General features: G+C 68.3%; 55 protein-coding genes and 1 pseudogene (1 of these 56 running past the window's edge). 41 read left to right on the forward strand and 15 right to left on the reverse strand.

Going from position 1 to position 56,810, the window contains the following annotated elements; all coding sequences use genetic code 11:
* Positions 1-158 precede the first annotated feature (158 nt).
* The gene (locus SLQ33_RS00005) at positions 159-932 is read right to left on the reverse strand and encodes a TIM barrel protein (protein ID WP_319451732.1); all 774 of its coding nucleotides are present in this window, start codon (positions 930-932) and stop codon (positions 159-161) included.
* 187 nt (positions 933-1,119) lie between these two features.
* Between SLQ33_RS00005 and SLQ33_RS00010 the strand changes: the two genes are divergently transcribed.
* From SLQ33_RS00010 to SLQ33_RS00020, 3 genes are read left to right on the forward strand one after another with little or no spacing between them, the layout of a single operon-like run.
* Complete coding sequence (locus SLQ33_RS00010; RefSeq protein WP_319451733.1) at positions 1,120-2,106, forward strand: substrate-binding domain-containing protein; 987 nt, start codon at positions 1,120-1,122, stop codon at positions 2,104-2,106.
* Positions 2,107-2,125: 19 nt separating this feature from the next.
* Positions 2,126-3,184: an ABC transporter permease gene (locus SLQ33_RS00015; RefSeq protein ID WP_319451734.1), complete on the forward strand. Its 1,059-nt coding sequence runs from the start codon at positions 2,126-2,128 to the stop codon at positions 3,182-3,184.
* 4 nt (positions 3,185-3,188) lie between these two features.
* Positions 3,189-4,010 (forward strand): ATP-binding cassette domain-containing protein, encoded by an 822-nt coding sequence (locus SLQ33_RS00020; RefSeq protein ID WP_319451735.1) that lies wholly within the window; start codon positions 3,189-3,191, stop codon positions 4,008-4,010.
* Between the two features lie 3 nt (positions 4,011-4,013).
* Here the strand turns inward: SLQ33_RS00020 and SLQ33_RS00025 are convergent, their stop codons facing one another.
* Positions 4,014-4,931, reverse strand: a complete 918-nt coding sequence (locus tag SLQ33_RS00025; protein ID WP_319451736.1) for a zinc-binding dehydrogenase — start codon at positions 4,929-4,931, stop codon at positions 4,014-4,016.
* 131 nt (positions 4,932-5,062) lie between these two features.
* On the opposite strand from SLQ33_RS00025, the gene SLQ33_RS00030 reads away from it, so the two are divergent.
* On the forward strand, positions 5,063-5,242 hold the full coding sequence (locus tag SLQ33_RS00030) for a hypothetical protein (RefSeq protein WP_319451737.1): 180 nt from the start codon (positions 5,063-5,065) through the stop codon (positions 5,240-5,242).
* A gap of 10 nt (positions 5,243-5,252) precedes the next feature.
* Here the strand turns inward: SLQ33_RS00030 and SLQ33_RS00035 are convergent, their stop codons facing one another.
* The 4 genes from SLQ33_RS00035 to SLQ33_RS00050 are packed head-to-tail and all read right to left on the reverse strand — an operon-like array spanning position 5,253 to position 9,272.
* The gene (locus SLQ33_RS00035; RefSeq protein ID WP_319451738.1) at positions 5,253-6,242 is read right to left on the reverse strand and encodes a Gfo/Idh/MocA family oxidoreductase; all 990 of its coding nucleotides are present in this window, start codon (positions 6,240-6,242) and stop codon (positions 5,253-5,255) included.
* Positions 6,239-7,108 (reverse strand): sugar phosphate isomerase/epimerase, encoded by an 870-nt coding sequence (locus SLQ33_RS00040; RefSeq protein ID WP_319451739.1) that lies wholly within the window; start codon positions 7,106-7,108, stop codon positions 6,239-6,241. Before SLQ33_RS00040 ends, SLQ33_RS00035 begins: the two co-directional genes overlap by 4 nt.
* Entirely contained in the window at positions 7,105-8,112 is a 1,008-nt protein-coding gene (locus tag SLQ33_RS00045) for a Gfo/Idh/MocA family oxidoreductase (RefSeq protein WP_319451740.1), read from the reverse strand. The genes SLQ33_RS00040 and SLQ33_RS00045 overlap by 4 nt, the downstream gene beginning before the upstream one ends.
* Positions 8,109-9,272, reverse strand: a complete 1,164-nt coding sequence (locus SLQ33_RS00050; protein WP_319451741.1) for a phytanoyl-CoA dioxygenase family protein — start codon at positions 9,270-9,272, stop codon at positions 8,109-8,111. Before SLQ33_RS00050 ends, SLQ33_RS00045 begins: the two co-directional genes overlap by 4 nt.
* 156 nt (positions 9,273-9,428) lie before the next feature.
* Between SLQ33_RS00050 and SLQ33_RS00055 the strand changes: the two genes are divergently transcribed.
* The 7 genes and pseudogenes from SLQ33_RS00055 to SLQ33_RS00085 all read left to right on the forward strand — a co-directional run bounded on the left by SLQ33_RS00055 (position 9,429) and on the right by SLQ33_RS00085 (position 17,422).
* Positions 9,429-10,433, forward strand: coding sequence for a LacI family DNA-binding transcriptional regulator (locus SLQ33_RS00055; RefSeq protein WP_319451742.1), 1,005 nt, complete (start codon positions 9,429-9,431; stop codon positions 10,431-10,433).
* A gap of 132 nt (positions 10,434-10,565) precedes the next feature.
* Entirely contained in the window at positions 10,566-11,390 is an 825-nt protein-coding gene (locus SLQ33_RS00060) for a PfkB family carbohydrate kinase (protein WP_319452514.1), read from the forward strand.
* A 323-nt stretch (positions 11,391-11,713) separates the two neighbouring features.
* On the forward strand, positions 11,714-13,645 hold the full coding sequence (locus SLQ33_RS00065) for a 2-oxoacid:acceptor oxidoreductase subunit alpha (protein WP_319451743.1): 1,932 nt from the start codon (positions 11,714-11,716) through the stop codon (positions 13,643-13,645).
* Positions 13,642-14,724, forward strand: coding sequence for a 2-oxoacid:ferredoxin oxidoreductase subunit beta (locus SLQ33_RS00070; RefSeq protein WP_319451744.1), 1,083 nt, complete (start codon positions 13,642-13,644; stop codon positions 14,722-14,724). The genes SLQ33_RS00065 and SLQ33_RS00070 overlap by 4 nt, the downstream gene beginning before the upstream one ends.
* Entirely contained in the window at positions 14,696-15,310 is a 615-nt protein-coding gene (gene mobA, locus SLQ33_RS00075; protein ID WP_319451745.1) for a molybdenum cofactor guanylyltransferase, read from the forward strand. The genes SLQ33_RS00070 and mobA overlap by 29 nt, the downstream gene beginning before the upstream one ends.
* 1,138 nt (positions 15,311-16,448) lie before the next feature.
* A pseudogene (locus SLQ33_RS00080) lies at positions 16,449-16,682 on the forward strand (transglycosylase family protein); the annotation flags it as partial.
* Between the two features lie 245 nt (positions 16,683-16,927).
* Positions 16,928-17,422: a transglycosylase family protein gene (locus SLQ33_RS00085; protein ID WP_319451746.1), complete on the forward strand. Its 495-nt coding sequence runs from the start codon at positions 16,928-16,930 to the stop codon at positions 17,420-17,422.
* Here SLQ33_RS00085 and SLQ33_RS00090 read toward each other — a convergent pair.
* The 4 genes from SLQ33_RS00090 to SLQ33_RS00105 are packed head-to-tail and all read right to left on the reverse strand — an operon-like array spanning position 17,355 to position 20,117.
* The gene (locus tag SLQ33_RS00090; RefSeq protein ID WP_319451747.1) at positions 17,355-18,014 is read right to left on the reverse strand and encodes a VOC family protein; all 660 of its coding nucleotides are present in this window, start codon (positions 18,012-18,014) and stop codon (positions 17,355-17,357) included. The two genes, SLQ33_RS00085 and SLQ33_RS00090, sit on opposite strands and share 68 nt — an antisense overlap.
* Positions 18,011-19,165 (reverse strand): FAD-dependent oxidoreductase, encoded by a 1,155-nt coding sequence (locus SLQ33_RS00095; RefSeq protein ID WP_319451748.1) that lies wholly within the window; start codon positions 19,163-19,165, stop codon positions 18,011-18,013. Before SLQ33_RS00095 ends, SLQ33_RS00090 begins: the two co-directional genes overlap by 4 nt.
* Positions 19,166-19,200: 35 nt before the next feature.
* Positions 19,201-19,731, reverse strand: a complete 531-nt coding sequence (locus tag SLQ33_RS00100; RefSeq protein ID WP_319451749.1) for a PaaI family thioesterase — start codon at positions 19,729-19,731, stop codon at positions 19,201-19,203.
* Positions 19,728-20,117, reverse strand: a complete 390-nt coding sequence (locus tag SLQ33_RS00105; protein ID WP_319451750.1) for a helix-turn-helix domain-containing protein — start codon at positions 20,115-20,117, stop codon at positions 19,728-19,730. Before SLQ33_RS00105 ends, SLQ33_RS00100 begins: the two co-directional genes overlap by 4 nt.
* Before the next feature lie 90 nt (positions 20,118-20,207).
* On the opposite strand from SLQ33_RS00105, the gene SLQ33_RS00110 reads away from it, so the two are divergent.
* The 12 genes from SLQ33_RS00110 to proB all read left to right on the forward strand — a co-directional run bounded on the left by SLQ33_RS00110 (position 20,208) and on the right by proB (position 35,777).
* Entirely contained in the window at positions 20,208-22,211 is a 2,004-nt protein-coding gene (locus tag SLQ33_RS00110; protein ID WP_319451751.1) for a S9 family peptidase, read from the forward strand.
* Positions 22,212-22,250: 39 nt separating this feature from the next.
* Entirely contained in the window at positions 22,251-23,507 is a 1,257-nt protein-coding gene (locus SLQ33_RS00115; protein ID WP_319451752.1) for a trans-acting enoyl reductase family protein, read from the forward strand.
* A 94-nt stretch (positions 23,508-23,601) separates the two neighbouring features.
* The gene (locus tag SLQ33_RS00120; RefSeq protein WP_319451753.1) at positions 23,602-24,213 is read left to right on the forward strand and encodes a DUF937 domain-containing protein; all 612 of its coding nucleotides are present in this window, start codon (positions 23,602-23,604) and stop codon (positions 24,211-24,213) included.
* Positions 24,214-24,301: 88 nt separating this feature from the next.
* Positions 24,302-26,971: a valine--tRNA ligase gene (locus SLQ33_RS00125; RefSeq protein ID WP_319451754.1), complete on the forward strand. Its 2,670-nt coding sequence runs from the start codon at positions 24,302-24,304 to the stop codon at positions 26,969-26,971.
* Positions 26,968-28,368: a bifunctional tetrahydrofolate synthase/dihydrofolate synthase gene (gene folC / locus SLQ33_RS00130; protein WP_319451755.1), complete on the forward strand. Its 1,401-nt coding sequence runs from the start codon at positions 26,968-26,970 to the stop codon at positions 28,366-28,368. Before SLQ33_RS00125 ends, folC begins: the two co-directional genes overlap by 4 nt.
* Positions 28,365-28,772 carry a DUF4233 domain-containing protein gene (locus SLQ33_RS00135; protein ID WP_319451756.1) on the forward strand — a complete coding sequence of 136 codons (408 nt, stop codon included), beginning with the start codon at positions 28,365-28,367 and terminating at the stop codon, positions 28,770-28,772. The genes folC and SLQ33_RS00135 overlap by 4 nt, the downstream gene beginning before the upstream one ends.
* Positions 28,773-28,783: 11 nt before the next feature.
* Positions 28,784-29,194 carry a nucleoside-diphosphate kinase gene (gene ndk / locus SLQ33_RS00140; protein ID WP_319451757.1) on the forward strand — a complete coding sequence of 137 codons (411 nt, stop codon included), beginning with the start codon at positions 28,784-28,786 and terminating at the stop codon, positions 29,192-29,194.
* A gap of 299 nt (positions 29,195-29,493) precedes the next feature.
* Positions 29,494-32,346 carry an Rne/Rng family ribonuclease gene (locus SLQ33_RS00145; protein WP_319451758.1) on the forward strand — a complete coding sequence of 951 codons (2,853 nt, stop codon included), beginning with the start codon at positions 29,494-29,496 and terminating at the stop codon, positions 32,344-32,346.
* 174 nt (positions 32,347-32,520) lie between these two features.
* On the forward strand, positions 32,521-32,832 hold the full coding sequence (gene rplU / locus SLQ33_RS00150) for a 50S ribosomal protein L21 (RefSeq protein WP_319451759.1): 312 nt from the start codon (positions 32,521-32,523) through the stop codon (positions 32,830-32,832).
* Positions 32,833-32,847: 15 nt separating this feature from the next.
* Positions 32,848-33,144, forward strand: coding sequence for a 50S ribosomal protein L27 (gene rpmA / locus SLQ33_RS00155; protein WP_319451760.1), 297 nt, complete (start codon positions 32,848-32,850; stop codon positions 33,142-33,144).
* Positions 33,145-33,231: 87 nt separating this feature from the next.
* Positions 33,232-34,677 carry a GTPase ObgE gene (gene obgE, locus SLQ33_RS00160; protein ID WP_319451761.1) on the forward strand — a complete coding sequence of 482 codons (1,446 nt, stop codon included), beginning with the start codon at positions 33,232-33,234 and terminating at the stop codon, positions 34,675-34,677.
* Complete coding sequence (gene proB, locus SLQ33_RS00165) at positions 34,674-35,777, forward strand: glutamate 5-kinase (protein WP_319451762.1); 1,104 nt, start codon at positions 34,674-34,676, stop codon at positions 35,775-35,777. The genes obgE and proB overlap by 4 nt, the downstream gene beginning before the upstream one ends.
* Here the strand turns inward: proB and SLQ33_RS00170 are convergent.
* Positions 35,774-36,403 carry a TetR/AcrR family transcriptional regulator gene (locus SLQ33_RS00170; RefSeq protein WP_319451763.1) on the reverse strand — a complete coding sequence of 210 codons (630 nt, stop codon included), beginning with the start codon at positions 36,401-36,403 and terminating at the stop codon, positions 35,774-35,776. The two genes, proB and SLQ33_RS00170, sit on opposite strands and share 4 nt — an antisense overlap.
* Before the next feature lie 66 nt (positions 36,404-36,469).
* Here SLQ33_RS00170 and SLQ33_RS00175 point away from each other — a divergent pair, with 66 nt between their 5' ends.
* Positions 36,470-37,738: a cytochrome P450 gene (locus tag SLQ33_RS00175; protein WP_319451764.1), complete on the forward strand. Its 1,269-nt coding sequence runs from the start codon at positions 36,470-36,472 to the stop codon at positions 37,736-37,738.
* On the opposite strand, the gene SLQ33_RS00180 is transcribed toward SLQ33_RS00175, so the two are convergent.
* Positions 37,735-38,580: an NAD-dependent protein deacetylase gene (locus SLQ33_RS00180; protein WP_319451765.1), complete on the reverse strand. Its 846-nt coding sequence runs from the start codon at positions 38,578-38,580 to the stop codon at positions 37,735-37,737. The two genes, SLQ33_RS00175 and SLQ33_RS00180, sit on opposite strands and share 4 nt — an antisense overlap.
* Positions 38,581-38,616: 36 nt before the next feature.
* On the opposite strand from SLQ33_RS00180, the gene SLQ33_RS00185 reads away from it, so the two are divergent.
* Positions 38,617-40,659: an NAD(+) synthase gene (locus SLQ33_RS00185; RefSeq protein ID WP_319451766.1), complete on the forward strand. Its 2,043-nt coding sequence runs from the start codon at positions 38,617-38,619 to the stop codon at positions 40,657-40,659.
* 37 nt (positions 40,660-40,696) lie between these two features.
* The gene (locus SLQ33_RS00190) at positions 40,697-41,503 is read left to right on the forward strand and encodes a GntR family transcriptional regulator (protein WP_319451767.1); all 807 of its coding nucleotides are present in this window, start codon (positions 40,697-40,699) and stop codon (positions 41,501-41,503) included.
* 30 nt (positions 41,504-41,533) lie between these two features.
* On the opposite strand, the gene SLQ33_RS00195 is transcribed toward SLQ33_RS00190, so the two are convergent.
* Together SLQ33_RS00195 and SLQ33_RS00200 are read right to left on the reverse strand one after the other, a co-directional pair.
* Complete coding sequence (locus SLQ33_RS00195) at positions 41,534-42,361, reverse strand: enoyl-CoA hydratase/isomerase family protein (RefSeq protein WP_319451768.1); 828 nt, start codon at positions 42,359-42,361, stop codon at positions 41,534-41,536.
* Positions 42,358-43,209, reverse strand: coding sequence for a ribokinase (locus tag SLQ33_RS00200; protein WP_319452515.1), 852 nt, complete (start codon positions 43,207-43,209; stop codon positions 42,358-42,360). Before SLQ33_RS00200 ends, SLQ33_RS00195 begins: the two co-directional genes overlap by 4 nt.
* A gap of 71 nt (positions 43,210-43,280) precedes the next feature.
* Here SLQ33_RS00200 and SLQ33_RS00205 point away from each other — a divergent pair, with 71 nt between their 5' ends.
* The 10 genes from SLQ33_RS00205 to SLQ33_RS00250 all read left to right on the forward strand — a co-directional run bounded on the left by SLQ33_RS00205 (position 43,281) and on the right by SLQ33_RS00250 (position 51,128).
* Complete coding sequence (locus SLQ33_RS00205) at positions 43,281-44,522, forward strand: glutamate-5-semialdehyde dehydrogenase (protein WP_319451769.1); 1,242 nt, start codon at positions 43,281-43,283, stop codon at positions 44,520-44,522.
* A gap of 17 nt (positions 44,523-44,539) precedes the next feature.
* The gene (locus SLQ33_RS00210; RefSeq protein WP_319451770.1) at positions 44,540-45,415 is read left to right on the forward strand and encodes a MoxR family ATPase; all 876 of its coding nucleotides are present in this window, start codon (positions 44,540-44,542) and stop codon (positions 45,413-45,415) included.
* Between the two features lie 31 nt (positions 45,416-45,446).
* Complete coding sequence (locus SLQ33_RS00215; RefSeq protein WP_319451771.1) at positions 45,447-46,889, forward strand: VWA domain-containing protein; 1,443 nt, start codon at positions 45,447-45,449, stop codon at positions 46,887-46,889.
* Positions 46,890-46,921: 32 nt separating this feature from the next.
* Positions 46,922-47,551, forward strand: coding sequence for a nicotinate-nucleotide adenylyltransferase (nadD, locus tag SLQ33_RS00220; protein ID WP_319451772.1), 630 nt, complete (start codon positions 46,922-46,924; stop codon positions 47,549-47,551).
* Positions 47,548-47,940, forward strand: a complete 393-nt coding sequence (rsfS, locus tag SLQ33_RS00225; RefSeq protein WP_319451773.1) for a ribosome silencing factor — start codon at positions 47,548-47,550, stop codon at positions 47,938-47,940. The genes nadD and rsfS overlap by 4 nt, the downstream gene beginning before the upstream one ends.
* A complete protein-coding gene (gene gpgP, locus SLQ33_RS00230; RefSeq protein ID WP_319451774.1) occupies positions 47,937-48,599 on the forward strand; it encodes a glucosyl-3-phosphoglycerate phosphatase in 663 nt (220 codons plus the stop codon). Before rsfS ends, gpgP begins: the two co-directional genes overlap by 4 nt.
* Positions 48,589-49,332: a diglucosylglycerate octanoyltransferase gene (octT, locus tag SLQ33_RS00235; protein ID WP_319451775.1), complete on the forward strand. Its 744-nt coding sequence runs from the start codon at positions 48,589-48,591 to the stop codon at positions 49,330-49,332. Before gpgP ends, octT begins: the two co-directional genes overlap by 11 nt.
* Before the next feature lie 2 nt (positions 49,333-49,334).
* Positions 49,335-50,174: a DegV family protein gene (locus SLQ33_RS00240; protein WP_319451776.1), complete on the forward strand. Its 840-nt coding sequence runs from the start codon at positions 49,335-49,337 to the stop codon at positions 50,172-50,174.
* On the forward strand, positions 50,171-50,788 hold the full coding sequence (locus SLQ33_RS00245; protein WP_319451777.1) for a maleylpyruvate isomerase family mycothiol-dependent enzyme: 618 nt from the start codon (positions 50,171-50,173) through the stop codon (positions 50,786-50,788). The genes SLQ33_RS00240 and SLQ33_RS00245 overlap by 4 nt, the downstream gene beginning before the upstream one ends.
* A gap of 103 nt (positions 50,789-50,891) precedes the next feature.
* The gene (locus SLQ33_RS00250; protein ID WP_319451778.1) at positions 50,892-51,128 is read left to right on the forward strand and encodes a 50S ribosomal protein L36; all 237 of its coding nucleotides are present in this window, start codon (positions 50,892-50,894) and stop codon (positions 51,126-51,128) included.
* A 97-nt stretch (positions 51,129-51,225) separates the two neighbouring features.
* Here the strand turns inward: SLQ33_RS00250 and SLQ33_RS00255 are convergent, their stop codons facing one another.
* Positions 51,226-52,272, reverse strand: coding sequence for a dihydrodipicolinate reductase (locus tag SLQ33_RS00255; protein ID WP_319451779.1), 1,047 nt, complete (start codon positions 52,270-52,272; stop codon positions 51,226-51,228).
* A 106-nt stretch (positions 52,273-52,378) separates the two neighbouring features.
* On the opposite strand from SLQ33_RS00255, the gene SLQ33_RS00260 reads away from it, so the two are divergent.
* From SLQ33_RS00260 to holA, 5 genes are all read left to right on the forward strand, one after another.
* Positions 52,379-53,410: an acetamidase/formamidase family protein gene (locus SLQ33_RS00260; RefSeq protein ID WP_319451780.1), complete on the forward strand. Its 1,032-nt coding sequence runs from the start codon at positions 52,379-52,381 to the stop codon at positions 53,408-53,410.
* Positions 53,407-53,811, forward strand: a complete 405-nt coding sequence (locus SLQ33_RS00265; protein WP_319451781.1) for a RidA family protein — start codon at positions 53,407-53,409, stop codon at positions 53,809-53,811. Before SLQ33_RS00260 ends, SLQ33_RS00265 begins: the two co-directional genes overlap by 4 nt.
* Positions 53,812-53,910: 99 nt before the next feature.
* On the forward strand, positions 53,911-54,723 hold the full coding sequence (locus tag SLQ33_RS00270) for a ComEA family DNA-binding protein (RefSeq protein ID WP_319451782.1): 813 nt from the start codon (positions 53,911-53,913) through the stop codon (positions 54,721-54,723).
* Entirely contained in the window at positions 54,720-56,258 is a 1,539-nt protein-coding gene (locus SLQ33_RS00275) for a ComEC/Rec2 family competence protein (RefSeq protein ID WP_319451783.1), read from the forward strand. The genes SLQ33_RS00270 and SLQ33_RS00275 overlap by 4 nt, the downstream gene beginning before the upstream one ends.
* 22 nt (positions 56,259-56,280) lie before the next feature.
* A protein-coding gene (holA, locus tag SLQ33_RS00280; protein ID WP_319452516.1) for a DNA polymerase III subunit delta crosses the window boundary here: on the forward strand, positions 56,281-56,810 show its 5' portion. 415 nt of this gene lie beyond the right edge of the window; the window shows 530 of its 945 coding nt (coding positions 1-530); it begins with the start codon at positions 56,281-56,283; its stop codon lies off the right edge, out of view.

Below are 56,810 nucleotides of genomic sequence, written 5' to 3' on the forward strand. Positions count from 1 at the left end.
AACTCAACGCCCGCCCCCGCGAACGCTACAAATGGCGCACCCCGGCCGAAGAACTCGACCGACTACTCTCAAACCCGTCCGCATACGTTGCAGCCACCGCTTGAGTTCAAGCGCACTTCTTCGCAGCCAGCGCTACCTCAACGCCGAGGAACACCGACCTAGCTGAACGCCGAGCGGAACGCCTCCAGGGCGACGGTGCTGTCGCCCGCGGCGTACGCCTCCAGCCCGACGGTCCCGCTGAACCCGATGTCGCGCAACGCCTTCGCGATGGCGGGGTAGTGGATCTCGCCGGTGCCCGGTTCGCACCGCCCTGGCACGTCGGCCACCTGAACTTCGCCGATGGCGTCACCGCACCGGCGCACCAACTCGACGAGGTTCCCCTCGCCGATCTGCGCGTGATAGAGATCGAGCATCATCTTGACGTTCGGATGATCGACCGCCTCCACCAACGCCAGCGTGTCCTTGGCGCGGGCCAGGGGTACCCCCGGGTGGTCGACCGTGGTGTTGAGGTTCTCGACGCAGAAGGTCACGCCGGCCGCGGCGCCGAGCTGTCCAATGCGCTCCAACGCGCGCGCGGCCGTCAACCACATCGTCCCGGTGGCGCGCTGCCGGGGCCGCGCGGCCTGCCCGTCGACGAGCTCGGCGGTGTGCAGGTTCAGCCGCGGAACACCAAGTATCTCAGCGGCTTTGATGCTCAGTTCGGCGGTGCGGACCACCTCGTCGGCGCCGTCGCGATCGATCAGGTCACCATGGAGGTAGCCCGTCATCGAGGAGAACCGCGCGCCGGTGGCGGCCAGTGCATCCAGGTCCTTGTCGTGCCAACTCCAGATCTCGACGGCGAAACCGAGTTCGTCGATCCGCTTCACGCGGTCGAGGATTGCCATTTCGGTGAAGACCATCTCGGAGGACACCGCGAGTTCGAAGGCAGTCATGGTTCGTCACCTCTCTCGTTCCGACCTGGACGGACGCACCCTAACATTTGATATGCAGTCCTAATGTCCGAACAAAGTATTGACTTTCGACTGTGAGCCGTATTACATCAGGACTGAGGCGTGTCGCCCGACACCGGGCCCGGTGCCCGACGGGGACGACGCGGCGATTCGACAACGAGGAGAAACAATGACGTTCAAGCGGCTCGTGGCAGTGGCGGGAGCGGGCGTACTCGCGTTGGGCATGGTGGCGTGCTCTTCCAGCGGAGGTAAGCAAGAAGGCTCGGGTGACGGGGGCGGCGGCGGTACCGTCGATACGCCGCGCATCACCATCGCGATGGTCACCCATGAGGTGCCCGGCGACTCGTTCTGGGACTTGATTCGCAAGGGTGCCGAAGCCGCGGCAAAGAAGGACAACGTCGAACTCCGCTACTCGAACGATCCCGAGGCGCCGAACCAAGCCAACCTGGTCCAGTCCGCCATTGACAGTGGCGTCGACGGAATCGCCGTGACGCTGGCGAAGCCGGACGCGATGCTGGCCGTGGTGAAAGCCGCCGAGGACAAGGACATTCCGGTCGTGGCGTTCAACGCCGGGATGGACGCCTGGCAGAAGATGGGCGTCAAGGAGTTCTTCGGTCAGGACGGATACATCGCCGGTCAGGGCTCTGGCGAGCGACTGAAGACGGACGGCGCCACCAAGGCGATCTGCGTCATCCAGGAGCAAGGCCACGTCGACCTCGAGGCGCGTTGCGCGGGACTGAAGAACACATTCCCGGCGACTGAGATCCTCAACGTCAACGGCAAGGACATGCCGTCGGTGGAATCCACGATCGAGGCGAAGCTGCGACAGGATCCCGCGATCGACATGATCGTGACACTCGGTGCGCCGTTCGCGTTGACCGCGGTGCAGTCGGCCAAGAACGCCGGCAGCAAGGCCAAGATCGGCACGTTCGACACCAATGCCGCGCTGGTCGACGCCATCAAGGCGGGCGACGTTCAGTGGGCCGTGGATCAGCAGCCGTACCTCCAGGGCTACCTGGCCGTCGACTCGCTATGGCTGTACATCAACAACAAGAACGTCATCGGCGGCGGTCAGCCGACGCTGACGGGTCCCGCCTTCATCGACTCGTCCAACATCGATGCCGTGGCCGAACTGGCCAAGGCCGGTACTCGCTAGCGTCCCCGGGAGAGTAGACATGACGACTCAAGCTGACTTGGACGTCTCAGAACACAAGATCGTCCACGACGAACGGGTGAAGGAACGCAACCGTGCGCAGCGGATGCTGATCCGTCCCGAGATGGGTGCCGCGATCGGTGCCATCGCGCTCTTCATCATCTTCCTGATCATCGCGCCCCCGTTCCGGGAGGCCGCATCGTTGGCCACCGTGCTGTACGCCAGCTCAACGATCGGCATCATGGCGTGCGGCGTCGCGTTGTTGATGATCGGCGGTGAGTTCGATCTGTCGGCAGGCGTGGCCGTGACGTTCAGTTCGCTGGCAGCGTCGATGCTGGCGTTCAACCTGCACCTCAATCTGTGGGTAGGTGCGGCCTTGGCGCTGGTCCTTGCCTTGAGTGTGGGATTCCTCAACGGCTACCTGGTGATGAAGACCAAGATCCCCAGCTTCCTCATCACGCTGAGTTCGTTCTTCATGCTCGCCGGCATCAATCTCGCTGTCACGAAACTGATTTCGGGCCAGGTTGCCACCCAGAGCGTCAGCGACATGCAGGGCTGGGCCTCGGCTCAGTGGGCGTTCGCGCACAACTTCAACGTGTTCGGCGTCGGTATCCGCATCACCGTGCTGTGGTGGCTACTGTTCACGGCGATCGCGACGTACGTGTTGTTCAAGACCAAGATCGGCAATTGGATCTTCGCGGTCGGCGGGGACGCGGATAGTGCTCGCGCAGTGGGTGTTCCGGTCACGAAGGTCAAGATCGGGTTGTTCATGTTCGTCGGCTTCTGCGCCTGGTTCGTCGGCATGCACTTGCTGTTCAACTTCAACACCGTGCAGTCCGGGCAGGGCATCGGCAACGAGTTCTTCTACATCATCGCCGCCGTCATCGGAGGCTGCCTGCTCACCGGTGGCTACGGCACCGCCATTGGCGCGGCCATCGGTGCGTTCATCTTCGGCATGGCCAACCAGGGCATCGTCTACGCGGGCTTGGACCCCGACTGGTTCAAGTTCTTCCTTGGCGCAGTGCTGCTGTTCGCCGTCGTCGCCAACAACGCCTTCCGTAACTACGCAGCGAAGAGGTGACCGAATGACCGCAACCGTGGAACGTCCGGAGCACGACGCCCCATCCGGGGGCAAGGTTCCCCTCGTCGAGTTGAAGAACGTCGGCAAGTCATACGGAAACATCACCGCGCTCAAGGACATCTGCCTGCGCGTGCACGCAGGTGAGGTCACCGGCATCCTCGGTGACAACGGCGCGGGCAAGTCCACCCTCATCAAGATCATCTCCGGGCTGCACCAGCAGACCGAGGGTGACCTTCTCGTGGACGGCGAGTCGACGAAGTTCGCATCCCCGGCCGACGCGCTCGCCAAGGGCATCGCCACGGTGTACCAGAACCTCGCCGTCGTGCCGTTGATGCCGGTATGGCGCAACTTCTTCCTTGGCCAGGAACTGCGCAAGAAGTCGTTCCCGTTTTCGTTGGACGCCAACGCGATGCGGGCCACGACGCTCACCGAGCTGGCCAAGATGGGCATCGAGCTGCCCGACGTCGACGCACCGATCGGTTCGCTCTCCGGCGGCCAACGTCAGTGCGTGGCGATCGCCCGCGCGGTGTTCTTCGGGGCGCGGGTACTGATCCTCGACGAGCCGACGGCCGCGCTGGGCGTCAAGCAGTCGGGCGTGGTGCTCAAGTACATCACCGCGGCCAAAGAAGCCGGGTTCGGTGTCGTGTTCATCACCCACAACCCGCATCACGCGCACATGGTGGGTGATCACTTCGTGCTGCTCAACCGTGGCAGGCAGAAACTCGACTGCGCCTACGACGACATCACCCTCGATCACCTCACTCAGGAGATGGCCGGCGGAGACGAGTTGGCGGAGCTTACGCACGAGCTGCGCGGCAGCAAGTAGCCGTCACGAAACTTCGAGCACCGCTTTGCCTGGTATCCGGCGGTCGAGCAGCTTCGAAGCCGCTGCGGCCACGTTGTCCCAGGAGTCGCGCAGTCCAAGCTGCGGGTCGAGTTGGCCCTTTGCCACCAACTCGACCAAGTACTCGAGATCGGCGCGGAACGGCACCCGAACGTTGAAGGGCTCCAACCGCTTTCGGATGGCAGCGTGACGTTCTGCCTCGAAGTCGATGATGGTGGGTTGGCCGGAAGCCATGCCGATCGACTGCGCAGAACCGTTCTCGCCGACGAGCCTGAAGGCCTGGGCCAGTAGCGGACCGCCGACGTTGTCCAGCACGCCGAACACCGGTTCGGTCACGTCGTCGAGACCTACCACCACTTCGGCCGCACCGAGTTCGGCCAGGCCCGCCCCGCGCGCGGTGCTGCCGACGGCGGCGATGACGTGCGCACCCGCGCGGGCGGCCAGCTGTACGGCGAATCGGCCGACGCCACCTGACGCGCCGGTGATCAGCACGCGCCGCCCCACGACGGGCCCAAGGGCGCGGATCGCCTGCAGCGCAGTAACGCCGGCGACGGGCAGGGCGGCGGCGGTGGCGAAGTCAACGGAGTCCGGCACGACGGCGACGTTGCTGCTGGCGGCGACTCGGCGTTGCGCCCAGCCACCCGCCCAGTTGAAGGCCACCACGCGGGTGCCGACGGGCGGACCGCTGCCGTCGGCCGCGGCGTGGACGACGACCCCCGCGGTATCCCAGCCGGGCACCTCGCCCGGCTGGCGGGCGTTCGCGATCCATGCAATCTCGCCGAAGTTCAACGCAATCGCCTCGACCCCGACCACCACCTCGTCGGGCGCGGGGACGGGTTCGGCGACATCGTCGTCAAAGCTCAGCTTCGTCGGGGCATCGGGATCGTAGACAACCGCTCGCATGCTTGTCGCCAACGGTCCTGTATCCGGCCTTATTCCGGCGCCGACCAGTTGGATCGCTGTTCACCATCACGACATCGACACGGGTGGACGCGTCAAGTCGACAGATGCCGAAGACGCGTCACAATGGAGCCGTGGACATCGAACGCGACGCATCGCCGGGCACCCCGCTCTGGCGTGACCCGCTGTCGCTCTCGTTCCGGGCGCATCGCCAGGTGCTGTTGATGAAGCTGCGGTGGCACGCCCGCCGAGACGCGGCGACGGATCGTCGGCGCCCGCTGAGCCGGGCCCGACGCGCCGAACACCGTCCGTAGCGGCCGTGCGCTAGCGGGGGGTCAGCCCCGCGGCACGATAGGCCGAATCCACCATCACCATGTTGGCCACTGCGTCCTCGGTGCCGAACGGCAGCACATTGCCGTGCTGCACGTGATCGGCGAACGCCTCCAATTGGTAGGTGTACGACGAGCGGGTGCCGAGCCGTTCGACGGTGGCGTCCGTCGGGGTGCGCAGGGTCAGCCCGTCATCCCGGTTCGGGCGGATGAAGTCGTGCACTAGCAGCTCGCCCGCCTTGCCGACGATGCGGATCGTGAACGAATAGTCGTCGGCCACCATCGAATTCGCGGACAGTCCGGTGGCGCCGCCGGGGAAGCCGAGTTGGACGTCACACCAGGCGTCGACGTCGGGGGTGCGCTGTTCGGCGTGGGCCCGCGTGACGGATGGGCGGCCGTCGAGGCCGGGTACCGACAACCGACCCAACGTGCGCATGATGTGCAGGCCGTAGCAGCCGAGGTCCATCAACGCGCCGCCCGCCATCTCGAACGACCAGCGCGGATCGCCGTTGTCGGGGGCAGGCATGGCCATCCGCACCTCGACGTGGGTGACCTCGCCGACCGCGCCATCGGCGGCCAGGGTGAACGCGCGCTGCGTGACGGGATGGAAGTAATAGTGAAACCCCTCAAGCACGGTGATGCCTGCCGCGGCTGCGGCGTCGGCGACCCTTCGGGCCTCGGCTTGGTCACGGGCGAACGGCTTCTCACTCAACACCGGCTTGCCCGCTGCGATGGCGGCAAGGTTCCACGGCGCATGCAGCGAGTTGGCCAGCGGGTTGTAGACGACGTCCACCTCGGGATCGTCGATGACGTCCTGGTAGGACGCGACGGCCCGCTCCACGCCGTACTTGTCGGCGAACGCGGCGGCCCGCTGCGGATCCCGCGCCGCCACCGCGACCAGGCGGTGCCCGAGTTCGGCGGCTGGCCCGACGATCGACGACTCGGCGATCCGCGAGGCGCCAAGCACCCCGATGCGCAACGTCATGCCGTGACGGCGTTGAGGTACCCGACGCTGGCCACTACGTCGCGGACCGGGCCCTCGCCGGTGGGTTCGCCGTCCAGGATGGTGTCCTGCTCGAGCACGAACCAGCCGTCGAAGCCGTTGTCCCGCAACACCGAAACGATGCCTGCAATGTCGACGTCACCGGTGCCCAGCGGCGTGTACATGCCGGCCTTCACCGCATCGGTGTAGGTCAGCTCACCCGACTGGACCTTGGCCGCCAGCGCCGCGTCGACGTCCTTCAGGTGCGTGTGCGCGATCCGGTTGGGCACCGCCTTCGCCAGCTCCAGCGGATCGGTGCCGCCGATCAGCAGATGCCCGGTGTCCAGGCACAGCGGAATCGACGAGCCCGCCAGCACGCGATCGACGTCGGAGCGCGTCTCGACCACGGTGCCGACGTGCGGGTGCAGCACCGCGAGCAGGCCGCGCGCTGCGACGATGCCCGCCAGCCGGTCCAGATTGGCCAGCAGCGTTGCCCACTGGGCGTCGTCGAGCACGGGCCGCGAGTCGTAGCCGTCGGCGCCGGTGGCCGCGGCCAGCACCACCACGCCTGCGTCCGCAGCGACCAGCGCGTCCAGAGGTCCGGCCAGGTCGGCGGCCGGATCGTGGTCTTCGTCGTGCAGCACGACCGGAACGAACCCGCCGACGCAATCCAACTCGTTGGCGCGCAGCACGTTCCGCAGTTCGGCAGAGTTGGTGGGAAGGAAGCCGTCGGGCCCCAGTTCCGTCGCGCTCAGCCCGGCGCCGCGCATCTCCCTCAGCACGCGGTCGGGCGTCAGCTGATAACCCCAGCCGGGGACTTCGCAGACGCCCCAGGAGATCGGTGCCCCGGCGATCTTGATCGTGCTCACGAGTTCCGGACCTCCGCGATCGTCACGGGCGCGTGCCGGCGAAGCGATTCGGTGGCGGCTTCGGCCAGCCACGCCACCTCGACCGCGTCGGCCACGGTGGCGCCCTGAATGGCGTCGCCCTTGGTGACGCCGACGAAGGCGGCCAGCTCGGCGCGGAAGGCCTCGGTGAAGCGGTCCATGAAGAAGTGGTGGGCCGGGCCCTGCGGGAACTCGTTGCGCGGGTCCATGTTCCGCAGCGGCACACCCTGATCCCAGCCCGCAACGACGCTGTCGTCGAAGCCGTGGACCTCGAGGCGGCAGTCGTATCCGCGCGCGTTGTACCTGGCGGCCGACACGATGCCCATTGCGCCACCGTCGTAGGTCACCACCACGGCGGCGGTGTCGACGTCGTCGTACTCGGCGAAGAGCGGGTCGCCCTGGACGGTTCCCGTCGCGTACACCTCGACGGCCCGCTGGCCCGTGATCCAGTTGAGCACGTCGAAGTCGTGCACCGCGCAGTCGCGGAAGATGCCGCCGGAGCCCTTGATGTAGTCCATCGGCGGGGGAGCGGGATCCATCGTGGTGCTGCGCACGGTGTGCAGGGTGCCGAGCGCCCCGGCGTCGACGGCGCGCTTGGCCGCCGCGAACGCGGCGTCGTACCGGCGCTGGTAACCCACCTGCACGGGTACGCCGGAACGCGCGATCACCTCGGCCACGCGCGCGCTCTCGACCGCCGTGGCGGCAATCGGCTTCTCGCAGAACGTCGGGATGCCGCGCTCGACGGCCGCCAGCGTGAGCTCGGCATGGGCGGGCGTCGCGGCGGCTACGACCACGCCATCGATGCCGGAGGACAGCAGTTCCTCGACCGTGTCCACGGCCTTGACGCCGTGCTTGGCGGCCACGGCGGCCGCGACGTCGGTGCGCTCGTCGGTGATCACCAAACCGTCGAGACCGGCTAGGCCACTGAGGGTTTCGGTGTGGAAGGCGCCGATGCGTCCGAGTCCGATTACGCCGAGGGTGGTCATGGGATTCTCCGTTCGTTCTGTGCGCTGAGTGCGACGTCGAGTGCTTCTGGGGAAATTGCGTCGGCCAGCGCGGCCAACACGGTGTCGACCTGGCTCGGCGGCGCCAGGCTGCCGATGGGTTGGTCGTGGTCGAGATTGGTGGGGAAGGCGTAGCCCTCGGCGGTGGCGTTGACGACGTTGCCGAGGTCCCGCTGAGAGCGACCCGCCGCCTTCATGGCGAGCAGCGCGGGGTAGACCGCGCGCACCATCGCCGTGCGGTCGAGCGACTCCATCGCGCGCCCGAACGGCGAGGAGATCTGCAGCAGGTTGGCCATCCGGCGGATGTCGGACGACGTGTTGGTACCGGCCCCGTGGTAGAGCGCGGGGTTGAAGAAGACGGCGTCGCCCTTGCGCAGCGGCACCTGGACGTGGTGCTCGGCGAAGTACTCGATGAACTCGGGGCGGTAGAACGCCACGTAGCCGCCCACGAAGCGCTGCGAGTACGGCAAGAGCATCGTCGGGCCGCTGGCCAACGGCATGTCGCAGTGCGCGACGGCGCCCTGCAGGGTCAGCGCCGCCGACATCCGGTGCAGGTGTGCCGGATACGCGGTCAGCTGATCCTCGTCGACGAAGCCGAGGTGGTAATCGCGGTGTGGAACCTGCGCTGCCCCACCGGGATTGACGACGTTGACCTGTGAGGTGACCTGGTAGCGCGGGCCTAGCCACGCTTGCGACACGATCGCCAACGCATCGGCGGCGTAGTAGTCGGCGAACACCTCCGGTGCGTGCAGGGCGAGCTTGTGCGCGGCGTTCCAGATGCGGTCGTTGGCGCCGGCCTTGCCGAAGTGATCGCCTGCGGTGGCGCCCTCGGCGCGCTGGGCGTCGATGAGCGCAGTGAACGCGGTGCTGGCCCGATCCACCACGTCATCGTCGACGGCACCCTCGAACACCATCACGCCAGGGCCGTCCGCGAGGGCGCGGATGAGTTCGGCCTGCAGGGCGCGGCGGTCGGGCCGGGCCAGCGCGTCGGCGGAGTAGACGAGCACGTTCTCGCGGACGTCCGTCGCGAACGGGTAGTCGGCGAGTGCGGTGTCGCGGGAGACCTGCGCGCGGAAGTCATCGAGCTCGCAGTCCGACGGCTCGATCCACGCTCCGCCGGTTGCGGTCATCGATGCGGTCATGGTCGCTAGTCTGGTTGTGACTTGGACCGCAATCAACACCAGAAACCCATCAAAAAACCATCACGCCTGAGGGGGCACTAGAGCGATTTCGGCGCGGAAACGCTCGCTCAGCGACGGTTTCCACGCCGAAATCGCAAGAGGGGGGAGGGGCGGGACATGGCGCACCGCTACAAGGTCCGCGAGATCGCCCAGCAAGCCGGGCTGAGCGAGGCCACCGTCGACCGCGTGCTCAACGATCGCCCCGGCGTTCGGGAGAACACGCGGGCCGAGGTCGCGCAGGCGATCGCCGACCTGGACAAGCAACGTGCGCAGTTGCGCCTCAACGGTCGCCGCTACCTCCTCGACGTGGTGATGCAGACGCCGCAACGGTTCTCCGACGCGTTCCGGGCGGCCGTCGAGGCTGAGCTCCCGGCGTTCGCCCCGGCGATGGTGCGGGCGCGCTTCCACCTTTGGGAGTCCGGCTCGACGGCGCAGATGGTTGACGTCCTGGCCCGCATCCGAGGCAGTCACGGCGTCGTGCTCAAGGCCCAGGACGAGCCCGAGGTCGCCGAGGCCGTCGACCGACTCGTCGACGCTGGCGTGCCGGTGGTCACCTACGCGACCGACGTGCCGACGAGCGCGCGGTGTGCCTACGTCGGCATCGACAACCACGGCGCCGGAGTGACGGCGGCTTACCTGATGGACCAATGGCTCGGCTCGGCGTCCTCCGACGTACTGATCACGCTCAGCCGGACGGTGTTCCGCGGTGAGGGAGAACGCGAAGTGGGGTTCCGAGCCGGATTGCGTGGGTCGGGTCGAGTCATCGTGGAGGTGAGCGACAGTGACGGCATCGACGCCACCAACGAGCGGCTAGTGCTCGATGCGCTCGAACGGCACCCGACGATCGAGGCCGTCTATTCGGTTGGCGGTGGCAACACCGCGACCGTCGCCGCGTTCGAGAAGTTGGGCCGGGTGTGCCGGGTCTTTGTTGCCCACGACCTCGACGCCGACAACCGACGATTGCTCCGCGACGGCCGGATCTCGGTGGTGCTGCACAACGACCTGCGCGCCGACGCGCGGCTCGCGATGCGCCTGATCCTGCAGCAGCGCCGGGCGCTGCCCCCAGAGCCGGCCCGTCCCGTGCCCATCCAGGTGATCACGCCGTACAACCTGCCCGCATGAGCTCGGATCGCTCATTGACAGCGATCCCGGTTACGATTTCCGCCCAAGGCGACGACTTCGCGCCGACGCGAACCATGGGTAGACCGGGAGACTCGATCGGTGCGGCGACAGCCAGACACGCTCGTCCACGGTGTGACCGTGCTGGGCAACCTGGCGATCGACGTCATCGACGGCGCGCCGAGGAGTCCAGGTGGCTGTGCGTCGTTCGCGGGCGTGGCGCTGGAAGCCTCGGCCGGCCCCGGTCGGATCGTCGCGATGGGCGCCGAGCAGGACCACGTGCTCTTCGACCCGCTGCTCGAGCGGTTCGGCGACCTCGTCCGGATCCTGCCGAGCGACCGGACGAGCGCGTTTCGGCTGGACTACGACGACCTCGACCACCGACACATGTTCGTCGAGGCGATCGGTCCCGTGTGGGGCGAACCCGAGGTCGATGCGGCTGATCCCGACACCACGTGGGTGCACCTGGCGCCGCTGCTGCGCACCGATTTTCCCGCGGCGACGCTGGCGCACCTCGCGGCGCGCGGCCATCGCGTCGCCTATGACGGACAGGGTCTGGTCCGCGCCGATCGGTTGGGGCCACTCGTGGAGAACCGCGACTTCACGCCCGCCCTGCTCGCCAACGTCAGCGTGCTCAAGCTGGCCGAGGACGAGGCGGTCGTCGTGGCCGACGGTGAGTTCGACGCGGCCACCGCGGCGCGCCTCGGGGTGCCCGAGATCCTGGTCACCTTCGGTTCCGCGGGATGCGACATCTATACCGACGGCGCGGTGGTCCGGGTGCCCGCCGCCTGGCGCGTCGAGGGCGTGCAGACCACGGGTGCGGGCGACATGTTCACCGCCTGTTACGTGGCCAACCGTGCGGCAGGCGCCGACCCGCGCCGCGCCGTCGAGGTGGCCAGCGCGCTCGTCGCTCGGGAGCTCGACAAGCGGCCCCGCGTCGGCGTCAGCTACCGCGTGTAGCGATCCCTCCCGAAAGCGCTAGCAGGTGGCTACTGGCGAGTAACCGAAACCTTAGAGAATGTCGTTCTCTAAAAAGTGACGAAAACCACAATTGTGTTGGCGGTTGCCCGAGTTCACGCGGTTGACCTGCGTACTTCATCGAGCTTTACCTGCCGGTAACCGGCGGGTCCTGACCAGGTCAGCCTAAGAGAAGTGCAATAATCGGTACTGCCAGTGACAGACAATATCTGGGTCGACGCCATACCGGCGGCGCATCGTTTCGAAGCAGCCCTCGATCGCGACGCGGAATGACGTGACCTGACCAAACGTGAAAGGCAGGGGTCGTGGGTCAAAACGGCAACGGCGCCGCGCCGCGGCAGAAGCTCGAGAAGGTCGTCATCCGCTTTGCCGGTGACTCCGGAGACGGCATGCAGCTGACCGGCGACCGGTTCACCACCGAAGCCGCGCTCTTCGGCAATGACCTTGCGACGCAACCGAATTACCCCGCCGAGATCCGCGCACCACAGGGCACGCTTCCAGGGGTGTCGTCGTTCCAGATCCAGATTGCCGACTTCGACATCCTCACCGCCGGTGACCGGCCCGACGTGCTCGTCGCGATGAACCCCGCGGCACTTATGGCCAACGTCGAGGATCTGCCACGTGGCGGCCTGATCATCGCCAACGCCGACGAGTTCACCAAGCGCAACCTCGCCAAGGTCGGTTACGAGTCCAACCCGCTGGAGGGCGACGAGCTCTCCGACTACGTCGTCCAGGCCGTGGCAATGACGTCGCTGACGCTGGGTGCCGTCGAGGCCATCGGCGCGACCAAGAAGGATGGCCAGCGGGCGAAGAACATGTTCGCGCTCGGGCTGCTGTCGTGGATGTACGGCCGCGAGCTCGAGGCCAGCGAGGCCTTCATTCGCGAGAAGTTCGCCCGCAAGCCAGAGGTGGCCGAGGCCAACGTGCTTGCGCTCAAGGCCGGCTGGAACTACGGCGAGACCACCGAGGCGTTCGCCGTCACCTACGAGGTGGCCCCGGCGAAGCTGAAGTCCGGCGACTACCGGCAGATCTCCGGCAACACCGCGCTCGCCTACGGGCTGGTGACAGCCGGCCAGCTCGCCAACACGCAGATCGTGCTGGGCAGCTACCCCATCACGCCCGCGTCGGACATCCTGCACGAGCTCTCCAAGTACAAGCACTTCAACGTGCTGACCTTCCAGGCCGAGGACGAGATCGCGGGCATCGGTGCGGCCATCGGCGCCTCCTACGGCGGCGCGCTCGGCATCACCAGCACCTCTGGCCCTGGCATCTCGCTGAAATCCGAGGCCATCGGCCTGGCCGTGATGACCGAACTCCCGCTGATCATCATCGACGTGCAGCGCGGTGGTCCGTCGACCGGTCTGCCCACCAAGACCGAACAGGCCGACCTGCTACAGGTGCTCTACGGCCGCAACGGTGAATCGCCGGTCGTCGTGCTCGCGCCGGCAACCCCGTCGGACTGCTTCGACATCGCCGTCGAGGCCGCGCGGATCGCGGTGACCTACCACACCCCGGTGATCATCTTGTCCGACGGCGCGATCGCCAACGGTTCGGAGCCCTGGCGCATCCCCGACGTGAGCCAGTACGCGCCCATCGAGCACACCTTCGCCAAGGCCGGTGAGCCCTTCCAGCCGTACGCCCGCAACCCGGAAACCCTTGCCCGCCAATTCGCGATCCCAGGGACTCCCGGTTTGGAGCACCGCATCGGCGGCCTCGAGGCGGCCAACGGCTCGGGCAACATCTCCTACGAGCCCAAGAACCACGACCTCATGGTGCGGTTGCGCCAGGCCAAGGTCGACGGCGTCAAGGTCCCCGACCTCGAAGTCGACGACCCGACCGGCGACGCCGAGCTGCTGCTGGTCGGCTGGGGCAGTTCCTACGGTCCGATCGGCGAGGCGTGCCGGCGGGCCCGGCGCAAGGGCATCAAGGTGGCCCACGCGCACGTCCGCCACCTCAACCCGTTCCCCGCGAACCTCGGCGAGGTACTCAACCGCTACCAGAAGGTCGTCCTTCCAGAGATGAATCTGGGCCAGCTGGCGATGCTGTTGCGCGGCAAGTACCTGGTCGACATCCAGTCGGTCACCAAGGTCGAGGGCATGGCGTTCCTCGCCGACGAAGTCGAGGGCATCATCGATGCCGCGTTGGACGGAACGCTCGCCGAAAAGGAAACTGACAAGGCCAAGTTCGCGCGGCTGGCAGCAGCCACGGTGGATACTGGTGTGGGAGTTGACGCATGACTGATCTGATCGGGGCCGACCTCGGGCTCACCTCCGTTGGTTTGACGAAGACCAGCGGGGTGCCGACCACCGACGAGCCGCAGAAGGCCAAGGACTTCACCAGCGACCAAGAGGTGCGTTGGTGCCCCGGCTGCGGTGACTACGTCATCCTCAACACCATCCGCAACTTCCTGCCGGAGTTGGGCCTGCGTCGCGAGAACATGGTGTTCGTCAGCGGCATCGGCTGCTCCAGCCGCTTCCCGTACTACCTGGAGACCTACGGCTTCCACTCGATCCACGGCCGCGCCCCGACCGTCGCGACCGGCCTGGCGCTGGCTCGCGAGGATCTGTCGGTGTGGGTCGTGACCGGTGACGGCGACGCGCTGTCCATCGGCGGCAATCACCTGATCCACGCGCTGCGCCGCAACATGAACCTCACGATCCTGCTGTTCAACAACCGGATCTACGGCCTGACCAAGGGCCAGTACTCGCCGACGTCCGAGGTCGGCAAGGTCACCAAGTCGACACCGATGGGCTCGCTGGACTACCCGTTCAACCCGGTCTCGCTGGCGCTTGGCGCCGAGGCGAGCTTCGTCGGGCGTGCGCTGGACTCCGACCGCAAGGGCCTCACCGAGGTGCTGCGCGCCGCGGCGTCACACCGGGGTGCGGCGCTGGTCGAGATCCTGCAGGACTGCCCGATCTTCAACGACGGTTCGTTCGACGCGCTGCGCAAGGAAGGCGCCGAGGAGCGCCTTATCAACGTCGCTCACGGTCAGCCGATCACGTTCGGCGCCGAGGGCGAGTTCTGCGTGGTGAAGTCCGGCTACGGCCTCGAGGTCGCCAAGACCGGTGACGTGGACCCCGGGGAGATCGTGATCCACAACGCTCACGTCGACGATCCCGCGTACGCATTCGCGCTGTCGCGCTTGTCCGAGCAGAACCTCGAGCACACCGTGATGGGCATCTTCCGTCAGGTGAACCGGCCGACGTACGACGAGATGGCGCGCAATCAGGTCAGCTCGGCAATGGATTCCAAGCCCCATGACACGGCGGCTCTGCAATCCTTGCTGCGTGGGAAAGACACCTGGACCGTCGAATAATTCAAGGCCCGAACTGAGCCCCGCGCTCGCCGCCATCGTGCTGGCGGGTGGCGCTTCGCGGCGCATGGGCCGTGACAAGGCCACGCTGCCGTTCGTCAGCGACACCGGCGACACGACGCTCGTCGAACGCGCGGTGACGACGCTGCGCGCGCGATGCGCGCCGGTGTTCGTGGTCGCTGCGCCCGGCCAGCCCTTGCCCGAGCTCGACGCCGAGGTGCTGCGCGACGAGATACGCGGGGTTGGGCCGCTGCTGGCGACGGCACGGGGCTTGCGGGCGGCCGCCGAGGCGGGGCTGGACCTGGCGTTCGTGTGTGCGGTCGACATGCCGTACCTGGACGTCGAACTGATCGACGAGCTCGTCGGGCCCGCGGTGCGACTGGGCGCCGACGTGGTGCTGCCGTGGGACGGCCGCGACCACTATCTGGCGGGTGTCTATCGCACCGCGCTGGCCGACCGCGCCGACACGCTCGTCGCGGCGGGGGAGCGCAGCATGCGGTCGTTGGTGACGGTGTCGGACACCCAGCGCGTGGTGATGCCGGAGCAACGGTCGCTCACCAACGTGAACACCGCCGCAGATCTCGTCTGAATTAATCCAGCAAATACCGAATTAGGACGTTTTTTCTGGCGAATTCACACCGGAGTCGCCAATTCACATTATTTGTTACGGATGTGGCGTGGTGTTGGCGCATTAATGGCGCGACCGATCGATGGTGTCACGCAGGCCGAGGTGGCGAGATCTGTTGGCGGGGAGCGTATCTGATGCCTCACTACGTCAATTCTGGTCCAATACTCTGTTATTCGGGGCGGCGCGACGGGCCTGAATGGCATGACCCACGTCGGTAGTCGCCCAGCTGGTGGCACGCTGGTGGTGTGTGACGGTCGAACGGCTGTCCGGGCCCGCGACCGGCTCAGTGCTGGCGGTCACAGATTCGCGAAATGCCCTGCCGAGCAACGGAATAGAGCGCATGTGACCGTCGCGTCGTGAACCGCCCCGGGTTCAAGTGGATCGGCGGGCCGCGGAGTGCGTCGAACGCGAAAGCCGTTTTGCTGCAACGACTCCCGTGAGGCAGTGGTTGAATCCAGCTGGTGCGGGCCACTGGCGAACGATATTCGCCAGCACGGCCGTCGAGATACTTCCACGTTGTCGCACAGTCGATTTCAGTGACGGTTGATACGCATGTGGTGCGCGACCTGTGGGCCACGTCACAAAATCATGGTGATATGGCTCACGGCGACACGCCTGACGTGCAGATTCGGCACCTACGCAAAAGCGCACGGTGACCTGCATAGATGATTCTCAGGTTCGATCGTGATCTGTCTGTTATCTGCCCACGACACGCGGTGGGCCAAACATGACTTTGCCCAGAAATATTTGTACGGTTCCCAGGTCTCCATATGGAGCAAATAATTTCAAAACCACGAACCTGAGTGTGAGTGGGGCCGCGGCCGGCCCGGGTTGATCCCGGCGCCAGGGCGGCCGCCGGGTGTTCTCACTCGGCGAGGCGGATCTTGCCTCCCGCTGTCGTGCCCGACCGAGACGGCGCGACCCAACCCTTCCGCCTGCCTGGCGGGCAATCTGCGCTCCGCGTATCTGCGCGGGCGTTGTTGGCGCGCGCTTGGCGAAAGGATCGAAGTTGAAGAACATCCGCAAGACGTTTGGGCTGGCCACCATGGCCGGGGCGATCGCTGTCGCACCCATGGTCCTGGGAACCGGTACCGCCAATGCGGACGGGGTGAACTGGGATGCCGTCGCGGCCTGTGAGTCCGGCGGCAACTGGAGCATCGCCACCGGCAACGGCTACTACGGTGGTCTGCAGTTCAGCATGGGCACCTGGCGTTCCAACGGTGGCAGCGGCTCGCCGCACCAGGCCAGCCGTGAGGAGCAGATCCGGGTCGCCAACAACGTCCTGAAGACGCAGGGGATCGGTGCTTGGCCGACCTGCGGTCGACGGGGCTAAGTCTCGGTCAACGTTTGTCGAAGGCGGTGTCGGGCCAATGGCCCGGCACCGCCTTTCTCTTGCCCCTCGTCTGTCCCCTCTACCTCAGCTTTCTCTGAAGTCCATCACGCCCCGGTAAAGAACGTTTACCTCTTCTGTAACAGGTGAACCCGGTCACACGAACTACCACATGACCGTGTCAGGCAAGCGCAGCGACACGCCGGTAGCGGTCCTCGTGTCAAAAGGTCGGGGAAGGACCTCAAGAGATGAACGTTCGTCGCACCATCCGCAAGGCAGTCCAGTTCGTCGTGTTGACCGGCGCATTTGCCGTCGTCGCGATGGGCGTGTCCACGCTGTTCGGCGCAGGCTCCGCGCACGCCGACAGCATGAACTGGGACGCCGTCGCCCAGTGTGAATCGGGCGGCAACTGGGCCGCCAACACCGGAAACGGCCACTACGGCGGCCTTCAGTTCAAGCAGGCCACCTGGACGTCCAACGGCGGTTTCGGCTCGCCCGTCAACGCGCCGCGCGAGGAGCAGATCCGCGTCGCCGAGAACGTCTTGGCCAGCCAGGGCCCCGGCGCCTGGCCCACGTGCGGCTCGCGCGGCGGTGCGCCGGCCCTGTGGAGCCTGCCGAGCGCACCCAGTGCCACCACGGGCTGCGGCGCGATCCGCCCCGGCGGCATCCTCGGGTTCATCGATCTCCGTCAGATCTGCTCGACGTTCCTGGCCCCATTGACCAACCTGGCGACGCCACGCTGAACGAATTGCCGTCAGGGTCGACGAACGAACCGTCGTCGGACCTGACGCCGCCGGCGGCCGTGACCGCCTCGGTCGCGCCCCGAATGCTCCACCGCCACCGGTTGGGCTCGACGCGCTCGTCGGTGACCCTGACGAACTTCCAGATCATCGACTCCCACCCAGCAGGCCCGTACAGCCAGCGCGGCGTGCCATCCGGCCCGTCCCGCACCTCCGCGCCCACCAGCGGAGCCCACCACGCCGCGATTTCCTCGGGCCGCGCACTGTCGGTGCACACCGCGAAGGCCCGTGCGACGGCATCGTCGTTCATCGCGGGTTCGACGAACGCACAGAACTCGTTGCCCTCGACGTCGGCCAGGGTGACCCGCTGCGGTAGGTATTCCGCGAGCACGCTGGCGCCAAGCGCGAGTAGGTGCTCCGGGTCGCGGACGCACACGTCGAGATGCACCCTGTTCTTGACGACCTTCGGCCCTCGCTGCGCCCGCACGACCAGATGACGATGGAACGCGTCGGGTCCCAGTGCGGCCGTCCAGAAGCGGGCCACGGCCGTCGGGTCGGCCGCCTCGACGAGCAACGGACCCAGTTCGACGGTCACCGTAAGTCCGGCAGCACGAACGCCGACCCCGCGGCGATGGATGCCAGATGCCGCGTCAGCACCGCCTCGGGCACCAGGCTCGACGCCCGCATCGCCACCGCGCCGAGGAACGCCGGCCGCACGTTGACGAGCTGGCCGATCAGCTTCGACTCCCGTGCCAGTGCCCGAACCCGCGGCCGGCGCGCCGCGACGAACCGGGCGAACGCCGTCGCCGGGTCGGCCGTCGGCCCCAAGCAGTGCGCGAGGATCGCGGCGTCCTCCAGTCCCTGACATCCGCCCTGGCCGAGGTGCGGGCGCATCGGATGCGCCGCGTCGCCGACGAGCACGATCGGTCCGTGCGCCCATTGGCGGGCCTCGTCGCGGTCGTAGAGGTCGTTGCGCAGCACGTCGGCCGGGTTGGTCGCCGCCAGCAGTGCCGGGATGGGGTCGGCCCACGACCCGTACTTCCACTGCAGGTACGCCAGTTCGCCCTCGGGGGAGGTGCGGCCCTCGGGACCTCGTTCGGTAGCGAACCAGTAGGTGTGGTCCGGCCCGAGCGGTGCGTGGCCGAACTCGGTTCCCGAGCCCACGGTTTCGCCGGACAGCGCGGGATCGAGCTCGTGGGCGGCGACTCCGCGCCACGCCGTGTAGCCCGCGTACCGGCGGTTCAACGTGCCGTTGAGCTGACGGGCAACCAGCGAGCCGACCCCGTCGGCGCCCACGACCGCATCGGCGTCGCGAGTCGTGTTGTCCGACAACGTGACCCGTACCCCCGATTCCGTGGTGTCGAGTGCGCTCGCCGCTACACCGGACTCGATGGTTCCGACCGCGAGCGCGTCGGCAAGCAGCTTCATCAACACCACCCGCCGCACCACCACCAACGGCTCGCCGAGTGCGGTGACGATGCGCTCGGCGGATGGGCGGCGCAGCCACGAACCGTCGTGCCAGCGCATCGCGCCCGCAGTGACGCGACCCCCCGCGGCCCGCACGGCGTCCCCGAGGCCAAGTTCGTCGAGCGCTGCCAATGCGTTGGGCCAGATGCTGATTCCCGCGCCCGACGACGTATCGCCGCGTTCTTCGACGATCGTCACGTCATGGCCGCTCCGTTGCAGGCCGACCGCCGCGGCCAGCCCTGCGATGCCAGCGCCGACGACAAGGATCCGATGCGTCACATGATGAAACTAGCGGTCGGGTCCCGCCCGCCGGTTCAGAGGTCGAACACGAGCAGCGTGCTCGTCGCGGTGGCGACGACGGCGCCGGTGGCGTCGGTGACGACGCCCTCGGTGAAGCCGACGCGCGACCCGGACTTGACCACGGTGCCCGTCGCGGTCAGCAGCCCGCTGCCGAGCCGAACCGCCTTGAGGTAGTTCACCTTGATCTCGATCGACGTGTAGCCCTTGCCCTGTGGCAGCGCGCTATGCAGCGCGCAACCGGCGACCGAGTCAAGCAACGTGCACACGAGGCCGCCGTGGATGGCGCCGATGGGGTTGTACGCCGACTCGTCGGGCCGGCAGGTGAACACCACCTGGCCGGGTACGGCCGACACGAGCGCGAACTCCATGAGCCCGGAGATCGGCGGCGGAGGCAACGTGCCGTCGATCATGGCGTTCAAGTAGTCGATTCCGGCCATCGAAAGCCCGCGCGCGGTCGTCGGCGTCGGATCGTGCCATTCGACGACCTTGGAGCGACGCTCGCCCCAACCGTTGTCGATGGTGGTTTCGGTGAGCTCGGCGGTCACGGGGTCTCCTCGCGGTCGGTGAAGGTCGAATATCTGCGTTGCCGGTCGGGATCGCCCGAGTCGACGGCGTACGCCGTGCCCCAGGTGAGCAGCGCGTCGAGCACGGGGAGCAGGGCGTGACCGGAATCGGTGAGCCGGTACTCGTCGCGTGGTGGGTGCGTCTGATACGGCACCCGGACGACGACGCCCGCTTCCTCGAGCGCCTTGAGCCGCGCCGCGATGCGGTCCCGGGGCGCCCCGGTGCCGCGCACGATGGTGCTGAACCGGTTGGCCCCGAGTGCGATCTCCCGCACGACCAGAAGCGCCCAGCGCTCGCCGACGAGGTCCAGCGCCGCGGCGATGGGACACGGCCGGCCGGGCAGCGTGGCGAGTGGAGCGGTGGTCACTAGACCAGGTTGCCAGAAGTCAGTTTGATAATCAAACTTACGGGTCTTGACGACCCTGGTTACTGTCTCGGCGAGGTCGAACGTCGCGGCATGTGCTACCAACGGCACGTGACCACGACGCCGTTCGACGACCTCGACACCTACCTCGCCCTGCCCCGCGTTTCCGGGTTGGCGGTCTCGCCCGATGGATCCAGGGTGGTGACGGCGATCGCCGAACTGAACGAGAAGCGCACCGAATACGTCAGCGCGCTATGGGAACTCGACCCCGCGGGGGTGGCGCCCGCCCGACGGTTGACGCGCGGCGCAAAGGGAGAGGCCTCACCCACCTTCACCGCCGATGGCGACCTGTTGTTCACCGCGGTGCGGCCACGGGCCGACGGCGCCGATCCTGACGACAAGCCGGTCGCCTCCCTGTGGCGACTCCCCGCTGCGGGCGGCGAGGCCGTCGAAGTGCTCGCGCTCGCGGGCGGCGTCGACGGGGTGCGCACCGCGCGCGAGGCCGACGTCACCGTGGTCAGCGCCTCGCTGCTGCCGTCGGCCGGCGACGTCGACGACGACAAGCGATTGCGGGCCGTGCGCAAGGACGCCAAGGTGTCGGCGGTGCTGCACACGGGTTACCCAGTGCGGCACTGGGACCACGACATCGGACCCGCGCAGCCGCATCTGCTCGATGTCGCCGGACGGCGGGATCTGACACCCGACCCGGGCCAGGCCATGCGCGACGCGCACCTCGACGTCAGCCGCGACGGCCGCTTCGTCGTCACGTCGTGGCAGGTACCTGCGCCGCGCGCCGCCATCCGGTCGGTGTTGATGCGCATCGACGTCGCGACCGCCGAGCGCACCGTCGTGGCCGACGATGACGGTGCGGACCTGTCCGCCCCGGCGATCTCACCGGACGGGACGTCGGTCGCATTCGTTCGCGAGACCATCTCGACGCCGACCCAAGCGCCGCGAGTCACGTTGTGCGTCATGCGCTTCGGTGAACCGTTCGCCGAAATCGCCACCGACTGGGACCGGTGGCCCAGCTCGATCACATGGGCCGACGACGGAGCGACGTTGGTCGTGACCGCCGACGAGGGCGGGCGCGGGCCGGTCTTCCTGGTCGATCCGGTCAGCTCGGCGGTCACCAGGCTCACCCACGACGACTTTGGCTACACCGACGTGCGCACCGCGCCGGGCGGGGTCAGCTATGCGCTCCGCAACTCCTACGCGACGCCGCCGCACCCGGTGCGCATCGATCGCGACGGTGCCGTTTCGGTGCTGCCGTGCATCGAATTCCCCACGCTGCCAGGCGAGTTGACCGAGCTGACAGTGACCACCGACGACGGCACGGTCGTCCGGTCGTGGTTGACGCTGCCCGCAGGCGATCAACCGGCACCCCTGGTGTTGTGGATTCATGGCGGTCCACTGGGCAGTTGGAACGCGTGGCACTGGCGGTGGAACCCGTGGCTGCTCACCGCGCAGGGGTACGCGGTGCTGATGCCCGATCCGGCGCTGTCGACCGGCTACGGGCAGGAGTTCATCCAACGCGGATGGGGCGCCTGGGGTTTCGCGCCCTACACCGACCTCATGGCGGCCACCGACGCCGCGTGCGCTCACCCCCGGGTCGACGAGACCCGCACCGCCGCGATGGGCGGGTCCTTCGGCGGCTACATGGCGAACTGGATCGCGGGCCAGACCGCTCGATTCGACGCGATCGTGACGCACGCCAGCCTGTGGGCACTCGACCAGTTCGGACCGACCACCGACGGCGCGTACTGGTGGGCCCGCGAGATGACCACCGAGATGGCCGACCGGAACTCGCCGCACCGCCATGTCGGCGCCATCGCGACCCCGATGCTGGTGATCCACGGCGACAAGGACTATCGCGTGCCCATCGGTGAGGGACTGAGGCTGTGGTACCAGTTGCTTTCGGAGTCGGCGGTGCGTGCGGCCGACGACGGCACCAGCCCGCACCAATTCCTGTACTTCCCGACCGAGGGGCATTGGGTGCTGGCTCCCGGGCACGCCAAGATCTGGTATCAGGTGGTCACCGCGTTCCTCGGCAGACACCTGTTGGACGAGGAAGGTGAACTCCCCGAGGCCCTCGGCTGACCTTCGCGACGGGGTTCCACCGACCGGTAGGTTGGGTGCATGGCCGCAGCGCAGCGTGAGTTCGACATCGTCCTGTACGGCGCGACGGGCTTCGTCGGAAAGCTGACCGCGCAGTACCTCGCCCAAGCCGGTGGCACCGCGCGAATCGCGTTGGCCGGCCGGTCCGTCGACCGGCTGCGCGCAGTGCGCGACGCACTGCCGGAGGCCGCAGGGGAGTGGCCGCTGATCGCCGCCGACGCGTCGTCGCCGGAGACGCTGGATGCCTTGGCCGAGCGGACGCGAGTGGTGATCACCACCGTCGGGCCCTACACGAAGTACGGGCTGCCGATGGTCGCCGCGTGTGCCAAGGCGGGCACCGACTACGCCGACCTCACCGGTGAGACGATGTTCATCCGCGAGAGCATCGACCTCTATCACAAGCAGGCCGCCGACACCGGAGCGAGAATCGTCCATTCGTGCGGATTTGATTCCATCCCTTCAGATCTCACCGTGTACGCGCTGCACAAGCGAGTGGTCGAGGATGGAACGGGTGAACTCGGCGAGACCAACCTGGTGGTGCGCTCGTTCGCGGGCGGCGTTTCCGGAGGCACGCTCGCCTCGATGATGGAAGTGTTGGAGACGTCGTCGTCGGATCCCGACGCGCGACGCGCGATGGCCGACCCGTACACGCTGTCGACCGACCGAAATGTGGAACCAGAGCTCGGGCATCAGTCGGACACTCCGTGGCGGCGAGGCAGGGACATCGCGCCAGAACTCGACGGCATCTGGGTCGGCGCCTTCGTGATGGGGGCGACGAACTCGCGAATCGTGCGCCGCAGCAACGCGCTGCTCGACTGGGTCTACGGGCGCGCACTTCGCTACTCCGAGACGATGAGCATGGGTTCCTCGGTCGTGGCACCGATCGCCGCCGCGATGGGCACCGCCGGGAACGCGGCCGTGGTCGGGTTGGGCAGCCGCTACTTCAACAAGTTGCCACGCCGCCTGCTCGAGCGCATCGCCCCCAAACCGGGCACCGGGCCCAGCGAACGGGCCAGGGAAAACGGGCACTACCGCGTCGAGACCTACACCACCACGTCCACCGATGCGCGCTACCGGGCCACGATGGCGCAGCGAGGCGACCCCGGCTACAAGGCGACGGCGGTGCTGCTCGGGGAGTGCGGGTTGGCGCTGGCCTTCGACCGCAACAAGCTCTCCGACCTCGTGGGCGTGCTGACCCCCGCGGCGGCGCTCGGCGATGCTTTGCTGGTCCGGCTGCCCGCGGCGGGTGTCACGCTGGAGACCGTCCGGCTGTCCTGATCAGGCCGCGCCGAACTCCTGTCAGCCAAGATCGAAACGACTAGTGTCGAAAACGCGATTGCGCAAACATCCCAGCGACGAAGGTGGACATGTCATGGCTGGTCTCGACGAGCTCTTCAACGAGATTCCGGTACAACAAATTGCGGCCCAGTTAGGTGCTGACGAAGGCGAGGTGAACACCGCCATCAGGACGTTGGTGCCTGCGCTCGTCGGTAGCCTGCAGCACAACGTCGCGGCCGACGACGTCGATACGAGCGGGCTCGAGTCCGCTGTCACCGAGCATGCGGCCAGCGGGCTGCTCGACGGTGGCGTCAGCGTCGACCAGGTCGACGCGAAGGACGGCGAGAAGATCGTCGCCAACATCTTCGGTGGCAACGACACCAACACCGTCGCCTCGGCGTTGGCCGGCGGTGGAGCGGGCAGCAGCGGTCTGCTCAAGCAGCTGCTGCCGATCCTGGCGCCGATCGTGTTGGCCTACATCGGCAAGCAGCTGACGAAGGGCGGGGGAGGCGCAGCCGCACCCGCCGAGGCTCAGGCGTCCGGTGGCGGCGGGCTCGGCGACGTTCTTGGCAGCATCCTCGGCGGCGCTGGCGGAGGTGGCGGCAACAATCCGCTCGGCAGCATCCTCGGCAGCGTGCTCGGGGGCGGCCAGGGTGGCGGCGGGCTCGGCGACATCCTTGGCGGGCTTCTTGGCGGCAAGAAGTAACCCAGCGGCACCAGACATAAAAGCCCCCGCACGCCCGGCGTGTCGGGGGCTTTTATGTCTGCTGGCCGATGCTTCCTAGACTGTCGAGGTGACCGCCACCTCCAAACCCGCCGAAGATCCCGGGGCGCAAGCGCTGCCCAAGTCGTGGGATCCGAGCGCGGTAGAGGCTGACCTGTACCAGGGTTGGGTGGACGCCGGCTACTTCACGGCGGACGCCACCAGCGGCAAGCCGCCCTATTCGATCGTGCTGCCCCCGCCGAACGTCACGGGCAACCTGCACATGGGCCATGCGATGGACCACACGCTCATGGACGCACTGACGCGCCGCAAGCGAATGCAGGGCTACGAGGTGCTGTGGCTGCCCGGCATGGACCACGCGGGCATCGCCACCCAGAGCGTCGTCGAGAAGCAGCTCGCCGCCGACGGGAAGACCAAGGAGGACTTCGGCCGCGAACTCTTCATCGACAAGGTCTGGGACTGGAAGCGCGAGTCCGGCGGAACCATCGGCTGGCAGATGCGCGCGATTGGCGACGGCGTCGACTGGAGCCGCGACCGCTTCACCATGGACGACGGCCTGTCACGGGCGGTGCGGACGATCTTCAAGCGGCTCTACGACGCCGGGCTGATCTATCAAGCCGAGCGGCTGGTGAATTGGTCACCGGTGCTTCAGACCGCGATCTCCGACCTCGAGGTGAAGTACGAGGACGTCGAGGGCGAACTCGTGTCGTTCCGCTACGGCTCGATGAACGACGACGAACCGCACCTCGTCGTGGCCACTACCCGCGTCGAGACGATGCTGGGGGACACCGCGATCGCCGTGCATCCCGACGACGACCGGTACCGGGACCTGGTCGGCAAGACGTTGCCGCACCCCTTCCTGACGCGGGACGTCCTGATCGTCGCCGACGCGCACGTCGACCCCGAATTCGGCACGGGCGCCGTCAAGGTCACCCCGGCGCACGACCCGAACGACTTCGAGATCGGACTGCGGCACCAGCTGCCGATGCCGACCATGTTGGACACCAAGGGCCGGATCACCGGTACCGGAACCGAATTCGACGGCCTCGACCGCTTCGAGGCCCGGGTGGCGGTGCGGGAGGCGCTGGCGGCGGAGGGTCGGATTGTCGCGGAGAAGCGGCCCTACCTGCACAGCGTCGGACACTCCGAGCGCAGCGGGGAGCCCATCGAGCCGCGCCTGTCGCTGCAGTGGTGGGTCAAGGTCGAATCCCTGGCCAAGGCCGCGGGTGACGCAGTCCGCAACGGCGACACGGTGATTCACCCCGCGAGCCTTGAGCCGCGCTGGTTCGGCTGGGTCGACGACATGCACGACTGGTGCATCTCGCGTCAGCTGTGGTGGGGGCACCGCATCCCGATCTGGCATGGCCCGGGCGGCGAGAAGGTGTGCGTCGGCCCCGACGAGACTCCGCCGGAGGGCTGGGAGCAGGACCCCGATGTGCTCGACACGTGGTTCTCGTCGGCGCTCTGGCCGTTCTCGACCATGGGGTGGCCGGACGCCACGCCGGAACTCGAGAAGTTCTATCCCACCAGCGTTTTGGTCACCGGGTACGACATCCTGTTCTTCTGGGTCGCCCGCATGATGATGTTCGGCACCTTCGTCGGCGACGACGACGCGATCACCCAGGGCGGCCGGCGCGGGCCGCAGGTGCCGTTCCAGAACGTCTTCCTGCACGGGCTGATTCGGGACGAGTTCGGCAGCAAGATGAGCAAGTCCAAGGGCAACGGCATCGACCCGCTGGATTGGGTGCAGGCCTTCGGCGCGGACGCCCTGCGGTTCACCCTTGCCCGTGGCGCAAGCCCGGGGGGCGACCTGTCCATCGGTGACGACGCCGCCCGCGCGTCGCGCAACTTCGCCACCAAGCTGTTCAACGCCACCCGGTTCGCGTTGATGAACGGCGCCGCACTGGCGCCGCTTCCCGGACTCGACGAACTCACCGACGCCGACCGGTGGATCCTTGGCCGGTTGGAAGAGGTTCGTGCCGAAGTGGATTCGGCCTTCGACGGCTATGAATTCAGTCGTGCCTGCGAATCGCTCTACCACTTCGCCTGGGACGAGTTCTGCGACTGGTACCTCGAGCTCGCCAAGGTCCAGTTGTCGGACGAGGGCGCCGCCGGATCCACCAATGCGGTGCTCGCCACGGTGCTGGACGCGCTGCTGAAATTGCTTCATCCGGTCATGCCGTTCGTCACCGAGACGCTGTGGAAGAACGTGACCGGCGGCGAGTCCGTCGTCATCGCCGAGTGGCCGGTGTCTTCCGGCATCGTGTTGGATGCCGTTGCTGCCCAGCGCATCACCGACATGCAGAAGCTCGTCACCGAGGTGCGTCGGTTCCGCAGCGACCAGGGCCTCAACGATCGTCAGCGGGTACCTGCCCGGCTGGTGGGTGTCGGCGACGCCGACCTCGAAGCCCAGGTGCCCGCCGTCCAGGCGCTGGCGTGGCTGACCACGCCGGGAGCCGGCTTCACGCCATCGGCGTCGGTCGAAGTGCGGCTCTCGCGCGGCACGGTCGTCGTCGACCTCGACACCTCGGGCACGGTCGACGTGGCCGCCGAGCGGCGCAGGCTGGAGAAGGACCTCGCGGCCGCGGAGAAGGAATTGGCGCAAACCGCAGCCAAGTTGGGCAACGCCGAGTTCCTGGCCAAGGCGCCCGACGCCGTCGTCGACAAGATCAAGGCGCGGCAGCAGGTGGCGCGCGAAGAGGTGGAGCGCATCACGGCTCGCCTGTCCGGGCTCAAATGACCGAACCCACGCCGGACGAGGTCGCGGCGCTGTTTCAGGTCGAGCACCTGCTCGATCAACGGTGGCCCGAAACGAAACTCGAGCCGAGCACCACGCGGATCACTGCGTTGATGGAGTTGTTGGGCTCACCGCAGCGGAGCTATCCGAGCATCCACGTGGCGGGCACCAACGGCAAGACGTCGGTGACGCGGATGGTCGACGCGCTTCTGACGGCGCTGCACCATCGCACCGGACGCACGACCAGCCCGCACCTTCAGTCGGCCGTCGAGCGCATCTCGATCGACGGAAAGCCCGTCACGCCAGCGCAGTACGTCGACACCTATCGCGAAATCGAGCCCTTCGTCGAACTCGTCGACGCGCAGTCCGAGGCCGCAGGCGGGCCCAAGATGAGCAAGTTCGAGGTCGTCACCGCCATGGCGTTCGCAGCCTTCGCCGATGCGCCGGTCGACGTCGCGGTCGTCGAGGTCGGGATGGGCGGGCGTTGGGACGCCACCAACGTCGTGGACGCCCCGGTCGCGGTCATCACCCCGATCGGACTCGACCACACCGACTACCTCGGTGAGCACATCGCGGAGATCGCCGCCGAGAAGGCGGGCATCATCGCCAGGCCCACGGACGACCTCGTTCCCACCGACACCGTCGCCGTGATCGGACGACAACTGCCCGAGGCGATGGAGGTGCTACTCGCCGAGTCGGTCCGCACGGACGCCGCGGTGGCCCGCGAGGACTCGGAGTTCGCGGTGCTCGACCGTCAGATCGCGGTCGGGGGACAGGTGCTTCAGTTGCAGGGGCTCGGCGGGGTGTACCCCGAGATCTTCCTGCCCCTGCACGGTGAGCACCAGGCGCACAACGCCGCGATCGCGCTCGCGGCGGTCGAGGCCTTCTTCGGTGCAGGCGCCGACCGGCAGCTCGACATCGACGCGGTCAGGGCGGGTTTCGCCGCCGTCACCAGCCCGGGCCGACTCGAACGAATGCGCAGTGCCCCAACGGTGTTCATCGACGCAGCCCACAACCCGGCGGGCGCCGCGGCACTGGCCGACGCGCTCGGCCAGGAATTCGACTTCCGGTTCCTGGTCGGGGTGATCTCGGTGATGTCGGACAAGGACGTCGACGGCATCCTCACCGCGCTGGAACCCGCCTTCGACCAGGTGGTCGTCACCCACAACGGGTCGCCCCGCGCGATGGACGTCGAGGCGCTGGCCTGGCGGGCCGAGGAACGGTTCGGCCCCGACCGGGTGATCACGGCGACGACGCTGGCGGACGCCATCGAGATCGCCACCGCGCTCGTCGAAGAAGCAGGCATCGATGACGGCTTCTCCGGCGCCGGAATGGTGATCACGGGCTCGGTGGTCACCGCGGGCGCCGCGCGCACCTTGTTCGGACGGGACCCGGAATGACCGACGAACCAGGCGGCACGCCGGCACCTCCGGACCCGTGGAAGAGCTTCCGCGGCGTCATGGCGGGCACGCTGATCTTGGAAGCGATCGTCGTGCTGCTCGCCTTGCCCGTCGTCTCCTTTTCCCACGGCGGCCTGACTCCGCTCAGCGGTGGGTTCCTCATCGGCTTCGCGGTGGCCTTGGTGCTGCTTGCGGGGATGCAGGGCCGGCCGTGGGCGCTGTCGGCGAACCTCGCGATGCAGGTGGTGCTCGTCGCGGGGTGGTTCGTGCATGCCGCCATCGGGTTCATCGGCGTGGTGTTCGTCGGGGTCTGGGCGCTGATCGCGTACCTGCGTGCCGAGGTCAAGCGCCGTCAGGAGCACGGCCTGCTGCCCGGGCAGCAGGCCCCGCCTACTGACGAGTAGGCTTCTGCGACGTGACGGAGCGGACACTGGTTTTGGTCAAGCCCGACGGCGTCAAGCGACACCTCGTCGGGGAGATCCTCAGCCGAATCGAACGCAAGGGGCTGACCATCGTGGCCCTCGAACTCAAGACCGTCGGTGACGACCTCGCCCGCGCTCACTACGCCGAGCACGAGGGAAAGCCGTTCTTCCCGTCGCTGCTCGAGTTCATCACCTCTGGACCCGTGGTCGCGGCCATCGTGGAGGGTCCGCGGGCGGTTGCCGCGTTCCGGCAGATCGCCGGCGCCACCGATCCCGTGGAGAAGGCCACCCCGGGCACGATCCGCGGTGACCTGGCCCTCGTCACCCAGGACAACCTCGTGCACGGCTCGGATTCGCCCGATTCGGCGGTCCGCGAGATCGACCTCTGGTTCCCCGGACGTTAGCTGCTGAGGCCGGTTCGTCAGATTCCACGCCGTGATGTGGGATACTGGCCTCGGGTGACCTGCTTCACCGAGCACGTTGCAGTGGCGTGGGCCACCCGGATGAAGACTCAAGACGAGCGCGACCACCTAGGAAATTCCGAGTGCGGCGCGAAGTCCAGCCATCATTCAGCCAGGCACCGAGGGTTCCCCAGAGCCGCTCGGAGCGAGACCACAACAAGCTCGGGAACTTCCCGGGCCCATAGCGGAAGCCCTCGCGTGGCCGCGTCGACACGACGCGCCCGGGGGCTTGAGGAGAATACGTGCCCGACAATGACTTGTCTGAAGCCCAGGATTACGACGCAACAGAAGAGGCCCGACACGAGGATGTGCCGGCGCCCCTGAGCGGCGATTCCGACGGTGACGATGCGCCTGTGGGCGCCAATCTGTTCAGCGCCGTCGATCCGGCCGCTGGGTACCCCAACGGCGTCTCGGCACCCGAGCCCGTCGAGGCCCAGCCGGAGCCCAGCGCCGACGCGGAGCCAGCAGCCGTCGACGACGACGAGCTGCCCGTGGTCGCCGACGCCGAGCCCCCGGTGGAGGACGAGCCCGAGTCACGGCTGATGCTCGAGGCCCCGGCGCCGGCCCCGGAGCCGGCTGAGGCCCCGCCCGCCGACTACCTGCCGCTGTTCGTGGCGCCGCAACCCGTGGCGTTCGTGCCGGTACCCGTGGTCGAGGTCGAGGAAGACGACGACGAAGACGATGACGCGTCCGACGACACCGACGACACTGACGACACCGACGACGATCAAGCCGACAGGCCTGCCGCACGGCGGCGGCGCCGCGGACGGCGTGGCCGGGGCCGCGGTCGCGGTGAGCAGAGCGCCGACGACGACGGTGACGACGCGCCGGACGACTCGGGTGAGACGGCCGACTCCGACGACGACGATGACGACGACGACTCCGACGACGGGACCAACGGCGACGGGGCCACCCGCCGCCGGCGTCGCCGCCGGCGGCGCAAGTCCGGCGCGGCCGACGGTGACGACGGCCCGGCGTCGCCCGACGACCCGCCCAACACGGTCGTGCACGAGCGGGCGCCGCGGGAGAAGTCCGCGAAGAACGCCAAGGATCCCGACGAGATCCAGGGCATCAGCGGCTCGACCAGGCTGGAAGCCAAGCGGCAGCGTCGCCGCGACGGCCGCGACGCAGGTCGCCGCCGCCCGCCGATCCTGAGCGAGGCCGAGTTCCTCGCCCGTCGGGAGGCTGTCGAACGGGTGATGGTGGTGCGCGACAAGGTCCGCATCGAACCGCCCCACGAAGGCGCTCGCTACACGCAGATCGCGGTGCTCGAGGACGGCGTCGTGGTCGAACACTTCGTCACCTCCGCGGGGTCGGCCTCGCTGGTCGGCAACATCTACCTCGGCATCGTGCAGAACGTGCTGCCCTCGATGGAGGCGGCGTTCGTGGACATCGGCCGCGGCCGCAACGGCGTCCTGTACGCGGGCGAAGTGAACTGGGAGGCCGCCGGGCTCGGTGGCGCTCAGCGCAAGATCGAACAGGCGCTCAAGCCGGGCGACTACGTCGTCGTGCAGGTGAGCAAGGACCCCGTCGGACACAAGGGCGCGCGGCTGACCACTCAGGTGTCGCTGGCCGGGCGCTACCTGGTGTACGTGCCGGGCGCGTCCTCGACCGGGATCAGCCGCAAGCTGCCCGACACCGAACGGCAACGGCTCAAGGAAATCCTGCGCGAGGTGGTGCCCGCCGATGCCGGCGTCATCATCCGAACCGCATCCGAGGGCGTCAAGGAAGACGACATCCGCACCGACGTGAATCGGCTGCAGGAGCGTTGGACGGAGATCGAGGCGAAGGCCACCGAGGTGACGGCCAAGTCGGCGGGCGCCGCGATCGCGCTCTACGAGGAGCCCGACGTCCTGGTCAAGGTCATCCGCGATCTGTTCAACGAAGACTTCTCCGGGCTCATCGTGTCGGGCGACGATGCCTGGCAGACGATCGACGAGTACGTGAATTCCGTTGCGCCCGAACTGGCGCCGCGGATGACTAGATACCAGCCCGCGGTCGAGGATGGCCCCGACGTGTTCGCGGTGCACCGCATCGACGAGCAGTTGACCAAGGCGATGGACCGCAAGGTGTACCTGCCGTCCGGCGGCACCCTGGTGATCGACCGGACCGAGGCCATGACCGTGGTCGACGTGAACACCGGCAAGTTCACCGGCTCGGGCGGAAACCTCGAGCAGACGGTGACGCGCAACAACATCGAGGCCGCCGAAGAGGTGGTCCGCCAGCTGCGACTGCGCGACATCGGCGGGATCATCGTCGTCGACTTCATCGACATGGTGCTGGAGTCCAACCGCGACCTGGTGCTGCGCAGGCTCACCGAGGCGCTGTCCCGGGACCGCACGCGACACCAGGTGTCGGAGGTGACGTCGCTGGGCTTGGTGCAGCTGACGCGCAAGAAGCTCGGCACGGGCCTGATCGAGGCCTTCTCGACGAACTGCACCCTCTGCGCAGGCCGCGGCATCGTGTTGCACAGCGACCCCGTGGACTCTGCGCCGTCCGCCGGACGCAAGTCGGAGTCCAGCGGGCGACGCAAGCGTGGCAAGAAGGGCGCCCGCCCCGACGACGACGTGCAGGTGGCCACGGTGCCCACCCATTCGCACGGTGAGCACCCGATGTTCAAGGCGATGGCTGCCGCGGTTCGTCCCGAGGACGGCGACGAGGACGAAGGTCTCGACGACGAGGCCATCGACGAGTCGACCGACGCCTCGGTGGACGCGCCGACCGAGGACGTGGCGGAACTGGTCACCGACGAGGATTCGGACGAATCCGAATCCGAATCCGACTCCGCCGAAGACGAAACCGACGACGTCGAACTCGACGAGGACGACGAGGACGCCATCGAGGACGACATCGTCCTGATCGACGAGGATTCCGACGACGAATCCGACGACGACGATGACGATGATGACGACGACGAGGACGACGATGAGTCGGACGACGAGGACGACGACTCGGACGACGATTACGACGACTCGGATGAGGTTGACGACGACGATGACGACTCGGATGACGCTCCGGTCGAGGTCGCACGGGTCGGCAGGCAGCGCAGACGCGCGGCGGCTCGCCCGGCAGGCCCACCAGCCGGCGTCGACTGACGGGGCGGTTTGACCCCTTACCCGCTGGTCACGTAACCTTGAGCAGTTGTCTGTCGGCTCGCTTGAATTCGAGCCGGTGACAGTGGGGGACAACCGAGACCCCGCACCCCAGACCCGCGCTCGCAACCTTCGGGTAGCGCGCGCCCGCAACAGACGTAGAGGATGACGACAACGATGGCGACGTACGCAATCGTCAAGACCGGCGGCAAGCAGTACAAGGTCGCGGTCGGAGACATAGTCAAGGTCGAGAAGCTCGAGCTCGAGGCCGGCGCCTCCGTCTCGCTTCCCGTCGCGCTCGTCGTCGACGGCGCAAAGGTCACCACCGATGCCAAGGACCTCGAGAAGGTCGCGGTCACCGCGGAGGTGCTCGAGCACACCAAGGGTCCCAAGATCCGCATCCACAAGTTCAAGAACAAGACCGGCTATCACAAGCGCCAGGGCCACCGTCAGAAGCTGACGGTCGTCAAGGTCACCGGAATCAAGTAGCGAGGGAGCGAACCAATGGCACACAAGAAGGGCGCTTCCAGCTCGCGCAACGGTCGCGACTCGAATGCTCAGCGACTCGGCGTCAAGCGCTTCGGCGGCCAGATCGTCAAGGCCGGCGAGATCCTGGTCCGCCAGCGCGGCACCCACTTCCACCCCGGCGTGAATGTCGGCCGCGGTGGCGACGACACGCTGTTCGCCACTGCACCCGGTGCGGTGACGTTCGGCGTGAAGCGTGGTCGCAAGACGATCAACATCGTCCGCGTCCCTCGACCGGGGTCTGATGTCGCCGCCGGGGCGGCTCCGGAGGCCTAGAGGCCTGAGGACTTTCCGCGAATGTGAAGCTGCCGCGAGTTCTCTCGGGAAATCACGGAACAGCTTCACAGGCGGGAAGGACAGGCGATGCCCCGGTTCGTCGACCGCGTCGTCATTCATGCGAAGGCGGGCAACGGCGGTCACGGTTGCGCTTCGGTGCACCGTGAGAAGTTCAAACCACTCGGCGGCCCCGACGGCGGCAACGGCGGTCGTGGTGGCAGCATCGTGCTCGTCGTCGATCCGCAGGTGCACACCCTGCTCGACTTTCACTTCCATCCTCATGTCGACGCCCCGTCCGGAAAGCCGGGTCAGGGCAACAACAAGGACGGCGCCGCAGGTGGCGATCTCGAGGTGCGGGTGCCCGACGGCACCGTCGTCCTCGACGAGGCCGGTCGAATGCTCGCCGACCTGGTCGGTGACGGCACCCGTTTCGACGCCGCCACGGGCGGGCGCGGTGGGCTCGGCAACGCCGCGCTGTCGTCCCGCGCGCGCAAGGCCCCCGGCTTCGCGCTGCTCGGCGAGAAGGGCCAGACTCGCGACCTCACCCTCGAGCTCAAGACCGTCGCCGACGTCGGACTCGTCGGCTTCCCCTCGGCGGGCAAGTCGTCGTTGGTCTCGGTGATCTCGGCGGCCAAGCCGAAGATCGCCGACTATCCCTTCACGACGTTGGCGCCGAATCTGGGAGTGGTCTCGGCGGGTGACCACACCTTCACCGTCGCCGACGTGCCCGGGTTGATTCCCGGCGCATCCGAGGGGCGAGGGCTTGGCCTGGACTTCCTGCGGCACCTCGAGCGCTGCGCGGTGCTGGTCCACGTGGTCGACTGCGCGACCATGGATCCCGGCCGCGACCCGATCTCCGACATCGACGCGTTGGAAGCAGAGCTCGCCGCGTACACGCCGACGCTGCAGGGTGATTCGGCGTTGGGCGACCTCGCGGAACGACCGCGGGCCGTCGTGTTGAACAAGATCGACGTACCCGATGCGCGTGAGCTGGCCGACTTCGTCCGCGACGAAGTTGCCGAACGCTACGGGTGGCCGGTGTTCGAAGTGTCCGCCGTCACCCGAGACGGACTGCGGCCGTTGACGTTTGCGCTGTGGGACATCATCGCGGCATACCGCGCCGCTCAGCCCGTCGTCGCGCCGCGCCGTGCCGTGATCCGGCCGGTCGCCGTCGACGACAGCGGGTTCACGGTGGTGGCCGACGGCGAGGGCGGCTTCCGCGTGCGTGGAACGCGGCCCGAACGCTGGGTCAGCCAGACGGATTTCACGAACGACGAGGCGGTCGGCTACCTCGGCGATCGGTTGGCCCGACTCGGCGTCGAAGACGAGTTGATCAAACAGGGTGCCCGACCCGGTTGCGCCGTCACCATCGGCGACGTGACCTTCGACTGGGAGCCGCAGACGCCTGCTGGTGTCGACATGACGATGTCCGGGCGCGGCACCGACATCCGACTCGAGCAGACCGATCGGATCGGCGCCGACGAGCGCAAGATAGCCCGGCGGGAGCGTCGCCGCCCCGGCGGTGACGAATGACCAGCGCGCACCGCGATGCCGTCCGCACCGCGCGAAGCGTCGTCGTCAAGGTCGGCACCACCGCGTTGACCGCGCCCAACGGCATGTTCGACGCGAGCCGACTTGCCACCTTGGCCGACGCGATCGAAGCGCGGATGAAGGCGGGTTCGGACGTCGTCATCGTGTCCTCGGGTGCCATCGCGGCGGGTATCGAGCCGCTCGGACTGACGCGGCGGCCCACCGATCTGGCGACCAAGCAGGCCGCGGCCAGCGTCGGCCAGGTGGCGCTCGTCAACGCGTGGAGTTCGGCGTTCCACCGCTACGGGCGGACCGTCGGCCAAGTGCTGCTGACGGCGCACGACATTTCGATGCGTGTGCAGCACACCAACGCTCAGCGCACGCTCGACCGGTTGCGCGCGCTGCACGCCGTCGCGATCGTCAACGAGAACGACACGGTGGCCACCAACGAGATCCGGTTCGGCGACAACGACCGGCTCTCGTCGCTCGTCGCTCATCTGGTCGGTGCCGACGCCCTTGTGCTGCTGAGCGACATCGACGGCCTCTACGACTCCGACCCGCGAAAGTCGGATGCGCGCTTCATTCCCGAGGTCGCCGCCCCCGACGACCTCGACGGCGTGGTGGCGGGTGGCGGAAGCAGGCTCGGCACTGGCGGTATGGCCTCCAAGCTGTCCTCGGCGCTGCTGGCTGCCGACGCTGGGGTGCCCGTGCTGCTCGCCGCCGCAGCTGATGCGGGCAAGGCGCTCGACGACGCCTCCGTCGGCACGGTTTTCGCGCCGCGGGCCGAACGCATGTCGGCGCGCCGATTTTGGTTGCGCTATGCCGCCGAGTCGGCGGGCGCGCTGACGCTCGACGACGGTGCCGTGCGGGCGGTGGTGAAACAACGTCGCTCGCTGTTGCCCGCCGGGATCACCGCAGTGACGGGGCGCTTTCACGGTGGGGACGTCATCGAGCTCCGCGGATCCGATGGCGACACGGTGGCGCGAGGCGTGGTGGCCTATGACGCAACGGAACTCGCGGGGATGATCGGGCGCTCGACGTCGGACCTGCCTGCCGAGCTACGTCGGCCCGTGGTGCACGCCGACGACCTCGTCGCCGTCTAGGGCGCCTCGAGATACAGTGCGCCCCAGACGATCTGGGTCAGGGTGCGCGCCAGCTCGGCGTCGTAGGACGGCGGCCCGCCCGGCAGATTCTGTTGGCAGGTCCGCTCGGTCATCCAGGTGAGCGTGCTGGCGGCGGTCGCCGCCGACAGTTCGCGACGGATGCTGCCGTCCTCCTGTCCCGCCTCGATGACGGCGGTGAGCCGCGCCGCGATGGCCGTGAGGATGTCGCGATAGGTGGTGCCCACCTGTGGGTCGTAGCCGGCCATCTCGTTGAGCGCGACGAGCAGCGGTTGGTGACGTCGGTAGCTGGCGACGAGTTCGGTCATCGCGGCCAGTACGTCTGCCGGGTCGCGTCGACGAGCGACACCCCACCAGAGTTCTGCGGCGCCCGCGAGGTCGTCGAAGACCTGGCCCGTAAGGCGCCTCAGCAAGTGGCCCTTGTCCTCGAAGTAGATGTAGAAGCTGGCGCGGGAGATCCCCGCCTCGGTGGCTAGTCGGTCGACGCTGAGCTCGGTGAAGCTGGCTCCGTCGGCCATGAGGCGCTCGGTGGCGTCGAGCAGCTGGCGCTCGATCTGCTCGCGCCGCTCCTGCCGCTTGGCCTGCGGCTTCCTCGTCATCGACGGCATGTCCCAAGCGTAGCGGGAAGCAATGCACCTTGACTAGACATAGTGTCTAGACTTATCGTCACAGTCATGACTGTGTCGCCGCTCACATCGGTTCCATCACGGCCCTACGACCCGACCGATCTGTCCTCGCGGGCGTTCTGGTCCACCACCGCCGCCGACCGCGAAGTGGCGTTCGCCGAACTTCGTGCGCAACGTCCCGTCAGCTGGCACCCGCCTGTCGAGGACGCGCTGATGCACGACCCGAACGACCCCGGCTACTGGGCAATCACCCGGCACGCCGACATCGTCGCCGTCAGTCGCGATAGCGAGACCTTCCTGTCGGGCAAGGGCGTGCTGTTCGAGAACGTGCCCGAGGAGCTGCTCGAAGCGTCACAGTCATTCCTGGCGATGGATCCGCCGCGGCACACCGTGATCCGCAAGGTCGTGCATGCCGCCTTCACCCCGCGCCAGGTGCGCCGCATCGAGGACTCGATCAAGGCCAACGCCCGCGACATCGTCGGCGAACTCCGATGGACGGGCAGCGGAGCCGACTTCGTCGAACACTGCGCCAAGGAACTGCCTATCCGCACGCTGTCCGACATGGTCGGGATTCCGGCGTCCGAACGCGAGCAGGTGGCACACGCCGCCGACGCGATGGTGTCGACGGGAGATCCAATGTTCCTCGACGGGCGCAACCCGTTGGAAGTGCTGGTGACCGCTCAGATGCACCTCCACCAGGTGGCGGGGTCATTGGCCGCTGACCGGCGTGAGCACCCTGGAGACGACCTGATCAGCGCACTGGTGCACGCCGAGGTCGACGGCGACCGGCTCACCGACGCAGAGGTCGCGGCGTTCTTCGTACTCCTTGCGGTCGCTGGCAACGACACCACCCGACAGACCACGTCCCATGCGATGAAGGCGCTCACCAACTTTCCCGATCAACGTGCGTGGCTGATGAGCGCCTTCGATGACCGGATCGGAGGCGCCGTCGAGGAGTTCGTCCGCTGGGCGACTCCGGTGATGACGTTCCGCCGCACCGCATCCCGCGACTGCGTGGTGGGCGAGCAGCCGATCGCCGAGGGCGAAAAGGTGGTGATGTTCTACGCGTCGGGCAACTTCGACACCGACGTGTTCGACGCGCCCCATCAGCTCGACCTTGGGCGCAAGCCCAACCCGCACGTCGGATTCGGTGGCGGCGGACGGCATTTCTGTCTCGGCGCGCACGTCGCCAGGGCTCAGTTGCGGGCGATCTTCGCCGAACTGCTCACCCAGCTGCCCGACATCCAGGCGGGCGAACCCGACTACGTGGCAGGCAATTTCATCCACGCAGTCCGCGCGATGCCGGTCAGCTTCTAGCGCGCCGAAATCGCTGGGGTGAGCTCGTCGGCGAGCAGGGCCAGCATCTCCGAGCAGCCCGCGTCGACCTTGACGGTCGCCAAATCGTCGCCGCGAGTGGGCCCGCGGTTGATGATCGCAATCGGCATGCCCGCGGCGGCCGCCTGCCGGACGAAGCGCAGCCCGGAGAACACCGTCAATGACGAGCCCGCGACCAGCAATGCGTCCGCCTCATCGACCACGGAATGGGCTTGGGCGACGCGCTCTTTGGGTACGTTCTCACCGAAGTAGACGATGTCGGGCTTGAGCATGCCGCCGCACTGCGGGCAGTCGACGTACCGGAACGACGCCGTCTCCGAGACCATCGCGTCCGCGTCGGGCGCCACCGCGATGCCGCCGACCTTCTCGGCCCGCTCGAGGAAGCCCGGATTCAATGCCTCCAACTCTGCGGCCAGCGCCGCGCGCGTCATGGTGTGCTCGCATGCCAGGCAGACGACTCTGGAGTAGGTGCCGTGGAGGTCGATGACGGTCGTGCTGCCCGCCTTGGTGTGCAACAGATCGACGTTTTGCGTGATGACGCCGGTGACGACACCGGTGGCTTCGAGGCGGGCCAGCGCGCGGTGCCCCGCATTGGGCAGGGTGGCGTCCATGTGCCGCCAGCCGACGTGGTTGCGCGCCCAGTACCGTTGCCGGAACTCCGGATCCGACGTGAACTGCCGGATGGTCATCGGGTTGCTCGGCGGTGAGTCCGGGCCGCGGTAGTCCGGGATGCCCGAGTCGGTGGACAGGCCCGCGCCGGTGAGCACGGCAATGCGCTGACCTGCGAGCACGTTGATCAGTTCGGGAGCTGCAGGACCGTTCATCGGTGTCCAGGGTAGGCGACCTGCGACAATTGAGCCGTGGACTTCCATTCCGCCTACCGGCACGGCTTCGTGCGGGTGGCCGCGTGCACCCACCACACCACGCTGGCCGACCCCGCCACCAACGCGGAATCCGTGCTGCGGCTGGCCCGCGACTGCCACGACGACGGCGTCGCGCTTGCGGTGTTCCCGGAGTTGACGCTGTCGGGCTACTCCATCGAGGACATCCTCCTGCAGGACGGACTGCTCGACGCCGTCGACGTCGCGGTGGCCGACGTCGTCGCGGCGTCGCGAGAGCTCCTGCCGGTGCTCGTCGTCGGGGCCCCGCTGCGCCACCGCAACCGGATCTACAACACCGCGGTGGTGATTCACCGCGGCACCGTGCTAGGCGTCGTGCCCAAGTCCTACCTGCCGACCTACCGTGAGTTCTACGAGCGTAGGCAGCTCGCCCCTGGTGACGACGAGGGCGGCACCGTCCGCGTGGCGGGCGCCGACGCGCCGTTCGGCCCCGACCTGTTGTTCGCCGCCGCCGACCTTCCGAACTTCGTCCTGCACGTGGAGATCTGCGAGGACATGTGGGTGCCGATCCCGCCCAGCGCAGAGGCCGCGCTGGCGGGCGCGACGGTGCTCGCGAACCTGTCGGGCAGCCCCATCACGGTCGGCCGAGCCGACGACCGCAAGCTGCTGGCTCGCTCGGCGTCGTCGCGGTGCCTGGCCGCCTACGTCTACGCAGCCGCTGGCGAGGGGGAGTCGACCACCGACCTGGCGTGGGACGGCCAGACGATGATCTACGAGAACGGGCTGCTGCTCGCCGAATCCGAGCGCTTCCCCAAGGGGGAACGACGCAGCGTCGCCGATGTCGACACCGAACTGTTGCGCGCGGAGCGCATCCGGATGGGCACGTTCGACGACAACCGCAAGCACCACCGCGGGCGCACCGACGAGTTTCGGCGCATCGAGTTCGTCGTTGACCCGCCGCCCGGTAACATCGGCCTGCTCCGCGAGGTGGAGCGGTTCCCGTTCGTACCCTCGGATCCGCAGCGGCTGCAACAGGATTGCTACGAGGCATACAACATCCAGGTGTCGGGGCTGGAGCAGCGGTTGCGTGCGCTGAACTACCCGAAGGTGGTCATCGGCGTCTCGGGTGGGCTGGACTCCACCCACGCGTTGATCGTGGCGGCGCGCGCGATGGACCGGGAGGGCCGGCCGCGCAGCGACATCCTCGCGTTCACCATGCCCGGCTTCGCCACGGGCGAGCGAACCAAGGGCAATGCGATCGCGCTGGGCAAGGCGCTTGGCGTGACGTTCGAAGAGCTCGACATCCGCGACACCGCAACGTTGATGCTCACGGAGCTGGGGCACCCGTTCTCGCGTGGCGAGCACGTGTACGACGTCACGTTCGAAAACGTGCAGGCCGGGTTGCGCACCGACTACCTGTTCCGGCTGGCGAACCAGCGTGGCGGCATCGTGCTGGGCACCGGTGACCTGTCCGAGTTGGCGCTGGGTTGGTCGACGTACGGTGTCGGCGACCAGATGTCGCACTACAACGTCAACGGCGGAGTGCCCAAGACACTGATCCAGCACCTGATCCGGTGGGTGATCGCGTCGGAGCAGTTCGACGACGAGGTCAACCGGATCCTGCAGTCGGTGCTCGAGACCGAGATCACGCCCGAGTTGGTGCCGACAGGTGAGGACGAACAGGTTCAGAGCAGTGAGGACAAGGTCGGACCCTATGTCCTGCAAGACTTCTCGCTGTACCAGGTGCTGCGCTGGGGGTTCCGGCCGTCGAAGGTCGCGTTCCTGGCCTGGCACGCGTGGGGTGACGTGCAGCGCGGCGACTGGCCCGCGGGATATCCCGCCGACAAGCGCCCGGCCTACTCACTGGCCGAAATCCGGCACTGGTTGACGGTGTTCGTGCAACGGTTCTATTCATTCAGCCAGTTCAAGCGGTCGGCGCTGCCGAACGGCCCCAAGGTTTCCTCGGGTGGCGCGCTGTCACCGCGCGGCGACTGGCGCGCTCCGTCGGACATGTCCGCGCGGGTCTGGCTCGACGAGCTCGAGCGCAACGTGCCGAAGTCCTGACGCCAACTGGCTCTCGCGTGTGACAGGATCGTTAATTGTGGGGGGTCCGAACGACGGAGCGCCGTTGGTGTCCGCGGCCGCGGGTGTACCGCTGCACCGTCAGCTGTTCCTCGTCCTTCACGACGAGATCGTCCGCGGCGCATTGGATCAGGGTGATCCGCTGCCCACCGAGCAGACGTTGTGCGACCAGTTCGGCGTTTCCCGCATCACCGTGCGGCGCGCGCTCGCCGATCTGGCGGCCGTCGGCCTGATCGAACGCCGCCACGGCGTGGGGTCGTTCGTACTCGAGGCTCCCGCGACGGGCCAACGCGACGTCGGCGGCTCGTACCTGGACGAAATGCGCCAGGTGGAGTTCGAGACCGAGGTGGAGGTGCTCGAGTTCGGCGTGCGAGCAGTTCCACGCCCCGTCGCCGAACAGCTGAGGTCAGACGATCGCGCACTGCATGCGCTGAGACTGCGTCGCGCCCGCCGAACCGGTGAGCCGCTGATGACCACCGAGACGTGGCTGCCCGTCGCGCTTGCCGAGACCATCACCAGGGATGCGCTCGTCGCCAGCCCGCTCTATCGACTACTCGCGGAAGCGGGAGTCGCGTTGGGGCGACTCGACCACGAGTTCACGGCCGAGCTCGCCGGGCCGCGGAGCGCCCAGCTGTTGGGCACGGCGATCGGTGCGCCGCTGATCCGCGTCAACCGAGTGGCGTTCGCGGACGGCGAGCCACACCACGTGATGTCGATGGTGTTGTCGCCGAGCCGAAGTCGGGTCGTGCTGAACCAATCCGCTGCCGAGGTGGAGTCCAGCACCGGGCTGGCGATCGCCCACGACGTCCGCAGGCCCATCGCTTGACGCCAGCTCCCGGCCCGAAGCGTGATAGTCCTACAGACGCCCGTCGATCCGCAGGTCTGGGTGCACCCAGCTGGGGGATCGCCGCTCCTTGAATGCCATGAATCCCTCGATGGATTCCGGCTCCCCGAGGCTGGCCTGCATCCCGATCCGGTCGTAGAGGCCGAGGTAGTTATCGATGCTGGACTTGATCACGGTCCTGGCCCTCGGCGCCGTGCGACAACACTGGGCGAGCACCTCACGTGCGGCGACGGCAAGATCGTCGTGCGGGACCACCCGCGCCACCATGCCCCAGTCCCTGGCCTCCTCCGCGCTCAGCGTGCGGCCGGTGAACATCAGGTCCCGGGTCCGGACCGGCCCGATCAGCCGCGCCAGCATGTGGCTGTAGTAGGTGTCGGCGATGCCGCGGTACAACTCGGGCACGCGGAACGTGGCGCGGTCACTCACCACGGCCATGTCGCTGCACATCGCGATCTGCAGGCCGCCGCCCTGACACAACCCGTTGACCGCGGAGACCACCGGCTTGGACGACTGGCGCAGCGTCTCGAACGGTGTGACGTCCATGCCGAGCGCCGAGCCGAACGTCAACCAGTTGTCCGCGCCACCTCCACCCATGTCGCCGCCCGGTGCGAACACGTCACCCGTGCCCGTGATCAGCAGACCCGCGAGGTCCGGGTCGGAATCGACCAGGCGCACTGCGTATCTGATGCCGAAGTACATCGCCGGGGTCATCGCGTTGCGCGCCTCGGGGCGGTCCAGGGTGCACACGCCGAACGCGCCTTCCCGGGTGAACCGCAGGAACGGGGTGCCCAACCAGTCGCCGTCGGGCGGGCGGGGAGTGTTCTGCGTGGTGGCCGTCATGGATCTCCTACTCTGTCGGTCGCGTCGAGCACGTCGTCGATCGCTTCGGCGGACGGTGCGCATGCGCCCGCCCCTGGTATCAGTGTGGCCAGCGCACCTGCTGCGCACGCGCGCCGCAGTGCCCGCTCGGGTCCGGAAAGCCATTCCGCGGCAAGCACTCCGGCGAACACGTCGCCCGCACCGGTGGTGTCGATCGGTTCGACGGCTGGGGCGGGGACGTCGACGGTCGTGCCGTCGTGGACGTGGCGCGCGCCTTCCGCGCCGCGGGTGATCACCAGATGCGGCACCGGCCAACGCCATTCGCGGGCCTCGTCTTCGTTGGCGACGACGACGTCGGCGATGCCGGCCAGGGCGTCGAGGCCGGTGCGTGCCGGTGACGCGTTGACGATGACGACGGCGCCCGCGTCGCGCGCCGCACGCGCCGCCGCCAACGCCGTCTCGATCGGGATCTCCAACTGGATCAGCACCACGTCGGCTCGAGCGACGACGGCCTGCACGTGCGGTGAGGTCATCGTCAAGTGGGCGTTGGCGCCGGGCGCGACCACGATGGTGTTCTCACCCGAGGCGTCCACGACGATGGCCGCCGTGCCGCTGGGACCGGGCACCGTCACCACGCCGTCGAGGGCGACGCCGTTGTCGCGGAGATGAGCGCGCAGCCCGGCGGCGGTGTGATCGTCGCCGAGCGCCGCCACGAGGTGCACGGAGGCGCCCGCCCTCGCGGCTGCGACGGCCTGGTTGCCGCCCTTGCCGCCCGATGCGGACGACACTGCGCTGGCCAGCACGGTCTGGCCTGGTCGCGGCAATGCCTCGACGGTGAACGACTGGTCGACATTCACGCTGCCAACCACACACACCCGCGCCACCCCCTTACCGTAGCCCCGACGGGGCCGCCCCCGGGTTTGGCCGATAAGCTGGCTCAATGGGTGTGCAAGCGGATGTCGAGCTACGGGAGCAGGTACACGACGCCGCCCGGCGCGCGCGCGTCGCCGCTCGCACGCTCGGCACGCTGAGCACCGAGACCAAGAACCGGGCGCTGCACGCCGCGGCGGATTCCGTGCTCGCCCGCGTTCACGAGATTCTGGCCGCCAACGCCGAGGACCTCGACGCTGCCCGTGCCGCGGGCACCGCCGAGGCGATGCTGGACCGGCTGGCCCTGAACCCCAATCGCGTCGACGGCATCGCCGCCGGATTGCGTCAGGTGGCCGGTCTGCCCGATCCCGTCGGCGAGGTGTTGCGCGGCAGCACGCTGCCCAACGGCCTTCAGATCCGCCAGCAGCGCGTCCCGTTGGGCGTCGTCGGCATGGTCTACGAGGGCAGGCCGAACGTCACGGTCGACGCGTTCGGGCTCACGCTGAAGTCGGGCAACGCGGTGCTGCTGCGCGGGAGTTCCTCGGCGGCGCGCTCCAACGAGGCCCTCGTGATCGCGCTGCGCGCCGCGCTGGTGGCCGAGGGGCTGGAACCCGACGCCGTGCAACTGCTGCCCAGCGCGGACCGGGCCAGCGTCACACACCTGATCCAGGCCCGCGGCCTCGTCGACGTCGTGATCCCGCGCGGTGGGGCTGGGCTGATCGACGCCGTCGTCCGCGACGCCACCGTGCCCACCATCGAGACCGGCGTCGGCAACTGTCACGTCTACGTCCACGAAGCGGCCGACCTCGACGTCGCCGAGCGAATCCTGTTGAACTCCAAGACCCGTCGCCCCAGCGTGTGCAACGCCGCCGAGTCGCTGCTGATCGATGCGGCCATCGCGGAGCAGGCGGTGCCCCGGCTCGTAGGCGCGCTGCAGGATGCCGGAGTGACGGTTCACCTCGACCCCAGCGAGGACGAACTGCGCGCCGAGTTCCTGTCGATGGACATCGCGGTGGCCGTCGTCGACGGCGTCGATGCCGCCATCGCTCACGTCAACGAGTACGGCACGGGGCACACCGAAGCCATCGTCACCACCGATCTCGCTGCCGCGCAACGGTTCACCGACCGGGTTGATTCCGCGGCGGTCATGGTCAACGCGTCCACGTCCTTTACCGATGGTGAGCAGTTCGGGTTCGGCGCCGAGATCGGCATCTCCACGCAGAAGCTGCACGCCCGCGGACCGATGGGGCTGCCTGAACTGACCTCGACCAAGTGGATCGTCTGGGGCGACGGCCACACCCGCCCAGTTTGACCGCACAGGAGAGTGACTTGAGCGTCCCCGCCATCCCGGCACCGCTGTTCACCGACATCGACGACGTCGCCAACCGACTCGCCGAAACCGGCTACCTGCCCGACACCGCCACGGCCACGGCCGTATTCCTCGCCGACCGGCTCGGCAAGCCGCTGTTGGTGGAGGGCCCGGCGGGTGTCGGCAAGACCGAACTGGCGCGCGCCGTCGCGCAGTGCACGGGCTCGGAACTGGTCCGGCTGCAGTGCTACGAGGGGGTCGACGAGGCCCGCGCACTGTACGAGTGGAACCACGCCAAGCAGATCCTGCGCATCCAGTCCGGGTCCGGCGACTGGGACCAGACCAAGATGGACGTGTTCAGCGAAGAGTTCCTGCTTTCCCGCCCACTGTTGACCGCCATCCGGCGCACCGACCCGACCGTGCTGCTGATCGACGAGACCGACAAGGCCGACATCGAGATCGAGGGCCTGCTGCTGGAAGTGCTGTCCGACTTCGCCGTGACGGTGCCGGAGCTCGGCACGATCGTCGCCGAACGCAAGCCGTTCGTGCTGCTGACGTCCAACGCGACCCGCGAACTGTCCGAGGCGCTCAAGCGCCGCTGCCTGTTCCTGCACATCGACTTCCCCGACGCCGACCTCGAACGGCGCATTCTGCTGTCGCGGGTGCCGGAGTTGCCCGAGAAGATCGCCGAGGAACTCGTCCGCATCATCGGGGTGCTGCGCGGCATGCAGCTCAAGAAGGTGCCGTCCGTCGCCGAGACCATCGACTGGGGCCGCACCGTGCTGGCCCTCGGGCTCGACACCATCGACGACGAGATGATCGCCGCCACCCTCGGTGTCGTGCTCAAGCACCAGTCCGACCAACTACGCGCGGCGGGCGAGCTACGTCTGAATTAAAAGCGGAGCCTGATACTGAGGAGTTCGACTGATGGCCGTTCGACGCACCCGCCCACCGCAACCGCTTGCACCACATGGGATTCCCGGGCACCTGGTGGAATTCGTCGAAGCGCTGCGCAGCGTCGGCATCAACGTCGGACCCTCGGAGACCGTCGACGCGGGCCAGGTGATGGCCACGCTCGGCCTCGGTGATCGGAACGTGTTGCGGGAGGGGCTGGCCTGCGCCGTGCTGCGCCGCGCCGACCACCGCGAGACCTACGACGCGATGTTCGACCTATGGTTCCCCTCCGCGCTGGGGGCGCGGACCGTGGTGGACGACGAGGACGACGACGGCGAATCCGAAGGGCCGCCGCCGCAGGACGTCGAGGCCATGCGCGAGGCGCTGCTCGCGATGCTGGAGAACAACCCGGAGCTTGAGAACATCGACGATCGGCTGGCGGCGATGATCGCCCAGATCGTGGAATCGTTCGGCCGGTACAACTCCAGCCGCGGCCCGTCGTACTCGTCGTACCAGGCGCTCAAGGCCATGGCGCTCGACGAACTCGAGGGTCGGCTGTTGGCCGGCCTGCTCGCGGGCTACGGCGAGGAGCCCACGCCGACGCAGGAGGAGATCGCCAAGGCCATTGCGGCCAGGCGGATTTCGCAGCTTCGCCGAATGGTCGAGGGGGAGACCAAGCGGCGCACCGCCGAGCAGCTGGGCCGCGATCACGTGCAGATGTACGGCATCCCGCAGCTGGCCGAGAACGTCGAGTTCCTGCGTGCCTCAGGGGATCAGCTACGCCAGATGCGGCGCGTGGTGGCCCCGCTGGCGCGCACGCTGGCCACCCGGCTGGCCGCGCGGCGGCGCCGGCATCGTCGCGGCGAGATCGATCTGCGCAAGACGCTGCGCAAGTCGATGTCGACGGGTGGCGTGCCCATCGACGTCGTGCTGAAGAAGCCGCATCCCGCCCGCCCCGAACTGGTGGTGCTGTGCGACGTGTCGGGATCGGTGGCGGGGTTCAGTCACTTCACGCTGATGCTCGTCAGTGCGCTGCGCCAGCAGTTCTCCCGGGTCCGGGTGTTCGCGTTCATCGACACCACCGACGAGGTCACCGAGCTCTTCGGGCCGGACGCCGACCTCGCCGTCGCCGTGCAGCGCATCACCCGCGAGGCGGGCGTCTACACCCGCGACGGCCACTCCGACTACGGGCACGCCTTCGTGTCGTTCATGGACAAGTGGCCCAACGTGTTGTCGCCGCGGAGCTCGCTGCTGGTGCTCGGCGACGCCCGCAACAACTACCGCAACCCCGAGGTGGATCTGCTGACGCACATGGTCAGCGCGAGCCGCCACGCGCACTGGCTGAACCCGGAGCCCAAGCACCTGTGGGGCAGCGGCGACTCGGCGGTGCCGCGCTACGAGGACGTCATCACCATGCACGAATGCCGGTCGGCGAAGCAGCTGGCCTCCGTGATCGACCAGCTGCTGCCCGTCTAACGCCCTGAGTCACTCCCGTAAGCTGCATGTTCATGACTAGGCGACTGGGAGTGATGGGTGGGACGTTCGATCCCATCCATCACGGACACCTGGTCGCGGCCAGCGAGGTCGCCGACAAGTTCGAGCTCGACGAGGTCGTCTTCGTGCCCACCGGCCAGCCCTGGCAGAAACGCAGCCGGCCCGTCACCGCCGCCGAGGACCGCTACCTGATGACGGTGATCGCCACCGCCGCCAACCCGCGCTTCTCGGTCAGCCGCGTCGACATCGACCGCGGTGGGGCCACGTACACCAAGGACACCTTGCGCGACCTGGCCGCGCTCAACCCCGGCACCGAGCTCTACTTCATCACCGGCGCCGACGCACTCGCCTCGATCCTGTCGTGGCAGAACTGGGAGGACATGTTCTCGCTCGCCCGTTTCGTCGGCGTCAGCCGGCCGGGGTACGAACTCGACGGTCAGCACATCGCGGCGGCCATGAAGGAACTGCCGCCGGACGCCTTGACGCTGGTCGAGGTGCCTGCGCTGGCCATCTCGTCGACCGATTGCCGCAGGCGTGCCGAGACCGGCCGGCCCATCTGGTACCTGGTGCCCGACGGTGTGGTGCAGTACGTCTCCAAGCGTGGGCTCTACAAGGCGCGCACGATGACGGAAACCTCGGCATGACGGCGTCCGAGGAAGCCACGGTGATGGCGACGGTGGCCGCTCGGGCCGCGTCGGCCAAGCTCGCCGACGACGTCGTCGTGATCGACGTGTCGGGTCAACTGGTCATCACCGACTGCTTCGTCATCGCGTCGGCCTCCAACGACCGGCAGGTGAACGCGATCGTCGACGAGGTCGAGGAGAAGATGCGGATCGCGGGCTACAAGCCTGCGCGACGCGAGGGCACCCGGGAGGGCCGATGGGTGTTGCTCGACTTCGTCGACATCGTCGTGCACATCCAGCACCAGGACGAGCGCAACTTCTACGCGTTGGACCGACTGTGGCGGGACTGCCCGGTGCTGCCCGTCGACCTCGACGACGTGGCCGACGTCGACGGTGAGGGATCGCCGTGAGGATCCGTCGGTTGGTGATGCTGCGCCACGGGCAGACCGAGTGGAACGCGGGCAGCCGCATGCAGGGGCAGCTCGACACGGACCTGACGGACCTGGGCCGGGATCAGGCGGCCGCCGCCGCCGAGGTGCTCGCCAAGCGCCAGCCGCTGTTGATCGTGTCGTCGGATCTGCGCCGCGCGCTCGACACGGCGACGGCGCTGGGGGAGCGGGCCGGGTTGCCCGTCGAGATCGACACGCGGCTGCGCGAGACGCACCTCGGGGACTGGCAGGGCTTGACGCACCTCGAAGTGGACGAGCTGGCTCCCGGCGCGAGGCTGGCATGGCGCGACGACGCCCGTTGGGCTCCGCACGGCGGCGAGAGCCGCGTCGACGTGGCGGCCCGAAGCACGCCCGTTGTCGACGAACTGATCGCCGAGCACGAGGAGTGGGGGGTCGACGAACCCGACCGCCCCGTCGTGCTGGTGGCACACGGTGGGTTGATCGCCGCCCTGACCGGCTCGGTGCTCGGCATACCCGTCGACAACTGGCCGATATTCGGCGGCATGGGCAACGCCAGTTGGGTTCAGCTGTCCGGACATTCGGCGCCGAATGCCACGGACGTCAAGTGGCGACTCGACGTGTGGAACGCCTCGGCCCAGGTCGCCAACGATGTCCTCTGACGCTCCCACCCGGCGCACCCTGCTGATCTTCTGCGACTCGCTGTCGTACTACGGGCCCACCGGAGGACTACCCGCTGACGATCCGCGTATCTGGCCGAACATCGTTGCCGCCCAATTGGACTGGGACGTCGAGCTCATCGGACGCATCGGCTGGACGTGCCGCGACGTGTGGTGGGCGGCCATCGGGGATCCCCGGGCGTGGGCCGCACTGCCGAAGGCCGGCGCGGTGATCTTCGCGACGTCGGGCATGGATTCGTTGCCATCTCCACTTCCGACGGCGGTGCGCGAGCTCATCCGCTACGTTCGGCCGCCGCGATTGCGCCGTTGGGCGCGGGACGGATACGGGTGGTTGCAGCCGAGGCTGTCGCGGGTCGCCCGGCCTGCCCTGCCCGCGCACCTGAGCGCCCACTATCTCGAGAAGACCCGTGCGGCAATCGACTTCAACCGGCCGGGGATTCCGTTCGTTGCATCGATACCGTCGGTGCACATCGCCGACACCTATGGGCGGTCACATCGGTGGCGCGACGACACCGTGGCTGCCATCACCGAATGGGGCCGCGCGCACGACGTTCCGATCGTCGATCTGAAGGCCGCCGTCGCCGACCAGGTGATGAACGGATACGGCAATCCCGACGGCATCCACTGGAACTTCGAGGCGCACCGCGCGGTCGCCGAGTTGATGCTGAAGGGGCTCGCCGAGGCCGGTGTGACGCCCGAAGGCGACGGCGACTAGCCATGCCCGTCAAGGTGGTGACCGACTCGTCGGCCCGGCTTAACCCAGATGAGTTGCAGCGGTGGGGCATCGAACAGGTACCCCTGCACGTCCTGGTCGACGGGGACGACCTACGCGACGGCATCGATCAGGTGCCCTACGACGTGTACTCGCGCGCGCACGTCACGACCGCAGGCGCCGCACCGGCCGAGCTCGCCGACGCCTACCGCAAGGCGCTCGCCGACAGCGGCGGCGACGGCGTCGTCGCCGTTCACCTGTCCGCGGCGCTGTCGAGCACGTTCAGTTCGGCCGTCGCGGCGGCCCGCGAGTTCGGACCCTCGGTGCGCGTCGTGAATTCGCGTTCGGCGGCGATGGGCGTCGGCTTCGTCGCGTTGGCGGCGGCGCGGGTGGCGACCGCTGGTGGCTCGCTCGACGACGTGGAGGCGGCGGCCCGCGCGGCAGTCCCTGCGGGCCGGGCGTTCATCGTCGTGCACCGGCTGGACAATCTGCGGCGCAGCGGGCGGATCGGCACCGCCGCCTCGTGGCTGGGCACCGCGCTGTCGCTCAAACCGCTGCTGTGCCTCGACGTGGACGGCCGCCTGGTGCTCGCCCAGCGGATTCGCACGGTGTCGAAGGCGCATGCCGCCCTCGTGGACGCGGTCGTGGAGTTCGTCGGCGACCGCAGGGCCGCGATCGCCGTGCACCATGTCGACAACCACGACGACGCCGACGTCATCGGCGCGGCGTTGACGGACCGGCTCCCTCAAGTCGAGTCGTTGGTCGTGACGGACATGGGCACGGTGCTGTCGGTGCACCTCGGCGGTGGCGCGGTCGGTGTCGTCGTTCAGGTCGCCGAGGGATGACGCAAAAGGAACTCGCCCGCGACGAACGCCTGGACTTCGCCGACTTCCTCGCCGGACTCTCACCGCAGCAGTGGGACAGCCCCACGCTGTGCGACCGGTGGCGCGTGCGCGACGTGGTGGCCCACACGATGAGCTACGAGGGCATGCCACCCGGCGCCCTGGTTAAGCGGTTCCTCGCGGGCCGGTTGCAGACCGATCGCATCAACGAGCTGGCCGTCGCGGAGATGTCGGACACATCGCCCGAGGAACTGATCGACACGATTCGGAGGCACGCCGAGCCCAGCGGACTCGGCGCCGGTTTCGGTGGCCGGATCGCGCTGACCGACAACATGATTCATCAGCAAGACATTCGACGAGTGCTCGGCATCCCGCGTACCATCGCGCCGGAGCGGTTGCTCGTCGCGCTGGACTTCGCGCGGTGGGCACCGCTGATTCGCGGGGCCTGGCGGGCCCGCGGCGTCCGGCTTGTCGCGACGGACGTCGACTGGTCGGCCGGGCGCGGCGCCGAGGTGCGCGGACCCGGCGAGGCCTTGCTCATGCTGATGGCAGGCCGTCGCGATGCGCTCGCGGATCTGACTGGGCCGGGGCTGCCGACGCTCACTGTGCGGCTCTGAGCGCTCCCCACCGAGCCGACGGCGAAAAAGTGTCGGAATCCGGGGGCAACACGCTCCTAGTCAATGAGTGCGGCGGGGGCCGCAACCGACCAAGGAGAACGACATGACCGCCACCAAGAGCGCCGACACCACCAAACTCGTCGTGGCCACGGCCGTCATGGCGTTCGGCGCATTGACGCTCGGTGCCCCTGTCGCGCTCGCCGACGACGCCGTCGTCGACCAGGCCTCGATCGTCGAGCAGCAGCCGACCACCGCTGGCGATCAGGGCACCACGGAACGCCGCAAGGGCAGGGTCTACATCATCGGTAAGACCACGAAGCCGCACGCCCGCCAGGGTTAGCCGACGCTGTGCAGTGGAACGGCTCGCCGAAGGTACGCTTGTTTGCGGCCTTACTCGGGCGATCTGTACAACAACCGTACCTTCGACGTTTGGTCCACTAGCCGACGAAGCGGCCCGTCACCGGCGGCAGGTCCTTGAGCGTCACGATGCCGGGCGCTGCGGCGACCACCGCAGGCACCGCGTTGGTCACCGGCATCGCGGTGTAGATCATGCCCAACCCCATGAAGCCGGGCTCCGTCCAATCCCGCGGTGGCAGGCAGTGCAACACCGTGCGCATGTTGGGCGTCCCGAACACCTGGATGACGTGGCCGTGTTCGAGCGGCTTGGGCGGGGTGACGTGGCTGCCCATGATCCAGTTGAACCCGACGCTGACGACGTTCTTCTCACCGACCCAGCCACGGTGGTAGCCATACACGCCCGCGACCGTGCCGTTCGGGATCTGCATGAAGCCCAGGTCGCTGTCACCGGTGGCGGTGGTGAACTCCACGTCGAACGTCATCCGGTCGAGTTTGGCGCCGATGGCGTCGGCCATCATCGCCGCGGACTCCGCGAACACCTCGCTCTCGCGCTGCACGCTCTCGGCGAGGTCGGGAGTCTGCGGGTCGCAACCGAAGCCCATCGCGGCCTGCGTGCCCGCCGATTCGTAGGTGGAGCAGTCGACGGACTCGGTGATGCGGATCTCGTCGACGCCTTCGCAGGCGCCGGACAGCACCATGCCGACCATGTTCGTCATGCCGGGGTGCGCGCCGCTGCCGAATATCGTGGAATTGCCTTTCTCGCAGGCCTTTCGGATGCGGTCCAGCTCCTCAGGCGGGTGCTTGCCACCGGTGATCCACGCGGCGCTGGAGCAGACATTGACACCGGCTTCGAGGAGTCGCGTGAGCTCGTCGACATTTGCCCACAACGGGTTGTAGCAGCACGCGTCGGGCTCGAGCGCGAGGAGAGCGTCGACGTCGTCGGTGGCCGTGACGCCCGTGGGTTCTGGCCACCCGGCTAGTGCGGCGGCGTCGACGCCCAGCTTGTCGGCGCCGTGCGCGTACACCCCGACCAGTTCCATGTCGTCACGGGAGATGATCGCGTGCAGCGAGCGCTTGCCGATGTTGCCGGTGGTCCACTGGATCACCTTCAGCGGTCGCTTGGTCATGCGCGCCTCCTCGTCGTGGCGGTTCAGTAGACACCTTCGGTCAATATGTATACCTGCCGAGTCGCTCGACGGGCCGGGGGACGGCTGCGCTGGCATCATCTCTGCGATGCACCACTTCCTGCCCGCCGTCCCGTCGACGGTGCACTGGGGTTTCTTCGACCCGCGGCTCGCGCCGACACTGACCGTCGCATCGGGTGATCTGGTGTCGATCGAGACGCTCACCCACCACGCCGGCGACGCGCCCGACCTGCTGATGGATCCGCGCATCGCCGAGGTGTTCGACGTCGTCACCGACCGCGGACCTGGGCCGCACCTGCTCACCGGACCCATCGCGGTCGAGGGGGCCCAGCCCGGTGACGTGCTGCAGGTCGACATCCTCGAGGCCCGCCCACGCCTGCCCTACGGCTCCAACCTGGCCGGGCACTGGGGCTACCTCTACGACGAACTGCCGACAGAGCGGGTCACGATCTACGAACTCGACACCCACGCCATGCTGGGCCGCGCGCTGTTCGGATACGACTGGACCGCCACGCCACTGGCCGACAGTCCCGGCACGATCGTGGTGCCCGACCCAGCCGCGCGCACCGCGGCGCTGCCCGGCGTCGTCGTCCCGCTGCGACCGCACTTCGGCACCATGGGCGTCGCCCCGGCCGCACCCGAGCGGGTGTCGTCGGTACCCCCGGGCGACCACGGCGGCAACGTCGACAACTGGCGGATCGGCGCCGGTGGCCGCATGTACTACCCGGTGCAGGTGCCCGGCGCGCTCCTGTCCGTCGGCGACCCGCACGTCTCGCAAGGCGACGGCGAGATTAGCGGCACCGCTCTGGAGTCGTCACTGAATGGGTTGCTGCGCTTGACGATTCGCCGGGACCTGCCGTTCACCGTGCCGGTGTTGGAGACGGCGACCGAACTGCTGGTGCATGGCTTCGGTGACACGTTGGACGCCGCCATGAAGGCCGCGGCACTGCGCACGCTCGACGTCTTGGTGCGCTATTTCGGTCAGACGCGCGCCGACGCCTACTCGTTCATGTCGGTCGCGGTGGACTTCACGGTCACCCAGGTGGTCGATCAACGTCAGGGCGTTCATGCCCGCGTCGACAAGCGGTGCTTCCCTCGGTGGGCGGACCCGGCGGCGTGAGCGGCATCCGTTCGTTCACCTTCACCCCCGACGACGGCGTGCCGCCGAGCGTCGCCCCGTTCGCTCACGCCACCGCGGCCGGCGAGACCCTCTACGTCACCGGGCAGATGCCGACCGACGTCACCGGCGCGGTCGTCGGCGACGACGTGGCGACCCAAACCGACCAGGTGATGCGCAACCTGGTGCGGGTCACCGAACTGTGCGGCGGCGCAGTGACCGACGTCGTGTCCGTGCGCGCCTACCTCCTGGATTGGGCGGACTATCCGGCCTTCAACGACGCATACGCGGCGTGGTTTCCCGTCCGGTTGCCGTCGCGGACCTGCGTCGGGGTCACCGGCCTCGCGGTCGGCGCGCTCGTCGAGGTCGACTGGGTGTGTTGGCGCGCAGCCGGGTGGGCGTAGCCACGGCCGTCATCCCCAGAAGCGGATTCATCCACAGCGGGCACGGAGCAGCCGGGTCGACGGACGAGGTGAGCCGGTAGGCGGTCCTACCGTCGCGGCATGCGAACCGAACTGCCTGCCGACCGGGTGCGCCGACGCCTGGCCGGCGAAGCCGAGGCCGACGCGGAGCCCGATGACGATGCGTCGGACACGTCGCTGTCCCGGTGGCTGCCCGACAACGCGGCAAGCGACTCGTCGAACTGGGTCGCCGCCATTCGCGCCGATCCGGGACGCGCGGGCCTCATCGGGCTAGGTGTGGTCGGACTCATCGCCGTCCTGGTCACCATCTTCACGTTGGCGCGTGACGATCAACCGCGGGTGGTGTCCGCGAATCTTCCCTCCGTGCAGCCAGTTTCGTCGACGGGTGGCACGGCCGTCGCGCCGTCGTCACCAGCGCCGAACGCCTCGGTGGTCGTCAGCGTCGTAGGGCTGGTGCGCACGCCGGGGTTGGTGACGCTCGGGCCGGGTGCGCGGATCGCCGACGCGCTCGAGGCCGCCGGCGGGGCACTGGACGGTGCCGACATGACGGGTTTGAACATGGCCCGGCGCGTCGCCGACGGTGAACAGCTCGTCGTCGGCATCGCCTCGCCGCCGGGCACTCCGCCTGCGATGGGCAGCTCGATCAGTACCCCGCCTGGCGGGGCTCCTGCTCCTGGACCCGCCGCGCCCAGTCCTGCGCCTGCGCAGGTGGATCTCAACGAGGCCACGCTCGAACAACTCGACACGCTGCCCGGGGTCGGGCCAGTCATGGCGTCGGCGATACTCGCGTGGCGGACGGCAAACGGCCGGTTCGCCAACGTCGATCAGCTCGGTGAGGTCGACGGCATCGGACCCGCGCGGCTGGAGAAGCTGCGCGACCTGGTCCATGTGTGACCGCGCCCTCGCCCGATGCGGCGGGTCTGGACCTCCGTCTGGTGCCCGCGGCCGTCACGTGCTGGTCGGTGACGGCCGCGGGGATCCTGTGGGGGCCATGGTCTTCGGCATGCGTGCTGACCGCTGCGGTCGTCGCGACGGCCGTCCTGGGTCGGTGGTTGCGGAAGCGGGTGCCCGAGCCGCGGGCGGCGTGGCCGATCGTCGTGGCCGTTGCGGCGATCGGCGTCGCATTCACCATCGCCGTCGGACTTCGCGTCCACGACCTCGGAACGCACCCCGTCGTCTCTCGATATGGTGCGACGGCCACCGTCACGGTCACTCCCAGCGAGTCGCCCCGGCTCCTGGGCGGCGCTCGATTGATGTTCCGCGCAGACCTGCGGAGTCTCGACGGAGTCGAATCATCCGGACGTGTGGTCGTTTTCGCTTCCTCCGTCGGATTCGGCGCGCTGACCGCGGGCCGCCCGGCGACGTTCCGTGCCCGCGTCGGCAGGCCCACCAGGTCCGAGCTCACCGTGGCGGTGCTGTCGGCGACGGGCGAGCCGAGCCTCGGCGACGCGCCTGGGTGGCAACGCGTGGCCGCCCGCGTGCGGGCCGAGTTCGCCGAGCAGGCCCGCGCGGTGCTGTCTGCCGACCAGGCGGCGATGCTGCCCGCGCTGGTGCTCGGGGACACGTCGACCTTGACTGCGCAGACCACCACCGAGTTCCGGTCCGCTGGGCTGACACACCTGACGGCGGTGTCCGGTGCGAACGTCACCATCGTGTGCGGGGCCGTCCTGCTCACCGCCGCCCTGGTGGGCCCACGTGCCGCCGTCGCGGCCGCCGCCGTCGCGTTGATCGCGTTCGTCGCGGTGGTACAACCGTCGGCGAGCGTGCTGCGCGCCGCGGTGATGGGCGGCATCACGCTGTTCGCCATCGTGTCTCGCCGCCGACGTCAGGCGGTGCCCGCACTGTCGGCCTGCGTGATCGTGCTGATGATCGCGGCGCCCGAACTGGCCGTCGACGTCGGGTTCGCGCTCTCGGTGACGGCAACGGCGGCGCTCGTCGTCATCGCACCGGCGTGGTCGCGACGGCTCGTCGCACGGGGTTGGCCCAAGCCGCTGGCCGACGGCGTCGCGGTCGCGCTCGCTGCGCAGTTGGTCACCGCCCCGATCGTGGCCGGCATGTCGGGCACGCTGAGCTTGGTGTCCGTCGCCGCGAATCTCTTGGTGGCCGTGGTCATTCCGCCCATCACCGTCGTCGGCACCGCGGCCGCTGCCCTGACGGCGCTGTGGCCCGCGGCGGCCCGGCTGCTGATCCGGTTCACCGGACCCGAACTGTGGTGGCTCCTACACGTCGCCCGCTGGTGCGCGTCGCTGCCGGGCGCCACCGTCCCGGTGCCGTCGGGGCTGCCCGGCGTCGTCTGCGTGGCCGCGGCGGGAATCGCCGTCCTCGTGGCGTGGCGGTGGCGGTGGGGACGGATCGGGGTGGCCGCAGCGCTGCTGTGTCTGCTCGCCTGGACGTCGGGCCACGGTGTCGGTGCTGTCGGGCCGCCATGACACGATCAACGGCGTGAGCCAATTGCACCTCGTGCTGGGCGAGGAGGAACTGTTCGTTGAGCGGGCCATCGCCGGCGTGCTGCGGTCCGTCCGCAAGCAGGCCGGATCCGGCGACGTGCCCGTCGACCGACTACGCGCGGGCGAGGTTTCGACCAGTGAGTTGGCCGAGCTGCTGAGCCCGTCGCTGTTCGCCGACGAGCGCGTCGTCGTCCTGGAGGCCGCCGCGGAAGCCGGCAAGGACGCCGTCGCGCTCATCGCCGCGGCGGCGGCCGACCTGCCCCCGGGCACCCTGCTCGTCGTCGTGCACTCAGGCGGTGGCCGGGCCAAGGCGCTCGCCGATCAACTGAAGAACCTCGGCGCCGAAGTTCACCCCTGCGCCAAGATCACCAAGGCATCAGAGCGGGCCGACTTCGTCCGTCAAGAGTTCCGCGAGCTCAAGGTCAAGGTGTCCGATGACACCGTTACCGCGGTGCTCGACTCCGTCGGCTCCGACATCCGCGAACTCGCCGCGGCGTGCTCACAGCTGGTCGCCGACACCGGCGGCGACGTCAA

Source organism: Mycobacterium sp. RTGN6, from assembly GCF_033804605.1.
GTDB lineage: Bacteria > Actinomycetota > Actinomycetes > Mycobacteriales > Mycobacteriaceae > Mycobacterium.

Bases quoted from the DNA above. Each gene is read 5' to 3' on its own strand.
- SLQ33_RS00005 (WP_319451732.1), bottom strand. From the start codon at position 932: ATGACTGCCTTCGAACTCGCGGTGTCCTCCGAGATGGTCTTCACCGAA.
- SLQ33_RS00010 (WP_319451733.1), top strand. From the start codon at position 1,120: ATGACGTTCAAGCGGCTCGTGGCAGTGGCGGGAGCGGGCGTACTCGCG.
- SLQ33_RS00015 (WP_319451734.1), top strand. From the start codon at position 2,126: ATGACGACTCAAGCTGACTTGGACGTCTCAGAACACAAGATCGTCCAC.
- SLQ33_RS00020 (WP_319451735.1), top strand. From the start codon at position 3,189: ATGACCGCAACCGTGGAACGTCCGGAGCACGACGCCCCATCCGGGGGC.
- SLQ33_RS00025 (WP_319451736.1), bottom strand. From the start codon at position 4,931: ATGCGAGCGGTTGTCTACGATCCCGATGCCCCGACGAAGCTGAGCTTT.
- SLQ33_RS00035 (WP_319451738.1), bottom strand. From the start codon at position 6,242: ATGACGTTGCGCATCGGGGTGCTTGGCGCCTCGCGGATCGCCGAGTCG.
- SLQ33_RS00045 (WP_319451740.1), bottom strand. From the start codon at position 8,112: ATGACCACCCTCGGCGTAATCGGACTCGGACGCATCGGCGCCTTCCAC.
- SLQ33_RS00050 (WP_319451741.1), bottom strand. From the start codon at position 9,272: ATGACCGCATCGATGACCGCAACCGGCGGAGCGTGGATCGAGCCGTCG.
- SLQ33_RS00055 (WP_319451742.1), top strand. From the start codon at position 9,429: ATGGCGCACCGCTACAAGGTCCGCGAGATCGCCCAGCAAGCCGGGCTG.
- SLQ33_RS00070 (WP_319451744.1), top strand. From the start codon at position 13,642: ATGACTGATCTGATCGGGGCCGACCTCGGGCTCACCTCCGTTGGTTTG.
- SLQ33_RS00085 (WP_319451746.1), top strand. From the start codon at position 16,928: ATGAACGTTCGTCGCACCATCCGCAAGGCAGTCCAGTTCGTCGTGTTG.
- SLQ33_RS00110 (WP_319451751.1), top strand. From the start codon at position 20,208: ATGTGCTACCAACGGCACGTGACCACGACGCCGTTCGACGACCTCGAC.
- SLQ33_RS00115 (WP_319451752.1), top strand. From the start codon at position 22,251: ATGGCCGCAGCGCAGCGTGAGTTCGACATCGTCCTGTACGGCGCGACG.
- SLQ33_RS00120 (WP_319451753.1), top strand. From the start codon at position 23,602: ATGGCTGGTCTCGACGAGCTCTTCAACGAGATTCCGGTACAACAAATT.
- folC (WP_319451755.1), top strand. From the start codon at position 26,968: ATGACCGAACCCACGCCGGACGAGGTCGCGGCGCTGTTTCAGGTCGAG.
- SLQ33_RS00135 (WP_319451756.1), top strand. From the start codon at position 28,365: ATGACCGACGAACCAGGCGGCACGCCGGCACCTCCGGACCCGTGGAAG.
- rplU (WP_319451759.1), top strand. From the start codon at position 32,521: ATGGCGACGTACGCAATCGTCAAGACCGGCGGCAAGCAGTACAAGGTC.
- rpmA (WP_319451760.1), top strand. From the start codon at position 32,848: ATGGCACACAAGAAGGGCGCTTCCAGCTCGCGCAACGGTCGCGACTCG.
- obgE (WP_319451761.1), top strand. From the start codon at position 33,232: ATGCCCCGGTTCGTCGACCGCGTCGTCATTCATGCGAAGGCGGGCAAC.
- proB (WP_319451762.1), top strand. From the start codon at position 34,674: ATGACCAGCGCGCACCGCGATGCCGTCCGCACCGCGCGAAGCGTCGTC.
- SLQ33_RS00170 (WP_319451763.1), bottom strand. From the start codon at position 36,403: ATGCCGTCGATGACGAGGAAGCCGCAGGCCAAGCGGCAGGAGCGGCGC.
- SLQ33_RS00175 (WP_319451764.1), top strand. From the start codon at position 36,470: ATGACTGTGTCGCCGCTCACATCGGTTCCATCACGGCCCTACGACCCG.
- SLQ33_RS00180 (WP_319451765.1), bottom strand. From the start codon at position 38,580: ATGAACGGTCCTGCAGCTCCCGAACTGATCAACGTGCTCGCAGGTCAG.
- SLQ33_RS00195 (WP_319451768.1), bottom strand. From the start codon at position 42,361: ATGACGGCCACCACGCAGAACACTCCCCGCCCGCCCGACGGCGACTGG.
- SLQ33_RS00205 (WP_319451769.1), top strand. From the start codon at position 43,281: ATGGGTGTGCAAGCGGATGTCGAGCTACGGGAGCAGGTACACGACGCC.
- SLQ33_RS00215 (WP_319451771.1), top strand. From the start codon at position 45,447: ATGGCCGTTCGACGCACCCGCCCACCGCAACCGCTTGCACCACATGGG.
- nadD (WP_319451772.1), top strand. From the start codon at position 46,922: ATGACTAGGCGACTGGGAGTGATGGGTGGGACGTTCGATCCCATCCAT.
- rsfS (WP_319451773.1), top strand. From the start codon at position 47,548: ATGACGGCGTCCGAGGAAGCCACGGTGATGGCGACGGTGGCCGCTCGG.
- octT (WP_319451775.1), top strand. From the start codon at position 48,589: ATGTCCTCTGACGCTCCCACCCGGCGCACCCTGCTGATCTTCTGCGAC.
- SLQ33_RS00240 (WP_319451776.1), top strand. From the start codon at position 49,335: ATGCCCGTCAAGGTGGTGACCGACTCGTCGGCCCGGCTTAACCCAGAT.
- SLQ33_RS00245 (WP_319451777.1), top strand. From the start codon at position 50,171: ATGACGCAAAAGGAACTCGCCCGCGACGAACGCCTGGACTTCGCCGAC.
- SLQ33_RS00250 (WP_319451778.1), top strand. From the start codon at position 50,892: ATGACCGCCACCAAGAGCGCCGACACCACCAAACTCGTCGTGGCCACG.
- SLQ33_RS00255 (WP_319451779.1), bottom strand. From the start codon at position 52,272: ATGACCAAGCGACCGCTGAAGGTGATCCAGTGGACCACCGGCAACATC.
- SLQ33_RS00260 (WP_319451780.1), top strand. From the start codon at position 52,379: ATGCACCACTTCCTGCCCGCCGTCCCGTCGACGGTGCACTGGGGTTTC.
- SLQ33_RS00270 (WP_319451782.1), top strand. From the start codon at position 53,911: ATGCGAACCGAACTGCCTGCCGACCGGGTGCGCCGACGCCTGGCCGGC.